Source organism: Paenarthrobacter nicotinovorans (genome assembly GCF_007670255.1).
Taxonomy (GTDB): Bacteria; Actinomycetota; Actinomycetes; order Actinomycetales; family Micrococcaceae; genus Arthrobacter; species Arthrobacter nicotinovorans_B.
The window spans coordinates 56,525-114,195 of record NZ_SZVS01000003.1 but is presented as its reverse complement, the minus strand read 5'-3'; the positions used below and the strand labels follow the sequence as shown (position 1 = coordinate 114,195).

Annotated in this window: 47 protein-coding genes and 2 tRNA genes (2 of these 49 running past the window's edge); 17 read left to right on the top strand and 32 right to left on the bottom strand. The window is 63.6% G+C overall.

Annotated features, from left to right (window positions below):
* The 5 genes from hpf to mtrA form a co-directional block, all read right to left on the bottom strand.
* A protein-coding gene (hpf, locus tag FDP28_RS05875) for a ribosome hibernation-promoting factor, HPF/YfiA family (RefSeq protein ID WP_144659786.1) crosses the window boundary here: on the bottom strand, nt 1-260 show its start. 469 nt of this gene lie to the left of the window's left edge; only the first 260 of its 729 coding nucleotides appear in the window; it begins with the start codon at nt 258-260; the stop codon falls past the left edge of the window.
* 180 nt (nt 261-440) lie between these two features.
* A complete protein-coding gene (locus FDP28_RS05870) occupies nt 441-1,412 on the bottom strand; it encodes a ComF family protein (RefSeq protein WP_260842353.1) in 972 nt (323 codons plus the stop codon).
* A 119-nt stretch (nt 1,413-1,531) separates the two neighbouring features.
* Nucleotides 1,532-3,250: an LpqB family beta-propeller domain-containing protein gene (locus tag FDP28_RS05865; RefSeq protein WP_144659785.1), complete on the bottom strand. Its 1,719-nt coding sequence runs from the start codon at nt 3,248-3,250 to the stop codon at nt 1,532-1,534.
* Entirely contained in the window at nt 3,247-5,223 is a 1,977-nt protein-coding gene (mtrB, locus tag FDP28_RS05860) for an MtrAB system histidine kinase MtrB (protein WP_144659784.1), read from the bottom strand. The genes FDP28_RS05865 and mtrB overlap by 4 nt, the downstream gene beginning before the upstream one ends.
* Nucleotides 5,195-5,869 (bottom strand): MtrAB system response regulator MtrA, encoded by a 675-nt coding sequence (gene mtrA, locus FDP28_RS05855; protein WP_144649950.1) that lies wholly within the window; start codon nt 5,867-5,869, stop codon nt 5,195-5,197. Before mtrA ends, mtrB begins: the two co-directional genes overlap by 29 nt.
* Before the next feature lie 222 nt (nt 5,870-6,091).
* On the opposite strand from mtrA, the gene FDP28_RS05850 reads away from it, so the two are divergent.
* From FDP28_RS05850 to FDP28_RS05825, 6 genes are read left to right on the top strand one after another with little or no spacing between them, the layout of a single operon-like run.
* Complete coding sequence (locus tag FDP28_RS05850; protein WP_260842352.1) at nt 6,092-7,366, top strand: DUF7847 domain-containing protein; 1,275 nt, start codon at nt 6,092-6,094, stop codon at nt 7,364-7,366.
* Nucleotides 7,363-8,055: a DUF4129 domain-containing protein gene (locus tag FDP28_RS05845; RefSeq protein ID WP_144659783.1), complete on the top strand. Its 693-nt coding sequence runs from the start codon at nt 7,363-7,365 to the stop codon at nt 8,053-8,055. Before FDP28_RS05850 ends, FDP28_RS05845 begins: the two co-directional genes overlap by 4 nt.
* Nucleotides 8,052-9,251: a DUF4350 domain-containing protein gene (locus FDP28_RS05840; protein WP_260842351.1), complete on the top strand. Its 1,200-nt coding sequence runs from the start codon at nt 8,052-8,054 to the stop codon at nt 9,249-9,251. The genes FDP28_RS05845 and FDP28_RS05840 overlap by 4 nt, the downstream gene beginning before the upstream one ends.
* The gene (locus FDP28_RS05835; protein WP_144659782.1) at nt 9,248-10,339 is read left to right on the top strand and encodes an AAA family ATPase; all 1,092 of its coding nucleotides are present in this window, start codon (nt 9,248-9,250) and stop codon (nt 10,337-10,339) included. Before FDP28_RS05840 ends, FDP28_RS05835 begins: the two co-directional genes overlap by 4 nt.
* 29 nt (nt 10,340-10,368) lie before the next feature.
* Nucleotides 10,369-11,661, top strand: a complete 1,293-nt coding sequence (locus FDP28_RS05830) for a DUF58 domain-containing protein (protein WP_144659781.1) — start codon at nt 10,369-10,371, stop codon at nt 11,659-11,661.
* 24 nt (nt 11,662-11,685) lie between these two features.
* Nucleotides 11,686-12,405, top strand: a complete 720-nt coding sequence (locus tag FDP28_RS05825; protein WP_144659780.1) for a DUF4166 domain-containing protein — start codon at nt 11,686-11,688, stop codon at nt 12,403-12,405.
* Between the two features lie 39 nt (nt 12,406-12,444).
* Here FDP28_RS05825 and FDP28_RS05820 read toward each other — a convergent pair whose 3' ends face one another.
* Together FDP28_RS05820 and FDP28_RS05815 are read right to left on the bottom strand one after the other, a co-directional pair.
* Nucleotides 12,445-13,479, bottom strand: coding sequence for a uroporphyrinogen decarboxylase/cobalamine-independent methonine synthase family protein (locus FDP28_RS05820; RefSeq protein ID WP_144659779.1), 1,035 nt, complete (start codon nt 13,477-13,479; stop codon nt 12,445-12,447).
* Between the two features lie 3 nt (nt 13,480-13,482).
* A complete protein-coding gene (locus tag FDP28_RS05815; RefSeq protein ID WP_144659778.1) occupies nt 13,483-13,872 on the bottom strand; it encodes a chorismate mutase in 390 nt (129 codons plus the stop codon).
* A gap of 92 nt (nt 13,873-13,964) precedes the next feature.
* On the opposite strand from FDP28_RS05815, the gene FDP28_RS05810 reads away from it, so the two are divergent.
* Nucleotides 13,965-14,621, top strand: a complete 657-nt coding sequence (locus tag FDP28_RS05810) for an NADPH-dependent F420 reductase (protein WP_144659777.1) — start codon at nt 13,965-13,967, stop codon at nt 14,619-14,621.
* A 66-nt stretch (nt 14,622-14,687) separates the two neighbouring features.
* On the opposite strand, the gene FDP28_RS05805 is transcribed toward FDP28_RS05810, so the two are convergent.
* The 4 genes from FDP28_RS05805 to FDP28_RS05790 form a co-directional block, all read right to left on the bottom strand.
* Nucleotides 14,688-16,394 (bottom strand): ABC transporter ATP-binding protein, encoded by a 1,707-nt coding sequence (locus tag FDP28_RS05805; RefSeq protein ID WP_144659776.1) that lies wholly within the window; start codon nt 16,392-16,394, stop codon nt 14,688-14,690.
* Entirely contained in the window at nt 16,391-17,398 is a 1,008-nt protein-coding gene (locus tag FDP28_RS05800) for an ABC transporter permease (RefSeq protein ID WP_144659775.1), read from the bottom strand. Before FDP28_RS05800 ends, FDP28_RS05805 begins: the two co-directional genes overlap by 4 nt.
* A gap of 2 nt (nt 17,399-17,400) precedes the next feature.
* The gene (locus FDP28_RS05795; protein WP_144659774.1) at nt 17,401-18,492 is read right to left on the bottom strand and encodes an ABC transporter permease; all 1,092 of its coding nucleotides are present in this window, start codon (nt 18,490-18,492) and stop codon (nt 17,401-17,403) included.
* Nucleotides 18,493-18,633: 141 nt separating this feature from the next.
* Complete coding sequence (locus FDP28_RS05790; RefSeq protein ID WP_144659773.1) at nt 18,634-20,262, bottom strand: ABC transporter substrate-binding protein; 1,629 nt, start codon at nt 20,260-20,262, stop codon at nt 18,634-18,636.
* A 246-nt stretch (nt 20,263-20,508) separates the two neighbouring features.
* Here FDP28_RS05790 and FDP28_RS05785 point away from each other — a divergent pair, with 246 nt between their 5' ends.
* On the top strand, nt 20,509-21,336 hold the full coding sequence (locus tag FDP28_RS05785; protein WP_144659772.1) for a caspase family protein: 828 nt from the start codon (nt 20,509-20,511) through the stop codon (nt 21,334-21,336).
* A 10-nt stretch (nt 21,337-21,346) separates the two neighbouring features.
* On the opposite strand, the gene FDP28_RS05780 is transcribed toward FDP28_RS05785, so the two are convergent.
* A complete protein-coding gene (locus FDP28_RS05780; RefSeq protein ID WP_144659771.1) occupies nt 21,347-22,972 on the bottom strand; it encodes a gluzincin family metallopeptidase in 1,626 nt (541 codons plus the stop codon).
* Between the two features lie 93 nt (nt 22,973-23,065).
* Nucleotides 23,066-24,205 carry a tRNA 2-thiouridine(34) synthase MnmA gene (mnmA, locus tag FDP28_RS05775; protein ID WP_144659770.1) on the bottom strand — a complete coding sequence of 380 codons (1,140 nt, stop codon included), beginning with the start codon at nt 24,203-24,205 and terminating at the stop codon, nt 23,066-23,068.
* 159 nt (nt 24,206-24,364) lie between these two features.
* On the opposite strand from mnmA, the gene FDP28_RS05770 reads away from it, so the two are divergent.
* The gene (locus FDP28_RS05770; RefSeq protein ID WP_144659769.1) at nt 24,365-25,612 is read left to right on the top strand and encodes an NAD(P)/FAD-dependent oxidoreductase; all 1,248 of its coding nucleotides are present in this window, start codon (nt 24,365-24,367) and stop codon (nt 25,610-25,612) included.
* Between the two features lie 7 nt (nt 25,613-25,619).
* Here FDP28_RS05770 and FDP28_RS05765 read toward each other — a convergent pair whose 3' ends face one another.
* The 4 genes from FDP28_RS05765 to FDP28_RS05750 form a co-directional block, all read right to left on the bottom strand.
* Nucleotides 25,620-26,843: a cysteine desulfurase family protein gene (locus FDP28_RS05765; protein WP_144659768.1), complete on the bottom strand. Its 1,224-nt coding sequence runs from the start codon at nt 26,841-26,843 to the stop codon at nt 25,620-25,622.
* 26 nt (nt 26,844-26,869) lie between these two features.
* Nucleotides 26,870-27,553, bottom strand: coding sequence for a helix-turn-helix transcriptional regulator (locus FDP28_RS05760; RefSeq protein ID WP_144659767.1), 684 nt, complete (start codon nt 27,551-27,553; stop codon nt 26,870-26,872).
* A gap of 65 nt (nt 27,554-27,618) precedes the next feature.
* A complete protein-coding gene (locus FDP28_RS05755; protein ID WP_144659766.1) occupies nt 27,619-28,293 on the bottom strand; it encodes a hypothetical protein in 675 nt (224 codons plus the stop codon).
* An 83-nt stretch (nt 28,294-28,376) separates the two neighbouring features.
* The gene (locus FDP28_RS05750; protein ID WP_313955642.1) at nt 28,377-29,306 is read right to left on the bottom strand and encodes a diacylglycerol/lipid kinase family protein; all 930 of its coding nucleotides are present in this window, start codon (nt 29,304-29,306) and stop codon (nt 28,377-28,379) included.
* A gap of 120 nt (nt 29,307-29,426) precedes the next feature.
* Between FDP28_RS05750 and FDP28_RS05745 the strand changes: the two genes are divergently transcribed.
* From FDP28_RS05745 to FDP28_RS05730, 4 genes are all read left to right on the top strand, one after another.
* Nucleotides 29,427-30,368, top strand: coding sequence for a J domain-containing protein (locus tag FDP28_RS05745; RefSeq protein ID WP_144659765.1), 942 nt, complete (start codon nt 29,427-29,429; stop codon nt 30,366-30,368).
* 51 nt (nt 30,369-30,419) lie between these two features.
* Nucleotides 30,420-30,887: a tRNA (cytidine(34)-2'-O)-methyltransferase gene (locus tag FDP28_RS05740; RefSeq protein ID WP_144659764.1), complete on the top strand. Its 468-nt coding sequence runs from the start codon at nt 30,420-30,422 to the stop codon at nt 30,885-30,887.
* Between the two features lie 188 nt (nt 30,888-31,075).
* Nucleotides 31,076-31,681: an ECF RNA polymerase sigma factor SigK gene (sigK, locus tag FDP28_RS05735; RefSeq protein ID WP_144659763.1), complete on the top strand. Its 606-nt coding sequence runs from the start codon at nt 31,076-31,078 to the stop codon at nt 31,679-31,681.
* Nucleotide 31,682: 1 nt separating this feature from the next.
* A complete protein-coding gene (locus FDP28_RS05730; RefSeq protein WP_144659762.1) occupies nt 31,683-32,513 on the top strand; it encodes an anti-sigma factor in 831 nt (276 codons plus the stop codon).
* An 81-nt stretch (nt 32,514-32,594) separates the two neighbouring features.
* Here the strand turns inward: FDP28_RS05730 and FDP28_RS05725 are convergent, their stop codons facing one another.
* From FDP28_RS05725 to FDP28_RS05700, 6 genes are all read right to left on the bottom strand, one after another.
* Nucleotides 32,595-33,998 carry a GntT/GntP/DsdX family permease gene (locus FDP28_RS05725; RefSeq protein WP_144659761.1) on the bottom strand — a complete coding sequence of 468 codons (1,404 nt, stop codon included), beginning with the start codon at nt 33,996-33,998 and terminating at the stop codon, nt 32,595-32,597.
* Nucleotides 33,995-34,540, bottom strand: coding sequence for a gluconokinase (locus tag FDP28_RS05720; protein WP_144659760.1), 546 nt, complete (start codon nt 34,538-34,540; stop codon nt 33,995-33,997). Before FDP28_RS05720 ends, FDP28_RS05725 begins: the two co-directional genes overlap by 4 nt.
* 74 nt (nt 34,541-34,614) lie before the next feature.
* Complete coding sequence (locus tag FDP28_RS05715) at nt 34,615-35,394, bottom strand: PIG-L deacetylase family protein (RefSeq protein WP_144659759.1); 780 nt, start codon at nt 35,392-35,394, stop codon at nt 34,615-34,617.
* A gap of 5 nt (nt 35,395-35,399) precedes the next feature.
* On the bottom strand, nt 35,400-36,353 hold the full coding sequence (locus tag FDP28_RS05710) for an electron transfer flavoprotein subunit alpha/FixB family protein (protein ID WP_144659758.1): 954 nt from the start codon (nt 36,351-36,353) through the stop codon (nt 35,400-35,402).
* 14 nt (nt 36,354-36,367) lie between these two features.
* Nucleotides 36,368-37,171 (bottom strand): electron transfer flavoprotein subunit beta/FixA family protein, encoded by an 804-nt coding sequence (locus tag FDP28_RS05705; RefSeq protein ID WP_144659757.1) that lies wholly within the window; start codon nt 37,169-37,171, stop codon nt 36,368-36,370.
* A gap of 228 nt (nt 37,172-37,399) precedes the next feature.
* A complete protein-coding gene (locus FDP28_RS05700) occupies nt 37,400-39,052 on the bottom strand; it encodes a S1C family serine protease (RefSeq protein WP_144659756.1) in 1,653 nt (550 codons plus the stop codon).
* A gap of 320 nt (nt 39,053-39,372) precedes the next feature.
* Between FDP28_RS05700 and FDP28_RS05695 the strand changes: the two genes are divergently transcribed.
* Together FDP28_RS05695 and FDP28_RS05690 are read left to right on the top strand one after the other, a co-directional pair.
* A complete protein-coding gene (locus FDP28_RS05695) occupies nt 39,373-41,430 on the top strand; it encodes a TPM domain-containing protein (RefSeq protein ID WP_186313520.1) in 2,058 nt (685 codons plus the stop codon).
* Nucleotides 41,431-41,530: 100 nt separating this feature from the next.
* A complete protein-coding gene (locus tag FDP28_RS05690) occupies nt 41,531-42,319 on the top strand; it encodes a PspA/IM30 family protein (protein ID WP_144659754.1) in 789 nt (262 codons plus the stop codon).
* Between the two features lie 78 nt (nt 42,320-42,397).
* Here FDP28_RS05690 and FDP28_RS05685 read toward each other — a convergent pair whose 3' ends face one another.
* The 5 genes from FDP28_RS05685 to FDP28_RS05665 form a co-directional block, all read right to left on the bottom strand.
* On the bottom strand, nt 42,398-43,210 hold the full coding sequence (locus FDP28_RS05685) for a GntR family transcriptional regulator (protein WP_144659753.1): 813 nt from the start codon (nt 43,208-43,210) through the stop codon (nt 42,398-42,400).
* 135 nt (nt 43,211-43,345) lie between these two features.
* Nucleotides 43,346-43,419: transfer RNA gene (locus FDP28_RS05680), tRNA-Met, on the bottom strand.
* A 228-nt stretch (nt 43,420-43,647) separates the two neighbouring features.
* Nucleotides 43,648-43,721 (bottom strand) — tRNA-Met (locus FDP28_RS05675).
* A gap of 132 nt (nt 43,722-43,853) precedes the next feature.
* Nucleotides 43,854-46,844 (bottom strand): UPF0182 family membrane protein, encoded by a 2,991-nt coding sequence (locus tag FDP28_RS05670; protein ID WP_144659752.1) that lies wholly within the window; start codon nt 46,842-46,844, stop codon nt 43,854-43,856.
* 126 nt (nt 46,845-46,970) lie between these two features.
* A complete protein-coding gene (locus FDP28_RS05665) occupies nt 46,971-48,125 on the bottom strand; it encodes a YlbL family protein (protein WP_144659751.1) in 1,155 nt (384 codons plus the stop codon).
* 214 nt (nt 48,126-48,339) lie between these two features.
* On the opposite strand from FDP28_RS05665, the gene FDP28_RS05660 reads away from it, so the two are divergent.
* Nucleotides 48,340-49,767 carry a zinc-dependent metalloprotease gene (locus FDP28_RS05660; RefSeq protein ID WP_144659750.1) on the top strand — a complete coding sequence of 476 codons (1,428 nt, stop codon included), beginning with the start codon at nt 48,340-48,342 and terminating at the stop codon, nt 49,765-49,767.
* Nucleotides 49,768-49,813: 46 nt separating this feature from the next.
* On the opposite strand, the gene FDP28_RS05655 is transcribed toward FDP28_RS05660, so the two are convergent.
* The 3 genes from FDP28_RS05655 to nudC are packed head-to-tail and all read right to left on the bottom strand — an operon-like array spanning nt 49,814 to nt 53,549.
* Entirely contained in the window at nt 49,814-50,434 is a 621-nt protein-coding gene (locus FDP28_RS05655) for a M48 metallopeptidase family protein (protein WP_144659749.1), read from the bottom strand.
* A complete protein-coding gene (locus FDP28_RS05650) occupies nt 50,434-52,566 on the bottom strand; it encodes an ATP-dependent DNA helicase UvrD2 (protein ID WP_144659748.1) in 2,133 nt (710 codons plus the stop codon). Before FDP28_RS05650 ends, FDP28_RS05655 begins: the two co-directional genes overlap by 1 nt.
* A complete protein-coding gene (gene nudC, locus FDP28_RS05645) occupies nt 52,563-53,549 on the bottom strand; it encodes an NAD(+) diphosphatase (RefSeq protein WP_144659747.1) in 987 nt (328 codons plus the stop codon). The genes FDP28_RS05650 and nudC overlap by 4 nt, the downstream gene beginning before the upstream one ends.
* A gap of 182 nt (nt 53,550-53,731) precedes the next feature.
* Between nudC and FDP28_RS05640 the strand changes: the two genes are divergently transcribed.
* Nucleotides 53,732-54,952: a macrolide 2'-phosphotransferase gene (locus tag FDP28_RS05640; RefSeq protein WP_144659746.1), complete on the top strand. Its 1,221-nt coding sequence runs from the start codon at nt 53,732-53,734 to the stop codon at nt 54,950-54,952.
* A gap of 16 nt (nt 54,953-54,968) precedes the next feature.
* Here FDP28_RS05640 and FDP28_RS05635 read toward each other — a convergent pair whose 3' ends face one another.
* A protein-coding gene (locus FDP28_RS05635) for an ATP-dependent helicase (protein WP_144659745.1) crosses the window boundary here: on the bottom strand, nt 54,969-57,671 show its 3' portion. 804 nt of this gene lie beyond the right edge of the window; 2,703 of the gene's 3,507 nt are visible here — the last part of the coding sequence; the start codon falls outside the window, past its right edge; it ends in the stop codon at nt 54,969-54,971.

The window sequence follows — 57,671 nt, the reverse complement described above, 5'->3', positions numbered from 1 at the left end:
AACTTGTTGTACGCAAGATCGAAGGCAGCGAATTTGTCAGCGGCTGTGGCCTCGGCACGGATAACGGGGCCACGGCCCAGGACGGTCACTTCGACGGTGAGCTCGCCCGGCGTTTGCCGGGGATTGGTTTCCTTGGAAACCTTGGCGTCTACCCGCTGGACCTTGTCCCCCAGCGATTCAATCTTTGAGATTTTCTCGCCGGCATATTCGCGAAAGCGGTCTGAAACAGTCAGATTTCGTCCGCTGATCATGAACTCCATGGTGCCCTCCAAATAACTCAGGTGACACGACAACGGCACTGTTGGGGGCTGGTCTGACGGACAGTCGAGCCCCTTTCCGAGCCGCTATCGACAGGTACATCTTTTCTTGGTACCCACAACCGACGTTAGTTCATCGCCACGCGTTATTCATCCTTTGGCCACTTATTTTTTGATTGAGTCTTAATGACTTGATGGCTGGTCGCAGGGTGCTGTCATGGAGGCGTAGGCTGGTGGCCTCGTGGCCGCCAGGACAACTGCTCCGCACACCACACCCCCGGCCGCCTCCACAGCCCGCGCTGCCTCCGCAAGAGTTGCTCCAGTGGTTAGGACGTCGTCCACAAGGATGCAGCGGACGCCCCTGATCTGCCCCGCCCGTCCAGGCTTGACCCGCATGGATCCCCTGACCTTACGGGCGCGTTCACCCCGCCCAAGCCCTTTTTGTCCGGATGCCGAACCTGTGCCCCCGCGGCCAGGCACGACGTCGGCAATCCTTTGCACCAATGCCGGCAACGACGTCATGCTGCCTTTTCGGTACAGCGGGGCCCACACCTTTTCCAACGCGTCAAGATGTCGGTGTTGCGGCTCAATCCCGCGTAAACGCACGATCAGCAGGATCAGGTGCACCGGGCTGAATCCCCGCTTTCGGTACGCCCTGCCGCTGGTCGGGACAGGCACAAGCGTGAAGCCGGCATGATGCCCAAGAGCCACATCCAAACCCTTGCCCAGGCAGCTTGCCAGCACACCGCCCACGTGCCATTGGCCAAAGTGTTTGAAAGACAGCAGGCATTGCGCCAGCTCATCGCGGTAGGGTCCTGCGGCAACAACCCCGATTCCGGCCGCGCCGTCCACCGTGACCAGAGCAGGCGATTGGTGCTCTGCCCGGAATGGCTGTGCACAGATCCGACGTACGCGCTTGGCGCAATCACCGCACAGCACTGCGTCTTCTGCCCCGCAACAGATGCATTCGACGGGCACCAGGATGGCCAGGAAGTCTTGCAGCGTTCCTTCCAATACCGTCACCAACCGTCCAAGTCGGCTACGGTCACTTCCGCGGCGACGCACGCGGACGGGGTCCGGGGCAGCGAGGTCCGGATCCCTCCCCCGGCCGACTCTCTGCCGGACCATGACTCCAGTGCTGGGTGGATCGCTCATGAAGCCAGCCTGCCCGGATGCTTTGGACGAAAAAACCCTCACCGCGTCCTATGTGGACATCCCGTCATCACCACCGTGTCTGGCGCAATGGCCGCGACGTAGCCTGCCGGGGAGCAGTGTCAGCCAGGGAAAGCCGGTTCCGTGGGGCCTTTAAGTTGCAGCTCCCAACCGTTTCCCACGCGCTGGAAGACTCCGGCCTCGGACTGCCCATAAATCTGCTCCGGCCCATTTCCGGCGCTGATGCTGGTCAGGCCATCCCACGGCGCGAGCTGCTGGGCTTCGCCCGAGGCCAGGGACAACAACTCAGGAACCACCGTGGATGTTGCCGAACCGGCCATCACCGCCACCGTGGACGCGTTAACCCAAACTCCCTGGTTCGCCGCTCCTGTGGTCAGCAGGGTGATGGGAGCGGTGAGATCCTTGGGCACACCATCGGGATTACGGACGATGCCTGTGATCTGAACCGTGGATTTTCCGGCGGATTCGGAAATGACCAACGCCCTGGTCCCTTCCCTGGAGACCCTGAAGTCCTTCACGGTACGACCCGAGAGCCAGGACGGGGTGATGGTGACGTTGGGAATGGTTGTTCCGGGCGCGATACCCGTCGGTTTGTAGGCCACCACCTCGGCCGCACCATTAGCCCCGGGACCAGCTGTCCAGACCCAGTCCTGCGGACTGAAGGACGGACCAGTGAGGGTGCTCCTGGTGGTCAGTTGACGGGCGGCCTGTCCCGGCTCGATCGAGTAGAGGGTGGTCTTGTCGCCGTTCAGGAAGGCAGCCGTTTGGGAAGCAGGTGACTCAGCAGGCGAATGCGGCCCAAGCCCGGCGACCGACTGGATGTCAGGCAGGGGCGTGATCCGGTTGTTTTCATAGCGGACCAATTCACCGTTGTTCACTGCGATCTGATGGGCAGGGACTGTCTTGTCCACAACAGGTGGCAGGACTGTTCCGTTGTCCTCCACCCGGACCAGGTCCTGGTCTGCCCGCAGTTGCACGTTGATGACATCCGGCTGGCTCCGGAAGGTCAGTGCCAGCTGGTTCTGCATTCTTTGCCTGTCCTCGGCGGATGCATCAAACAATTCCTTGGCCGACAGATCCACCTGGGCTGCGCCGGAGACTACCGGCACCGATTCGCGGGCGAGCTTCATGCCTGAAGGGAAGGCACTGACAACCGCGCCACGGAGGTAGGGGGCAGGGCCGGCAAGGAGGGCACTGGTCATGGATTTGACCGTATTTTTCTTGATGAACCAGCGGTAATCGGGCACGGCGAAAGTGAAAGTCGGGTCGTAGAAGTAGATGGGGAAAGCCCCGTAGATTACTTTGAAGGTTTCTTCGGGAATGGCCGTCCCGTCCGGGACTTTGGAAATCCGCCATTCCCCTTCCACCTGTTCAAGCGTCAGCGGGATGGTCTCCTTGGTGCCCGGCGGATACTGGGTTGCTACGCCGTCGGCATCCACGGAGTAGGCGAGGTCGAGAAGGTAAAGGTACTCATTTTCCACGGATGACTTCACCACCTCCGCCGAGCGGAAAACGAGTGCCCGCTTATCCGGCTTCCACGTAACCGACTGCGCTTGCGTCAAGTACTGGCGCGCCACAGGATAGTCGTCCTCGTAGCCGCTGCCGGCCATGTAGAAATCTTCAATGATCGACTCCGGGCTGGACCCTGCCCGGGGTGCGGCTGGAAAGAACACCGGCGCGTTGGGGTTCCCTGCGCCTTCGTCCTTGCTCTTGCCCACCGGGCCGGAACGGGGAATCTGTGCACATGAGGAGAGGAGGAGCATGAGCACCGCGAGCAGTGCCACGATCGCCCTCCGCTGCCGGGGTCCAGGCTTGGTCATGGCTTATCCCCCGCTTCTTCGTCCATTGCAGTGCCTTCATCGTTCGTGCGCTCGGAACCGGGCAGGGCGCTCGCTGTTTCCGTGCCGAGGACCAATACCTGGCGCTCGCTGGCCGAGCCGGGAAATTCTATGTCTGCAGGTTCTAGCTGAAGCGGGGACTTTGCGATGGTCTCTCCCTGGCGAAGGGGCAGGGTCAACCTGAAGTTGGACCCTGAGCCCTTGCGGCCCCAGGCCTGAAGCCAGCCGTTGTGGAGTTTGGTGTCCTCTGCCGCGATGGACAAGCCGAGACCGCTGCCACCGGTGGTCCGTGCCCGGGCAGGGTCCGCGCGCCAGAAACGGTCGAACACGCGGGCGGCTTCGGCCTGGCTCATCCCGATGCCGTGGTCCCTGACGGAGACAGCGACGGCGTCGTCGTTGGCCGCGACGGAGATATGCACGGGCTTGCCCTCGCCGTGTTCAAGGGCGTTGAGCAACAGATTGCGGAGGATCCGTTCGATCCTCCTCGAATCCATCTCGACGACGATGCTCTTTTGCCTGGCATTGAGGCGGACTTCGGATCCATACTCCGCGGCCACGGGTGCCGCGCCTTCCACGACCTGTGCCACCACCTGGAAGATGTCCTGCGGTTCGGCGTCAAGGACGGCGGCACCGGCGTCGAAGCGCGAAATCTCCAACAGGTCCGACAACAAGGACTGGAAACGCTCAACCTGGTAGTAGAGCAGCTCGGCCGATCTCTTGTTCATGGGATCGAATTCATCACGCGCGTCGAACAGAACTTCAGCCGCCATCCTCACGGTGGTCAGCGGGGTACGCAGTTCGTGGGACACGTCGGAAACGAACCTTTGCTGCATCTGCGACAACGTGGCCAACTGGGTGATCTGTTCCTGGAGGCTTGCGGCCATGTGGTTGAAGGACGCCCCCAACCTGGCGACCTCGTCTTCACCCTTGACCACCATCCGTTCCTGCAACTGCCCGGCGGCCAGCTTCTCGGACACGACGGCGGCATGGCTCACCGGACTGACGACGTTCCGGGTCACGTACCAGGCAATCGCACCGATCATCAGGACGAGAGCCGCCCCGCCGGCCCACAAGACGTTCTGGATCTCGTCCAACGTCTGCTGCGCGGTGTTGAGGTCGTAAATCAGGTACAGCTCATAGACAGTGCCGTTGAAGGTCACTTTGTTTCCCACCGCGATCCCGGGGCGGTCCTCGTTGCCCACGGGGAATTGGGTGGGAGCCCAGAATTGCTGCTTGCCGCCTTCTTGAACGGCTTTGCGGAGATCCGGAGGAATCACCCGGATGGTCAACTGGTCCGAGGCCCTCGACTCCACCCACCTGTTGCGGGGCTTGGTCTGTTCCGGCGCGGCTTCGAAGACATATCTTCGCTGGATGACCGAGCCACGGCCCTCCACCGCCGTCAAAGTGTCGTACACGAGGGTGATGACGCTGGACTGGTCGGTGACCTGCGCGCCGTCGAACGTGTCCTGGACCTGTTTGACGTTGTACCTCGACTCGGACTCCGCCTGGGCGAGCCGTTCCTGGAACAGGTTGTTGGCAATCTGGTTGGACAGGTAAGCGCCAACAATGGCAAACGATGTCACCGCAAGGAGCAGGGTGGTCAGGACGGTGCGGAATTCAAGGGACCGCCGCCAGCGGCGAAGGATCGAACGCCACAGGAAGCGCAAGCCTGGCCTGATCTGGCGCACGCCGATGGAAATAAGCCGGGAGACCCGAAGAATCAGGATCAGCCCACGCCGGGTCCAGATCCGGGCACGCGTGAGGAACCACCGCAGGTCACGGGCTTTACGCGGCGGCGGAGCTTCGGCGGTGTCGGACTGGGCGGGCGCGCCGGACTGTCCAGCGGTGTCGGTGCCGACGCCGTCCGTCCCGGTACCTACTGGCCCCGTGCTGCTGCCCTGCTTGCCGGCTTCTCCGGCCGGAGACTCAGGAACCTGCTTTATATCCGACACCACGCACCGTCAAAACGACCTCGGGCGCCTCAGGATCGCGTTCAATCTTGGAGCGCAGACGCTGGACGTGCACATTGACCAGACGCGTGTCAGCGGCGTGCCGGTATCCCCACACCTGTTCAAGGAGCAATTCGCGGGTGAAAACCTGCCACGGCTTGCGTGCCAAGGCCACCAAGAGGTCGAACTCGAGGGGGGTCAGCGAGATACGCTCGCCGCCGCGGGTCACCAGGTGGCCGGCGACGTCAATGGTCACATCCGCGATCCGCAGGGTTTCGGGGGCCTTCTGTTCGCCCGGGCGGAGCCGCGCCCGGACACGGGCAACGAGTTCGGCTGGTTTGAAAGGCTTGGGCACGTAGTCATCCGCGCCGGACTCCAGTCCCCTGACAACGTCCGAGGTATCCGACTTCGCGGTGAGCATGACGATGGGGACATCCGATTCCCCCCGGATCTGGCGGCATACCTCAATACCGTCGGAGCCGGGCAACATGAGGTCCAGAAGCACCAGGTCCGGCTTGGACGAGCGGAACACCTCAAGAGCTTGGCCGCCATCTGCGCAGAACACCGGCTCGAAGCCATCATTGCGCAGGACGATGCCAATCATCTCTGCGAGTGCTTCGTCGTCGTCAACTACCAGAATGCGTGCCTTCATAGTTATATATTCCCTTATCACCAAGTCTTTGTCCTGCTGGGCGCCGCGCACGGCATGGCGCACCCAAGGGGCAATTCCACCGTACTGCACTTCACTTCACGCGCCCGCGAACTCCGGCCGTGCGGCGGGCTATGAGGGACGACGGCGGGACTATAGGCTGGGTGCGAAGGTCCGCATGGGGGACGTCGAATGTCGACGGACAGGACCTCATGGGGAGGAAACGTGTCACAGCCTGAGCACGGCCAGCATCGGCCACCCGGCGGCCAACCGTCGTGGGGAAACCAGCCGCAGTGGGGCGGCCAACCGGCCCGGGGAAACCAGCCACAGTGGGGCGGGCCCTCGGCATGGCCACCTCCGCAGGGACCCGCGCAGGGCCCGCAAGCCCAGCCAGCGTCCGGATGGCCGGCAGGTGGGCCCGGATGGCCGTCAGGTGCCCCGGGATGGCCGCCAGGTGGACCTTACGGCCAGCCCCAGTACATCGCTCCTCCCAAGCCCGGAGTCATCCCCTTGCGGCCGTTGCAGTTCGGCGAAATCCTGGACGGCTCCTTCCAGACCATTCGCCGCAACGCAGCGTCGATGTTTGGCTCTGCCTTGATCGTGCAGGCGCTGGGAGCAGCGATCATCGGCGTCATCACGTTCCTGATGTTCCAAATGACGGTCACGTTTGAATCCGTTGAATCCAGGGCGGAATTCGACCAAGCGATGGGTCCTTTCATCGCTTTGGCCGCGGGAGCGATGGGCGCCTCCGTCCTGATCGGCCTCCTGGGTTCCGTGCTTCAGGGTGTGTTGGCAGTCCCTGTAGCGCGTTCGGTCCTCAACCGGCGGACCGGTTTCAAGCAGATGTGGAGGCTCGCAGGGAGAAGGATCCTGCCGCTGTTGGGCGTTGCAGGGTTGCTGACCTTCGGCGGGCTGCTTGCCGTGGCCGCTGTAGTGGGCATCGCCGTGTTGTTGATTACTGCCATGGGACCCGGTGCCGTGCTGATCGTGCTTCCCCTGGGCCTCGGATCAGTGGTTGTCTTCGTTTGGATCGGCCTGAAACTCATGCTCGCACCCGCGGTCATCGTCGTCGAACACACGGGCGTTTATGACGGACTCCTCCGTTCGTGGCGACTGACCCGGAACAACTGGTGGCGCATCTTCGGTATCACCCTCGTCGTGGCCATCATGCTGGGGATCATTGCCCAGATTGTGCAGATTCCGGCGTCCCTGGCCATCGGTTTCATTGGCGGGACCGTGTCCCCCCATCCTGATGAGCAAAGCACTGCGTCCATTCTGATGATCAGCACGATCGTTTCCACCGCAATACAAGCGCTGGTGGGGTCTGTGACATTCGCCTTCCAGTCATCGGTCTCCGCACTGATCTACATGGACCTGCGCATGCGCCGCGAGGGCCTGGATGTCGAACTGATGCGGATGGCCGAAACGGGTGCCAACCCGGACGGGGTACCGGGTGGCCCTTCGGTCCAGCCGGGCACCGCCGCCTGGCCGCCGGCATGACGGCAATCCGCGCCGACGTCATCGGTCCCTTGCATTCACTGGAACCGCCCGTGACTCCGGACCGTGAGGAAGCCCGGCGATGGGCCATCGAGGAACTCTCGAAGCCCCAGTATCCTGACGCCACACCCGGATGGCTGGAGCAGCTGTGGCGGGATTTCCTTGACTGGTTGTCCTCGCTGGAAGGAGACGGCACAAGCGCCGACACCAACTTCGCCCTTCCCCTGATAGTCATCCTGGCCGTTGCACTCATCGTCGTGGCCGTTGTCGTGGTCCGGCCCCGCCTGAACGCACGCCGGGCATCGCGGCAGGAGGACATCTACGGCGCCGACAGCACCATGAATGCCGACGACTACCGGACGCGCGCGTCAGCAGCTGCCGACGACGGCGACTGGGCGGCCGCCGTCGTCGACCACTTCCGCGCGGTGGTCCGGTCGGCTGAAGAGCGCGACATCATCGCTGTCCGCGCCGGCAGGACCGCCGACGAAGCGGCGGCACAACTGGGGCAGGTGTTCGGCGCAGCGCAGCAGCGCCTGATCGATGCTGCGCGCCTCTTCGACGCCGTGCGTTACGGGGAACAAAACGCGACGCGCCCAGACTACGCGTCCCTGCGCGACCTCGATGCCGGGCTGCTGGGGATGAAGCCTGACTTCACCGGGTCCGTCGACGCGGGATTCGCGGTGCCGCGATGACGATGACTGCCAACGAGGCTCCCCTTTCCTTGGAGTCGGACCAGGCCGGGGGATCCACCGGGCCGGGTTTCTCCAACTGGTTCCGGAAGCACCTCACCTGGATAGCTCTCGGAGCCGTGCTAGTGGCTTTGGTGACCTATCTTGCCGTGACCAATATGTCCGGAACCGCGGATCCCCGGACCTTATCCGCGCGGAACCCGGCCCCGGATGGGGCCATGGCTGCGGCGGAAATCCTGGGACGGCACGGAGTGAACCTGACCGCGACGGATTCCTTTGACCAGACCATGTCAGCGTTGGCGGACAACGACCGGGCCACGGTCCTGCTCTACGATCCCCGCGGATACCTGGACCGGTCCCGAGTAGAGGACCTCGCTGCCGCCGCCGACCACGTAGTGGTGGTCAAGCCCCGGCTGAAGACCCTCAACGGACTCGGACCCGGTTTCAAGCCCGGTGGAGTTATTCCGGGAGACCAGACCGTCGTCGAGGCTGCCTGTTCCGTGGAGGATCCGATGGCAGCAGGGCCCATCTCGGCGCAAGGGTCCGTCTTTTCGGGGCCCCAGGTCTGCTACTCCGGCCCCGCCGAGAGGACTGGTTTGTATGCAGCCTCGGCCGACGGCCGGATCATCGTTCTCGGGAGCACGGACATCCTGGACAACGAGCACCTTGCCCTGCAGGGGAACGCCGCCTTGGCTCTGCGGACCCTGGGGAACAACCCGGAGCTGCTCTGGTACCTGCCCGGGGTCAAGGACGTTGCCGCAACGGACAAGGCTCCAACGCTCAGCGAACTGGCCCCGGCATGGTTGGCGTACGCCGGGCCATGGCTGGGCGCGGTGACGCTGCTTGCGATCCTCTGGCGCGGACGCCGCATGGGACCGTTGGTCTTCGAACCTCTCCCCGTTGTGGTCAAGGCGGCTGAGACGGCTGAGGGACGGGCCAGGCTGTACCAGGACGCACGGGCCGTCAACCGGGCAGCCGACAACTTGAGGGCAGGTACCCTGAGCCGCCTGGCCCGCCACTTCAACCTCGGAGCGGACGCCACCGCGGATGCCGTGGTGGACGCGGCCGCCCGGCGCCTGGAACGCACGGGCCCTGAAGTGCGGTCCGTCCTGGTCGACTTCATGCCGGGGACCGAAGGACAACTGGTGCAATGGGCACAAGAACTTGAACGAATGGAAGAGGAGGCGAAGAACCGATGAGCAGCCAGCCGAACAGCTACACGGACAGCAACAGCCAGTACACGGGTGGAGCGATGCCAATCCCACAAAACCAGCCGGAACAACACCCCCAACAGCACAGCGCGGCGGCCGGCGCCGACACCGGCTACCGGCGTGCCGAGGACCCGGCACGACAGTCGCTCCTGAACGTCCGTGCCGAAGTAGGCAAGGCTGTGGTTGGCCAGGATCCTACGGTGACGGGGATGCTGATCGCCCTGCTCTGTGGCGGGCATGTCCTCCTGGAAGGCGTCCCGGGTGTGGCCAAGACCCTCCTGGTGAGGGCCTTGTCCACGGCCCTGAGCTTGGATACCAAGCGGGTGCAGTTCACACCGGACCTGATGCCCGGCGACGTCACCGGGTCACTGGTCTATGACTCCCACTCATCCGAATTCACGTTCCGCGAAGGCCCCGTCTTCACCAACATCATGTTGGCGGACGAAATCAACCGGACACCTCCAAAGACCCAGGCCTCCCTGCTGGAAGCCATGGAAGAGCGGCAGGTTTCCGTGGACGGTGTTTCGCGTCCCCTGCCGGTTCCCTTCATCGTGGCGGCAACGCAGAACCCGGTGGAGTACGAAGGCACCTATCCCCTGCCCGAGGCACAGCTTGACCGGTTCCTCCTCAAACTGACCATGCCGCTACCTGGGCGCACAGAGGAGATCGAGGTCATCCGGCGCCACGCCAACGGATTCGATCCCAAGGATCTGGCAGCAGCCGGTGTTCGGCCTGTAGCGGGAGCCTCGGACCTCTCAACCGCACAGGCGGCTGTGGCACAGGTTGCCGTGGCTCCCGAACTGTTGGGATACATCGTCGACATCGTCCGGGCAACGCGGTCCGCACCGTCATTCCAGCTTGGCGTCTCCCCCCGTGGCGCCACCGCACTGCTCAACACGGCCAAGGCCTGGGCCTGGCTGTCCGGGAGGTCTTTCGTGACTCCTGATGACGTCAAGGCATTGTCGCTTCCGTGCCTCCGGCACAGGGTGGGCCTGCGGCCTGAAGCCCAGATGGACGGCATCCACGTGGACGACGTCCTCGGGAGCATCCTCGCTTCGGTTCCGGTGCCGCGGTGATCCCCTCCTGCCCGGTCGCGGGAGCCTGAATGGCCATCACGGGTCGCTTCGTAGTGCTTGCCCTTGCCGGGTTGGTACCACTGGTGGTGTTTCCGGTCTGGCTGACAGTCCTGCTGGTGTGTGTGGTCCTGCTGCTTGCCCTGGTCCTCGATCTTGTGCTGGCCGCATCTCCTGCAAAGCTCCTTGTCGAACGCCAACAACCGGGAAATGTCACTTTGTCGGGCACCGCGGAGTCCGTAGTTACGGTGAACAATGCCACTGGGCGGAAACTGACGGCCATCATCAGGGATGCGTGGCAGCCATCGGCCGGAGCCACCAATGCTGTTCAGCGGATGACCGTGCCGTCCGGCGAGCGCCGCCGGATGACGGTGACGCTGACACCCAGGAGGCGCGGCGACCTGCACAGCCCGCACATCACCATCCGGTCCTTGGGCCCCTTGGGATTGGCCGCCAGACAGCGAACACGGCCACTGCCTGGACAGCTGCGGGTTCTGCCTCCGTTTCATTCAAAAAGGCACCTTCCCTCCAAGCTCCGCAAGCTCAGGGAGCTGGATGGCAAGGCTGCGGTGCAAATCCGGGGTGCCGGCACCGAGTTCGACTCCTTGCGCGACTACGTCCGGGGCGATGACGTCCGGTCCATCGATTGGCGGGCGACGGCCCGCCGCACCTCCGTCGTCGTCCGGACCTGGCGCCCGGAACGCGACCGTCGCGTCGTCATCGTACTTGACACCTCCCGTACAGCGGCCGCCCGGATCGAGGACGAACCGCGGCTGGATACCGGAATCGAGGCAGCGTTGCTGCTCGCGGTGCTGGCCGAACGCGGCGGAGACCGCGTCGACTTCCTCGCCTACGACCGCCGGCTGCGTGCCCGGGTGGAATCGGCGTCGAGGGGCAACCTTCTGGGCCAGCTTGTCCAGGCGATGGCCCCCTTGGAGGCCGAACTCATTGAGCTGGACTGGCAGCAGATACCCGGGCAGGTCCGCTCCGTCTCGGCGCACCGCTCGCTGGTGGTGCTGTTGACAGCGCTCGACGGCGGCGCCCCGGAAGAGGGTCTCCTCCCCACGGTGGCGCAATTGTCCCGCCAGCACGTTGTTGTTGTGGTTGCGGTCCGCGATCCCCTGCTTGCGGCAATGAAGGCCGAACGGACCACTGCCAGCCAGGTCTTCCGGGCCGCCGCGGCTGAGCGCGCGCTCCTTGAACGTGCCGCAGTCACTGCCCAGCTCCGGCAGCTGCGAGCCGAAGTGGTGGACGCCGAGCCGCTGGAGGTTCCACCCCTGCTGGCTGATACCTATATCCGGCTCAAGGCAGCCGGCCGCCTCTAGTTCCCGCGTTCAGAAAGGATGTCCGTGAATATCCCCATTTACCAGCTGGCCCTCGGCGAAGACTTTGGCAAGCTGGCACCGGAGCTCCAGGACTACTTTTCCCTGGCAGCCGGTTCCGGGACCTATGGAATCGGTCAAGGAGTCTTCGATGTGGTGGGCTGCCGCCAGACATGGCTGCGGCCGTTGCTCGCCCTCACCGGGAGCGAAGAGGCTTTCTTTCCGGAATACGGCGAGGGAATCCCGTTCCGAATCGAAAACCACGCCCACGTCGATCCTTTTGGGCGCCCGGCGCTGACGGCCAGGCGGGAGATCTACTTCCCCGGCCGCACCCGGCTGTTCCACGACACCACCAGCGCCATCTTGCCATCAGAGGACAACTACGGTGGGCGGGCGCGGCTGGTGGACCATGTTGGCCGATACCGCCGCATGGTCACGGACCTCGATGTCAGCGTCACTGCCGAGGGCCGGCTTCGCGGTGTTTCGCAGGCAAGCCGCTTGTTCCTGGGCCCGCTGCGCATTCCCCTGCCGGCAGCACTGGATGCCAAGGCCTATGCCGAACAATGGTGGGACGCCGCTGAGGGCAAGCACCGCATCCAGGTCAAAGTAATCCAGCCTCAGATCGGACTGGTGCTGGTCTATGCCGGGCGTTTCGACTACCGGCTGGCATCATATTTGCCGGGAGTCGCACCGGGCACAGCACTTCCGCGCTATGCCGAACCGGACCGCTGGGAACAGCGGATCTAGCGCTCTTTCCTTGGCGCCGCGGCGGTTGGGACGTCCTTGCTAGCCCTGCGCCAATTGGTCCAGGCCGTCGGCGACGTGGGTCAGTTTTGTCAGCACGGCCCTTGCCGCTGCAGGGGTAAAGCCCTCAAGTCCGGTGGACGGGGTGACCCGGAGCCTTGAGAGGCCGGACGCCTGGAGGCCGAGCTGGTGCCATGGCTTCCAGATGCTTTCCACTATCGCAGCGGTCCTGGGAAGCACGGCCCCCGGATCCTCGGTGGGCAAAGCACCGGCCCACAGCCGCTTGCCGCTCTCCACGGCACCGGCCAGCTGCTCCCACTGACGGGTGGTCAGCGCCCTGAGCGGCACCGCGACGCCATCGGCACCGGCGGCGAGGATGCGATCGATCGGGGCTTCGATTTCAGGGACGGAGATGATGGTTTCGACGGCGCCCGCGGCCTTCAGTGCGTCGATCACCAGCCGCCAGGCTCCCGTGACTTCCTCGCCCCGAACGGATCGAAGCGTCCGGTAACCGCTCGCCGTCGGAATGGTTCCTGCCATCACCGCAGCGATATCCGGCTCGTCCACCTGGACCACTATCCGTGCTTCGGGAACAGCGGCTGAAACCTTCCGAAGGTGTTCGGCCACGCCCGCAGCCAATGACTCCGCAATGTCCCGCCTGGCCCCATAGTCAAGCAGGGCACGTTCACCGTTGTGCAGGTGAAGGCTTGCGGCGAGGGTCAACGGTCCCATCAGCTGGAGTTTGAGCTCAGTCGCAGACACGTCTTCGGCACCGGCGACATCGGCCAGGATGTTGATGTCCGTGGCCAGGGCCGAAGCCGCACGGCGCGAATCCTTGCCCGGCCGGTCCACCAAGCGCCAACCGTAGGGCTGCACGTCGATGTCGAGATCCACCAACAGCGAACCCGTTCGGCCCGCGGCGTCCGAACCCACTCCACGGGCCGGCAGCTCCGGGAGGAAAGGAAGGTGGGGATCCCCCAGCTCGCCCCGGATCGTCCGGATGGCCTCGGCGGGATCAGAGCCCGGCCATGGCCCCAAAGCAGTCGCGCTTGCGCGCAGCTCACTGACCAAGGACATGGATCAGGCCTGCTGGCTGGAGATCTGGTGATCCTCGGCGATTGCCTCATGGTGGCGGATCACTTCACTGATGATGAAGTTCAGGAATTTCTCGGCGAAGGCTGGATCCAGGTGGGCGTCCTCCGCAAGGCGGCGAAGCCGGGCAATTTGCGCAGCCTCGCGGCCGGGATCCCCTGCCGGCAGTTTGTGGGTTGCCTTGAGCACGCCCACTTTCTGGGTGGCCTTGAAACGCTCCGCAAGCAGGAACACGAGAGTCGCATCAATGTTGTCGATGCTGGACCGGATGGACAACAGCTCATCCATGACTGTGCGGTCGACCTGGCCGGCCAGGGAGCTGGCGGCCGGGTTGAAGGAATCGGCATCATGGGGAAAGGCGTTGTTCTGCTCGGTCATGCATCCCAGTCTATTGGGTGGGGCGCAGTGTTTTCCGCGAATGAAGCGGTGCACAATGGCAGCATCATTGCAGTCCCGGCGAAGGAGCTTTCATGAAAATAGCGGTTCTCGGCACAGGTATGGTGGGACATGCCTTGGCGGGCAAGCTGGTATCACTGGGTCACGAAGTGACCATGGGTTCCCGGGAGTCCGGCAATCCGAAGGCAACCCAGTGGGCGGAAGAGGCAGGACCTCTCGGGCACGCCGGGTCCTTTGCCCAAGCATGCTCCGGAGCCAGCCTGATCATCAACGCCACTCCGGGTACCGTGAGCCTGGCTGTCCTCGCCGAGGCCGGCGAAGAGAACGTCAACGGCAAGGTCCTCCTGGATGTCTCCAATCCGCTGGATGGCTCGAGCGGTTTTCCCCCGTCCTTGGCGGTCTGCAATACGGACAGCATCGCCGAAACCATCCAGCGGACCTACCCTCAGGTTCATGTGGTGAAGTCGCTCAACACGGTGACCGCGCCGGTGATGGTGGATCCGGGCAGGCTCCCCGCCCCGCACGAGATGTTCATGGCAGGCAATGACGCCGAGGCCAAGTCCACTGTTTCGGCTGTGCTGCAGGAGTTCGGCTGGGAGCCGGCCCACATCAGGGACCTCGGCGGCCTCGATGCCGCCCGGGCCATGGAGATGTGGCTGCCGCTGTGGTTGCGGATTTTCATGCAGCAGCCCCAAGGAAAGCTGTTCAACATCGCCATCGTCTCCGAGTAACGCCCCGCGCGTGCAGGAAGGCACGTCCCCGGGTGGGAACGTGCCTTCCTGGTTGCGGCTGCGGACTTAGCTTCCCAGAAGCGATCGGTGCGCTTCCCGCCGTCGTGCTTGCTCTTCCGGATCCGGAACCGGCAAGGAGGCGATCAGCCGCTTGGTGTAGTCGTGCTGCGGCGAGCCCATTACCTGGTTGCCGATTCCTTGCTCCACCAGATGTCCCTTGTAGAGGACACCTACCCAGTGCGACAACATGTCCACCACCGCAAGGTCATGGCTGATGAACAGGGCCGCGAAGCCGAACTGCTCCTGGATGTCCTTGAACAGGTCCAGGACTTTGGCCTGCACCGACACATCGAGCGCGGACGTCGGTTCGTCGGCGATGAGCAACCGGGGATTCAGCGCCAAGGACCGTGCGAGGGAGGCGCGCTGACGCTGCCCGCCGGAGAGTTCGTGCGGGTAGCGCTGCGCGTACGACGCCGGCAACTGGACTGACTCGAGCAGCTCGCCAACCTTCTTGCGCGCCTCAGCCGCGCCAGGTTTGGTGTGGATCATCAGCGGCTCGGCGACGCACTCACCGATGGTCAGGTGCGGGTTGAAGGATGCTGCCGGATCCTGGAAAACGAAGCCAATCTCTTTACGCAGGGGCCGGAAAGAGCGTTCCTTGAAGTCGAGCATCTCGTAGCCCAGGACCTTGAGGCTTCCCCCGGTTGTCCGGTTCAAACCGGCAATGGCCCGTCCGATGGTGGACTTGCCGGAGCCCGATTCCCCAACCAGGCCAAAGACCTCGTTCTCCGAAATGGTGAAACTGACGTTGTCCACGGCTTTGAAACCGTGGCTGCCAAAGCGTCCCGGGTATTCGATGGTGAGGTTCTTGGCTTCCACCAACACTTTGCCGTCCTGGTGCAACCTGCCGCGGGCGCCTTCGGAGGCAGAGTGGCGGCCCAGGTGGGGCACTGCTGCGAGGAGCTTCTTTGTGTACTCCTGACGCGGCTCGGCGAACAGGACTTTGGCAGGGGCTTCTTCTACTACGTCGCCTTGGTACATCACTACGACGCGGTCCGCGAGGTCGGCCACCACGCCCATGTTGTGGGTGATGAGCACGATGGAGGTGCCGTAGTTATCCCTGAGGTCCCGCAGCAGCTGGAGGATCTCGGCCTGGACTGTGACGTCAAGGGCGGTGGTGGGCTCGTCGGCAACGATCAGGCCCGGATCCAAGGCGAGGGCGGCAGCAATCACCACGCGTTGTTTCTGCCCGCCGGAGAACTGGTGCGGGTAGTAGTTGACCCGGGTTTCGGGGTCGGGGATGCCCACTTTCCGGAGGGCCTCGGTGGCGCGTTGTTTTGCTTCCTTGGCGGAGATCCGCCCGCCATCGCTGGCGTGGGCCCTGATGCCTTCGGCAATCTGCCACCCTACGGTGAAAACGGGGTTCAATGCGGTGGACGGCTCCTGGAAGACCATTGCGACATCCCGGCCGCGGATGGCGCGCAACGTTGATTTGCTGACGCTGATCACGTTGTTTCCCTTGATCACCACGGCACCTGAGCTGATGGCTGTTTCCGGGAGCAGGCCGAGGATGGTCTTTGCCGTGACCGTCTTGCCGGAACCGGACTCCCCCACGATCGCAACTACCTCGCCTGGGTTCACCTCCAGGCTCACGTCCTTGACGGCGTGGACATCTCCGCCGTCCGTGGCGAAGGTGACCTGGAGCCGGTCGATGGTGAGGACCGGCTGCCCTGTGGGGGCCTGGTCCGAAACATGTCCAAGGTTGGTGGTCATGGCTTACCTGCCTCTGCCGGTGCGGCCGGCGTTCCTGGTGATGCCGGAGTGCCGGCGGCGCCGCCTGCACGCTTGCGTCCGCGGATCCGGGGGTCGTTAAGGTCATTGATGCTCTCGCCTACCAGCGTGAGACCCAGGACCGTGAGTACTATCGCGATACCGGGGAAGACGCCGGTCCACCAGATACCCGAGGAGGTGTCTGCCAGTGCCTTGTTGAGGTCGAATCCCCACTCCGCGGCAGAGGTGGGCTCGATGCCGAAGCCCAGGAAGCCCAGGCCTGCCAGGGTAAGGATCGCCTCAGAGGCATTGAGGGTGAACATAAGCGGCAGTGTCCGGGTGGCGTTCTTGAAAATGTGGCGGGCAATGATGCGCATGCTGGAGGCGCCAAGCACCTTGGCCGATTCAACGAACGGCTCTGCCTTGAGCCTGATCGTCTCCGCGCGGATCACCCGGAAGTACTGCGGCACGAAGACCACCGTGATGGAGAACGCACAGGCGAAGATACCGCCCCAGAAACTGGACTGCCCCCGGCTGATGACAATCGAGATGACGATCGCCAGGAGCAGGGTGGGGAAGGCATAGATGGCGTCCGCCACCACAACCAGGATCCGGTCGAGCCATCCGCCGAAGTATCCGCTGAGCAGGCCCAGGGCAACGCCGAGGAACAAAGACATCGCAACGGAGACCACAATGACGGTCACCGCGGTCTGGGAACCCCAGATAACCCGCGACAGGACGTCGTAGCCGCCGACGGTGGTGCCGAGCAGATGCTTGCCGCCGGGCGGTTCCTGTGTGGGGAAGGATCCTGAGGCGTCGCTGAGCTGGGAATAGCCGTAGGGTGCCAGCAATGGCGCAAAGATGCTCGTGAGGATGAACAGTCCGCTCAGGACGACGCCCACAATCAGCATGCCCCGCTGGAGGCCGACGCTTTTCCTCAGGTGTGAGATCACCGGGAGCCGGAAGAACAGCGGCTCCTTGGGCGCGGTGAGTGTTGGGGTGCTCATGGTCAGTACCTCACTCGGGGGTCGATGAGCGCGGCGATGATGTCCACGATGAAGTTGGTGACGGCCACGATGATGGCCAGCAGGACCACGATGCCCTGCACGGCGACGAAGTCGCGGGCGTTCAGGTACTGCACCATCTGGTAGCCGAGTCCCTTCCATTCGAAGGTTGTCTCGGTCAGCACAGCGCCACCGAGCATAAGCGCGATCTGCAGGCCCATGACCGTGATGACGGGGATGAGGGCCGGCTTGTAGGCGTGCTTTGTCACCAGCCGGAACTCGCTCACGCCCCGCGACCTGCCGGCCTCGACGTAGTCCTTGCCGAGGGTGCCGATGACGTTGGTCCGGACCAGGCGCAGGAACACACCTGCCGTGAGGAGGCCCAGGGTCGCTGCGGGGAGGATGGCATGGGAAACGATGTCGCCGAATGCGGTCATGTTGCCGCTGCGCAGGGCGTCCAGCCAGTAGATGCCCGACGGCGCTGCGAGGCTGCCCATGGCCAGTTCAGTCCGGGTGGACGCCCGGCCGGCGACAGGCAACCAACCCAGCCACGTGGAGAACGTGAGCTTCAGCAGGAGGCCGGAAAAGAACGGCGGGGTGGCGTAGCAGAGGATGGCGAAGAAACGCAGCGATGCATCCGCAGCCTTGTCGCGGCGGTAGGCGGCGATGAGGCCGAGCGGGATACCCACCATGAGGGCCACGACGACGGCGTTGAGGCTCAGTTCCAGGGTGGCCGCCCCGAAAGTGGTGAAGACCTCGGTCACAGGCCGCCGGTCCGTAATCGTGGTGCCGAAGTTGCCGGTGATCAGCTGGCCAAGATATTCGAAATACTGCACCAGCACCGGCCGGTCATAACCGGCGTCGTGAATTCTTTGGGCGAGGACGTCCGGGGGAAGCCGGCCGCCTTGTGCCGCCGTGATGGGGTCGCCGATGACCCTCATCAGGAAGAACACAAGCGTGACCAGGATGAAGACTGTGGGGATGATCAGGAAGAACCTGATCACGATGTACCTGCCGAGGCCTCCCCCGCCTTTGCTTTTGCTCTTGGGAGCAAGTATCCCGGGCTCAGCCTCGGGAACTTCTATAACTGTTGTCATTGTTACCTGTATTTCCTGCCCATGGATTGCGCGGGCTTGGCTGATGTGTGCCGGCCACGATGGTGGTCAGCAAGGGAGGCGGGACACTGGATCAGTGGCCCGCCTCCCCCATCGCAGAGTCCGTGGTTACGTGGACATCTGTTACTTGGACACTGTCCCGAGACGGAACTTGAAGGACGGGTCCAGCGTCTTGTCGACGCCGTTTACGCCGCTTCCGACGACGGCCACCTGGGCGCCCTGGAGCAGGGGCAAGGTGGAGATGTCCTTCGCCAGCGCGTTTTGGACGTCCTTGATCGCCGCTTCACGCTTGGTCTTGTCGGCTTCGGTCAGCTGCTTGGAGATGAGGTCGTTGACCGTCGGGTTGTTGTAGTGGTTCTTCAGGAAGCCGCCCTCGGGGAAGAACGGGGTGAGGTAGTTGTCGGCATCGCTGAAGTCCGGGAACCAACCGAACTGGAAGACCGGGTACTCGTCTGCACGGCTTGCCTTGCTGTAGGTAACCCATTCGGTGGACTGCAGGTTCACCGTGAAGAGGCCGGACTTTTCCAGCTGCTCTTTGATCATGGCGTACTCATCACCGGAAGATCCGCCGTAGTGGTCCGGGTTGTACTGGAGGTTCAGGGCAACCTTGTCCGTGATTCCGGCATCCGCGAGGACCTTCTTGGCCTTGTCGAGGCTTGGTTTGCCGGCGTCGCCGTAGGCATCCTTGAACGACTCGTTTGCGCCGAGGAAGCCGTTGGGGACGTTGGAGTACAGGGGCAGGTAGGTGCCCTTGTAGACCTGGTCCGCGATGGCCTGGCGGTCCACGAGGTTTGCTACGGCCTGGCGGACCGCAAGTGCCTTTGCCGGGTCAGCCCCCGCGGCCTTGGTTCCAAACGGCATGGTGTCAAAGTTGAAGGTGATGTAGCGGATCTCGCCACCGGGACCGGTCAGCACCTTGACTTTGGAGTCCTTGCGGAGGTCGTCGATGTCCGTGGCGCTCAGGCTGCGGAAGGCGACGTCGATGGCACCCTGCTGGATCTCAAGCTTCAGGTTGGTGGGGCTGGCGTAGTACTTGATGGTGGCGGCATCATTGGCAGGCTTTCCCAGGACGCCCTTGTAATCGGCGAAAGCCTTGAAGCTGATGAGCTCGTTCTTCTTGTAGCTGTCAATGGTGTACTGGCCGTAGAAGGCGTTCGCCTTGATGATCTCGTCATCGGAAAGGATCTTGTCTGCCGGGAAGACCTCGTCATCGACGATCGGGGCGGCAGGGCTGCTCAGGATCTGGCTGAAGGTTTGGTCATTGGCGTTCTTGAGCTTGAACACTACTGTGGTGGCATCGGGGGCGCTGACGCTCTCGATGTTCGTCAGCAGGGATGCCGGACCGGCGGGGTCGTTGATGGCTACCTGGCGGTCAAAGGAGAACTTCACGTCCTTGGAATCCAGGGTGTGGCCGTTGGCCCACTTGAGCCCCGACTTGAGCTTGACCGTGTATTCCGAAGGTGCCGTGAACGACGACGATTCGGCGAGGTCAGGTACCGGTTCCGCGCTGCCGGGCTTGGAGTTGAGCAGGAACGAGTAGATCTGGTTCATCACCATGAATGAACCGTTGTCGTAGGAACCTGCAGGGTCCAATGACGTGACCTTGTCGGTTGTGCCGTAGGCGATGGGGCCTGCGGCGGCCGGAGCGGATGAGGATCCGCCGCCGGAGGGGCCCGTGCATGCCGTTAAGGCGAGTGCGGAGATGCCCGCCAGCGCGATAACGCCGTGCAGGGCCTTCTTGTTCAGTGCCATCTGGTGAACCTTCTGTTCGATGGAATTAGTGCTCCGCCGTGGGATATTTGTGACGGAGCACACTCTTAGTGCCTCGATTCAACCAGACTTCGAAGCCCCCGAACCCCCAAATTCGTGATTTGAGACACAAAATTTACTTTCCAGTAGCTTCCTCCGGGAAGTACGGAGCATTGCCCGAAGGGTGTGTCAGGAATATGGTGTATCCCGGGTGCTCAACCACTGGAACACACGTCGAAAGTCAGGCTCATGGACAAGGCAGCCCTGTGTGTGGGGATCAACAAGTTCAAGTACCTTCCACAGTCCAGTTGGCTCCAAGGCTGCGTTAACGACGCCGAGGACCTGGCGGCCCTGCTCGGGGACAGCTACGGCTTCCCGGCATCGCAGATCACCGTGTTGAGGGATGCCAAGGCCACCAAGAAGGCAGTTCTGGCCGAGATCAACACTTTGGTGGACGCTGCTGTAGAGGGCACTGTCCAACAGCTCGTTTTCACGTTCTCAAGCCACGGCACGCAGATTCCCGACACCAGTGGGGACGAAGAAGACAGCCTCGATGAGGCGTTCGCCTGCTACGACATCAACAACGCCGGTGATGCCTGGGATGCCGGCACGGTCATTTCCGACGACGAACTGGCAGCGGTGTTCGCCCGGCTGCCCGATGGCGTCCTGATGGACGTGGTGCTTGATACTTGCCACAGCGGGACCGGTTTGAAGTCCCTGGACCTGATTCCCGGGCGCCGCCCGCGTTTCCTTCCGGCGCCAACGCCGCGTGCGGTCATGGCCCACGAGGACTTGGAAACACGAACATTGCGCGACCTCGTGAAAACGGCAAGGTTGTCGACTCCCGTCCTCATGGCGGCTTGCAGATCCGACCAAACCGCGGCCGATGCCCTGATGGATGGCCGGTACAACGGGGCGTTCACCTACAACCTGGTCAAGAACCTGCGCAGTGATGGAACCTTGGGCCGCGCCGATTTGCTCAAGCAGGTCAGCAAGGGACTCAAAGCCGGCGGCTTCGACCAGGTAGCGCAGCTGGAGGCGTCAAGGACTGCCCGCAAAGCTGCATGGGGAGCCTGAAAACCAGCGGCTAATCGCCGGTGCCGTGGAACTTGTCCCGCACCCCGGACGAGGCAGCTTCTTCGGCTTCGTGGTGTTCGTCCGAACCGAACAGCTGGCCCTGGCGGTCCCTGTCCATCACTGGCTTGAGCGCGGCGTAGACCAGGCGGCCACCGGCGTCGAACCTCAACAGTCCTCCCCCGCGGACGTCGATGTAGTCCCTCCCGGTCTTGACCCCGAGGCGCACATACGCTTCCCTTCGGCTCATCCGGACAGTCTGGATGAAGGAAGCCCCGATCTCGGAAATGATGAACCCGTCCGGCGAGACACGCTCGGAGGTGCGGACCCGGGTTGAGCTCAGTGGCGTGCGCCGCTCCAAGCGGGCCGCTTCCAGGAGCCGGGGGTTCTCCCAGACGAAGCGCTGCACTTCCTGGGGGTCGGATCCCAGCGCCGAGAGGCGGATGGGGTAGCGAAGGCCTTGGTAGAAGTCCACGCCGCTGATGTTGTTCAGGGAGACCCGGCGGATGCCGATGGCGGAAAACTCCTCCTGAAGTGCTTCGCGGTAGCCGTGGACGTCGTCGGGCACCATGTCGAGGTCGGCAGCGATGATGCCCCGCAGGAGGTCACGCCAGGAAACATCCACCGGCGGCATGTAGGACAGTCCGCGGATCACCATCCTGAGGATCCTGGTAGCCACGATCGAGCCCGATTCGGCCAGCTGCTGCAAACTGCGGCCTTCCCCGTAACGGGCGTTCCGTTCGGACCATAGGCGTTGGACCGAGCGGAGCACTGCACCTACCACCACGGCACCGCGCGCGTGGGGCTCAGGCAACACTTGCCATCCTGCGGGCACTGCCCCGACGAACGGTTCGCGCAGCGGCCCGCGGGCAAAGAGGTCCCGGGCGAAGTCGAAGAGGGAACGCATGAGGACGGAGTCATCGGTGGGCTGTGCTGGCCCCAACCCCTTGGCTGCGGCTTCGAGTTGGCGGTAGACGACGTCCTTGGAGGAGAACACGGAAAGGATTGCCACGATGTCGGCCAATGCCTCATGCATTGCCAGTTGTTCCATGGTGGCCATCTGGTCGGCCCACGCCGGCCGGTATCCATCCAGGATCGCGTGGGTCACCTCATGGGCAACGATGTCACGGTACAAGGCCGTGGGAACCTTGTACCCCATGCGGTCCACCGAACCGAAGCGGATGATGTTGGTTCCGCGCTCGTAGCCGGTATCGGTGGCCGTCACGAGGTCGCGGGCTTTGAGCACCACCCGCCCCTCGGGATTCCACGGCATGCGCCTGCCGAGCGTGGATTCAAAGATGTCCAAGGTGTTCATGGCCACGCCGTAAACGTGCTGGGCCAGGAAACGGGTGTCGTCCAGGAGTTCGCGCAAGCCCGCTGGCGGAGGTTCGGAAATCAACCGCCAGGGATCGCCCTGCTGCGTCAGGGTTACCGGCGAGACAGTGGTCCCCCGCCATTTCCGGATGTGGATCGCATAGCGGTGGCCGGTGGGACCGCGCCGCAACCGTTCAACGGGAATGCGGACCTGCGCGGTCAGGGGTGGCCCACCGCCTGCGCCGATTGGACCCTCGGCGAGGATCGTCACCGAGACCATCTGCCCGGCTTTGATATCTCCCGGGCCCTTCTTTGGAAATGCCACAGTCATCGCCACCCCGAGTGCGGACCCCACACACCGCAGCGGAAGCGCTGCTTAGCCCAGTATGGAGGTGGCTGATGACGGAGGCAATGGCTCCTAGAGGGCTACCCGCTGGAGTGAGCGCGCGGCGTCGATGGTTGCCTGTCCCAAAACCCGGCTGCCCTGGTAGAGGACGACGGTCTGGCCGGGGGCCACACCGCGCAACGGATCCTTCAAAGTAACCACCAGCTGTGCCCGTTCCACGCCGGACTCGTCCTCGACCGCTTCGACGCGGGCGACTGCCGGCACGGGATCGCCGTGGGCACGGACCTGGGCGTAGCAATCGAATTCTTCACCCGTGGCAACTTCAGAGATGGGCAGACCGGCCCAGGAAACCTTGATGCCGCGGATCTCATCGATCGCCAGGAGGGCTTCAGGACCCACGACCACTTTGTTTTCCTTCGGGCGGATCTCAAGGACGAACCGGGGCTTGCCATCGGCGGCAGGAGTTCCCAGCTTGAGGCCACGCCGCTGCCCCACAGTGAAGGCGTTGGCTCCGGGGTGCTCGCCGACCTTGGCGCCGGTCTCATCGACGATGTCGCCGGTGGTCATTTCGATCTTTTCTGCCAGCCAACCCCGGGTGTCGCCGTCGGAGATGAAGCAGATGTCGTGGCTGTCAGGCTTGTTCGCCACTGACAGGCCACGCCGCTCGGCCTCTGCGCGGACCTCGGCCTTGGAAGGGGTGTCCGCCAGGGGGAACATGGAGTGCTTGAGCTGCTCGTGAGTCAGGACGCCCAGGACGTAGCTCTGGTCCTTGGCCCAGTCGGCAGCGCGGTGGAGTTCAGGGTTACCGTCGGCGTCCTCGATGACCTTGGCGTAGTGCCCTGTGCAGACGGCGTCGAAGCCAAGCGCTATGGCCTTTTCGAGCAAGGCGGCAAACTTGATGCGCTCGTTGCAGCGCATGCAGGGGTTGGGCGTCCGACCGGCGGCGTATTCGTCGATGAAGTCCTGGACGACGTCTTCCTTGAAACGCTCGGAGAAGTCCCATACGTAGTACGGAATTCCGAGGACGTCGCAGGCACGCCATGCATCACGGGAGTCCTCGATGGTGCAGCAACCCCGGCTTCCGGTGCGCAGGGTCCCCGGCATACGGGACAGCGCGAGGTGGACCCCCACGACGTCGTGCCCGGCCTCGACGGCCCGGGCGGCGGCAACGGCGGAGTCCACTCCGCCGCTCATTGCTGCAAGTACTCGCATGCTGGCTTTCTGTAGGAAGGGATTGGCACCCATCGGCTCCTGATGGCCCCGGGCCGCCCATTTATTCTAGCGTGCGATACCACGCCCGCGGGAAATCCCCTTGACGGACCCACCGGAGGCTTCTAAAGTCAAAGATATTGCTTTTAGAATCGAGTGGACATGGCACACGAAGCAATCGTCATTGTCGGCGGCGGACTGGCAGGCGCCACTGCCGCCAAGACCCTCCGGACCGAAGGGTACGCAGGAGCGCTCACGCTCCTGGGGGCTGAAGCGCGGACCCCCTACATACGGCCTCCCCTTTCGAAGGAGTTCCTCCTGGGAAAAGCCGACGAAGAATCCGTGGAGGTGGTCCCCGGGGATTGGTACCGGGAGAACGACGTCGAACTCCTCCTTGGCGCCACGGCCACCGGATTCGATCCCGGCAGCCACACCGTCACGCTGGCCGACGACCGGACGCTTCAGTACGGCAAACTGCTGCTTGCCACGGGAGCCCAGCCCCGCAGGATTCCCCTGCCCGGGGCGGACCTGGACGGTGTCATGACATTCAGGACCTTCCAGGACAGCCTGAAGCTCAGGTCGCTCCTGGCCGACGGGGGCCGCAAGGTGGTCATGGTCGGATCCGGTTGGATCGGCATGGAACTCGCTGCCGCTGCGCGCAGCTATGGAAACGACGTGACCCTGCTCGGCCTCGAAGAAATCCCGCTCAGTGCTGCCATCGGACCCGAGCTTGGCAGTTACTTCCGGCGGGTGCATGAAGAACAGGGCGTCAACTTCCGCTTGCCCGCGAGCGCGGCCGCCATTGAAGGCCGGGAGGGGCGGGCCACAGCGGTCCGTACCGATTCCGGCGAAACCCTGCCCGCCGACGTCGTGATCATCGCCGTGGGCGTCGTCCCGGATACGGCGCTCGCAGAGGATGCCGGGCTGGAACTGGGCAACGGGATCCTGGTGGACGCCGGCCTGCGCACCAGTGCCCCGGATGTATTGGCAGCAGGGGATGCAGCCAACGCCTTGCACCCCTTTACCGGCGGGCACCATCGCAGCGAACATTGGGCCAATGCGCTCAATGGCGGAAAAGTCGCGGCCAAGTCCATGCTGGGGCAGGATGCCGTGTTGGATGTGGTGCCGTACTTCTACACGGACCAATTCACCGTCAGCATGGAGTATTCCGGCTACCCGTCGCTGGCTTCAGGGGCATCGCCAGTGATCCGCGGCTCCATGGAGGAGGGCAGTTTCATCGCCTTTTGGCTACAGCAGGACAGGGTTGTTGCGGGCATGAGCATCAATCAGCGGCGAGTCCAGAAACCCATCAAGGCGCTCATTTCCGGTCGCGTCGCAGTGGATGCCGGCCGCCTCACGGATCCTGAGGTGCCCCTCGAAGAACTGCTGCCAGAGGCCAACCAGCCCTAGAGGCAGGCTACGCGATACCCCGCCGGGCAACAGTTGCCGCGGTCTGGATGGAGGATTCATGCCCTGCCATGCCGGCCTGCCGTGCCCTGGCACAGGCGTCGGGAAGTGCTTTCAGAAGGGCATCGACGTCAGCCTGGGTGGAGGTATGGCCGAGAGTGAAGCGTTGGGCACCACGTGCCGTGTCCTCATCAAGTCCCATCGCCAGCAGCACGTGGGAAGGCCGCGGCACTCCCGCCGTACACGCCGAGCCGGTTGATGATTCGACACCGGCCAGATCCAGCAGGAACAGCAGGGAGTCCCCTTCGCAGCCGCCGAAGGTGAAGTGCGCGTTGCCGGGAAGCCGCCGCTCACCCCGGGCTCCCCGCAGGACAGCCTCAGGAACCTCTTCAAGGACTCCATTGATCAGTTGTTCCCGCAAGGCGGTCAGTCTTTCCCGCTCTTCGGGCAGCTTCGCTGTGACAGCTTCCGCGGCTGCCGCGAACGCTGCAACGGCAGGCGTATCCAGCGTTCCAGAGCGGACATCCCGTTCCTGTCCGCCGCCGTGCTGGACGGGGGTCAGCTTGACCGCCCGGCCGAGGAAGAGCGCACCAACACCCACGGGACCGCCGAGCTTGTGCCCGGAAACGGACATGGCAGCGAGGCCGGAGGCACGGAAATCGACGGGTACGGACCCGAAGGCCTGCACGGCATCGGAGTGGACCGGAATGCCGTACGGCTTGGCCAGTTCCACGATCTCTGTCACGGGCTGGATGGTGCCGACCTCGTTGTTGGCCCACATCACTGTTATCAGGGCGATCGCCTCGGGGTCGCGCGCAATCTCGGCTTCAACGACGTCGAGCCGGACAGCACCTTCGCTGTCCACCGGAAGCCAGGTGACGTCCGCGCCTTCGTGGCGCTCGAGCCATTCGACGGTGTCCATGACCGCATGATGCTCGACGGCGGAACAGAGGATCCGGTTCCGGCGCGGGTTTTCGTCGCGGCGGGCCCAGTAGAGACCCTTGACGGCCAGGTTGTCAGCTTCTGTTCCTCCCGAAGTGAAGATGACTTCCGAGGGATGGGCACCTGCCGCGGCAGCCAGGGTTTCACGGGCGTCTTCGACGGCCCGCCGGGCCCGCCGGCCGGCGCCGTGCAAGGATGACGGGTTCCCGGTCTTCGCCAGCTCGCGTGTCATGACGGCAAGCGCTGCCCCCGAAAGGGGCGTCGTAGCGGCGTGGTCAAGGTATACAGGCACCTTGCCATTCTACCGACGCCTGAGGCTCAGGACTCAGTGATCTCCTGCACAGGGGCGATACGTGCACAACAGTGTCCCCTGCCCGGGTCAGGCACCACACATTCTTCCGGTGAACCGGAGGCTGAAGCCATGCCCTGAAGGAAAGCCCCATTCATGGCGCAGACGACGTCCTCGTGCTCTTGCGACAACCGGTGGAACGGGCAGTTGCTTAGACGGTACCCGCCGGAGTCATCTGCTGACGGCACGTACCCGAGGTCGCGCAATGCGCCGGGAAGGTCTCCGGGCTTTCCGGACTCCCGCCCCTTGCCACGGGCAACCTCAACCAAGGCCGCAGCCACCGGGATGTCCTCTGCCGTGGAGCGCGATATTGCCTCGGCCATGAGGTGGCCGGCGAGGTCGTAGTTCCGTTCGGGGATGGAGGCAGCTACTTCCTGGACATCGGGGCTGTAGAGCTTCGCCGGGCGGCCCGAGCCGGGGCCGGCCTTGTGAGCGGGTTTCCTGAATTCCACCCTCAGGATTCCCTCCCGGACCAATCGGTCCAGGTGGAAGGATGCCGTGCTGCGCGGAAGGTCCATGGCTGCCGCCGCCTCATCCCGCCCCACCGGTTCACGGGCCGCAAGGACGTACTCGAAAAGCCTGCGTCGGTGTTCGTCGCCCAAGGAGGCCACAGCCGCAATTTTTCGGGTCCAGGCAAGACTGGATGCGTTCATGCCCATAGGATATCTCTAAAAACAAGATCCTTTGCTTTAGTGGCCTCCGGATCCGCCTCCAACGTTCAGGACGGTGGAATCACCGCGAGTTTCGCTTGGACATCAGCCCGGGCAGCGGCCAGGGAAGCGTCACTCGGGCAAGCCAAGGAAATATAGACCGAGGACGCGGGAGCACTGAACAGCCTGGCGAAGACCACCAGCGGTTTGCTGCCGGCAGCCGCGGAAGACTCGAGGGACAGGAACTCCACGCTGTGCCGGGGCTTGTCCGAGTCCTGGCCCCACGGCAACGACGCCGGCTTCAGCGTCTCCACGTCGATTCCAGCATTCAGGTAATGAAAGAGTGCCTTGGTGGAGGCAGCATCATCACCCGCGACAACCAGCGGACCCTGATTGACGCTGACACGGGCAGCCAGGGTGCACCCGTCCGTCTTCTTGTACAGGACCTCGCCCTGCAAACCGGAGTGCACCAAAGCCCAACCCGGCACTTCTTCCAACTTGCCCGCAACTGTCACGGGATCGCCGGGGGCGAGGGTGCTGCCGGCAGTCAGCGGCAGGTCCTTCGCGGCAACGGCTTCGGCATCATGCCCAGGGGTGATGGTGGGGGTTGCGAGGGTTGATTCCGACGGCGAGGGCTTGGGCGCCGTCGGGTCAGGAACGTTGACGCTGCAGGCAGCCAGCACGAAACCAACGGTTCCCAACGCAGCGGCCCCTGCCAACCGCCGTCGAGCGCTTAACGCCACTTGCTACTCCCCACTTCGTGTTCTGCCGCCTGCCGGGACTGAGTCTAGCGGCACGCAACTGGACCTCGGGCCAGGCGAAGCCCCTATGCAAGCACCCGAAGGGCCAGCGGCAGGACATCGACATCCACAGGAAGCGGTGCGATGCGTTCTCCATCGGCGTAGGCCACCACGCCCTCCGCTTCCAACCGCACAGTGCGGACCCGTCGGATCTCCACCTCCGGCCTGCCGGTGTGCTTTCCCGCAAAGACCTTCGGAAATATGGACAGGAACCTCAACCGTGACAACGGCTTCACCACAAACAGATCCAGCCAACCGTCATCCGGCAAGGCATCCGGGGTGATGCGCATGCCACCACCGATTGATTGCCCGTTCGCGACCGAAATCAGCAGCGCGCGCTGGTTCCACCGCACGTCGTCGGCAACCAACGTGTATTCAGTACGCCGAAAGGAACCAAGCTCCCGCAGCATCGCCAGGTTGTACCGACTCTTCCCCCGTGGCCAACGCCAGGAGTTGGCCCGCTCGTTGACAGCGGCATCGAATCCAGCTGACAGCACCCCCGCGAAGTAGGTGATGCGCCCGTCCGCCCTGACCCTGCCGACGTCGATCCTCCGCCCGCCAGCGTGCAACGCGTCGAGAATCCGCTGGCAAGCTTCAGCTGGCCTGTTCAACGGAAGTCCCAGCAGCCTCGCCACATCGTTGCCTGTGCCAGTGGGAATGATGCCAAGCGGCACTTCCAGCCCGGCGAGCGCATTCACACCCAAATGGACCATGCCGTCGCCACCGGCCACCACCAGCGCGTCCACCGTACCGGCGGACAAGGCCTCCCGCACCAGCGCCTCCAGCGATTCATAGTCATCAGCTTCAAGGACGACGACGACCCAACCGGCGGCGCGAAACCAGCCGGCGGCCCTGTCCCCCACTCCCTGGGAACGGCCGAACGAGGCCGCAGGGTTGATGGCCAGCAGCATCTTGCCCTGCGCGTGGAGGGCCCGTGGATGTTCCGGAGGATTCACAGCCCGAATTATGCCAGTCGGGAACCACGTGCCCGGGTGCCTGCGTTCACATAGTGGCTGGATAAACTTGCCAATACCGCCCTGATAGGGGCGGCCGTCATTTTAGAGAAGGGCCCGTGCTTGGCCGAGGGCAGCAGTTCGCACTATCAGGTTCTCCGTGTCGCCGTCACCGCGACAGACAAGGAGATCAAAGTGGCCTACCGCAAGGCTGCCCGGAAAGCACATCCCGATCACGGCGGCGAGGCCGAGATGTTCCGGCGCGTGACCCTCGCGTACGAAACACTCATCGACCCCCAGCGCCGGGCCGAATACGACCGGCGGTACGCCGCCGGAGCCACCGGACGCACCCAGGCACGCCCAGGCGACTACACCGGAGCGGCCGCGCCGCCACCGTCAGCGACAACCAACGTCAAGCGACCTCAAACGCAACGCAACACCGCCGGGGATCCGCCGGTCTACGTTCCTGCTTTTGACGACCCCAACGAAGTGCCGCTGATCCCGAAGGCGGAGGCGGCCATGCAAGTCCACGGGCTTCCCCGCAAACGCGGAATCTTCGGGGCTGAGGCCCGGATCCAACGCGAAATGCGCACAGTCCAACTCATCAGCCGCCAAATCCTTCCCGCCATACCGGCCGCCCGGCTGATCAACGGCCTGCGCTCGCCGTCGGACAACAACCACATCGACCACGCGGTCCTGTCCGGTTACAGGCTGGCCTTGGTCGGTTCCATGCTGCTGCCCAAAGGCGCGTACGCCTGGGATGGCCACTCACTGCGCCATGGCGGCCGTTCGGTCGCTCCCCCGCAACTGGCCCACATTGTCCGCCACATGCAGGAGATCTTCCCGGAGCTGAACGTCACCGGCTGGGTAGTCCTGCACGGACCGGACGGCAACCTGCATGAACCCGTCATCGACCAGTACGGAAAGGGCAATGCGGGCAGCGCCGTTGAAATCGTCAACGGCGCTGGGCTCGTCCGGGGCCTCAAGCAATTCCTCAGTTCAGGACCCGCGCCCAACAGGGTGGTGGTACCGGTGCTGGCCAGGCTGCTTCGGGGCATGCACTAGTCGGCACGGTCCTGGTCGGACGCCCAACACGCGGCTGACTAAGATGGGACGGTGTTCCGCATCCTTTTCCACACTCCAGAAATCCCGGGCAATACCGGCAACGCCATCCGCCTCGCCGCCATCACGGGCGCCGAGCTGCACCTGGTGGAGCCCCTTGGTTTCGATTTCTCCGACGCCAAGCTGCGCCGGGCCGGCCTTGATTATCACGACCTCGCCGTGGTGACAGTGCACAAAGACATCGAGGCTGCCTGGGAAGCCCTGCAACCGGAAAGGGTCTTTGCCTACACCTCCGACGGCGAGACGTCCTACACGGATATCGAATACCGCCCAGGCGATGTCCTGATGTTCGGACCGGAATCCGTGGGCCTTCCCCAGTGGCTGAAGCAGGACCCGCACGTCACCGCACGCGTGCGCCTCCCCATGAGGCCATCCCTGCGCTCGCTCAACCTCGCAAATGCCGCTTCGATCGCTGTGTTCGAAGCCTGGCGGCAGAACGGGTTCGCCGGCGCCAAACTGTAACCCATCCACGGCAGTCGCAGCACCGAATGACTTATGCAGGGACAACCCCGCACAGGACATTCTTGGAGGGAGCCTCCGTGAGCGCGTTGCAGACAAGGGCCACGACGACACGCGGCCATTCCGCCGCGCTTGCGACGCCAACCCCCGCTGCTGACGGTTTCAAACGGGACAACATATGCTGGACAGTAATGGACACCCCCAACAACCCCGGCCCCCCGGTCTTCGAAGCCACCGGCACTGCCAGCGACCTCAACACGCAGTTGACCAGCCTGCTGGAACTCATGGCAGCAGGAGACCAGCAGGCGTTTGCCGAATTCTACGCACTGACCTCCCGGCGCGTCTTTGGCATGGCCAGGCGCGTACTCATTGATCCCGATCTCAGTGAGGATGCCACCCAGGAGGTCTACATCCAGGTCTGGCAAGGCGCAGCAAACTTTGATCGAGCCGCTGGAACTCCTTTGGCTTGGCTCATGACCATCGCACATCGCCGGGCCATTGACCGGGTCCGGGCAGTCCAGGCCGCAACCGACCGGGAAGCCAGGTACGGTGCCGCGAGCCAGGACTTGGACCGGGACCTCGTTGCGGAGGAAGCAGATACCAACCTGGAGGCCGAGGCAGTGAGCCGCTGCCTTGGTACCCTGACGGACACCCAGCGTGAATCCGTCCGCTTGGCCTACTACGGTGGCCTCACCTACCGTGAAGTGGCTGAACACCTTGGCGCCGCAGTCCCAACCATCAAGTCGCGCATCCGCGATGGCCTGCTGCGCCTGAAGACCTGCCTGGGGGTGGGCTGACATGACTGAAAACACCGGTGGAGGCTTTATCCGCAGAATGTTTGCCAACGACATCGCCACAGACGTGGCTGAGGGCCGGATCCTTGAGCTGGCCGAAATCTATGCCTTGGACGCGCTCAGTGACGAAGAACGCGGCTTGATCGACCAGTACGTCAAGGACGCTCCTGAAGGTCCGGAATTCCTGGAACGGGTGCGCGCGGCACGCGAGACATTGGCCGTGAGCTTCACCGCCGAGGAGGAACCTCCGGCAGGCCTTTTCGACAACATCATGGAACGCATCACCAAGGAGACGGCCGCCCCGGCTGCAGCAGATCCGGCCGCACCGGCGGCGGAGGCTGCCGCCGTCGATGAGCTCGCGGCGGCCAGGGCCAAACGCGAAGAGCGTCGGCAGTCCGGCGCGCGCCGCTGGATCATCGGCGCCGCAGCGGCAGCCGTCATTGCCCTTGGTGGCATTGGCGTGGGTGCCTACGTTGCGGAGCAGAACGATCCCGTCAACCAGGTACTCCAGGCCCAGGACGTGCAGAAGCAGTCAGCGTCCGTTCCCGGCGGCGGTACTGCCACGATTTCCGCATCATCGGCCAAGGATTCGTTCGTGGTCCTGATGGACGGGGTTGCACCTGCCCCGGAAGGCAAGGTCTACCAGCTGTGGACGCTGCCCAAGGACGGCTCAGCGCCGGTTCCCCAAGGCACCATGGACGCCCAGACCCTGTCCAAGCCGGCCGTGGTGAAGGGCTTGTCGTCGGCCTCGTCGGTGGCCATAACGGTTGAACCGGCAGGCGGATCACGCGCCCCGACCACCGCGCCCGTGCTGGTGGTGCCCCTCAGCGCCTAAGCGGCGAGGATTAACGCACGACGGCGGCCGTCCCACTTGTGGGGACGGCCGCCGTCGTCGTGTGTCAAGCGGTTCCTGCAGCTACAACACGAGCGACAGGAGCATGACGAAACCGAAGCCGACCACGGAAATCAGAGTCTCCATCACGGACCAGGTCTTGAAGGTCTGGCCCACCGTGAGTCCGAACAACTCCTTGACCAGCCAAAAGCCGGCATCGTTGACATGCGAGAGGAACAACGACCCCGCACCGATGGCCAGCGCCAGCAACGCGGCATGCGTCGGGCTGAGGCTGCTGGCAAGGGGCGCCACGATACCCGCTGCGGTCACCGTTGCGACCGTGGCCGAGCCAGTGGCCAAGCGCAGTGCTACGGCCACGATGAAACCCAGCACGAGGACGGACATGTTGGCACCTTCAGCCCACTTCTTCACGGCGTCGCCCACGCCGGCGCCGATCAGCGTCTGCTTAAAGCCACCGCCGGCACCCACAATCAGCAGGATGGCCGCGATCGGGCCGAGGCTTTCACCCAGCTTGGACGTGATCTTGCTGCCCGTGAAGCCCACCGCATACCCGAAGGTCACGATGGCCACCAGAACGGCGAGCGTCATGGCTACCAATGGCTGGCCGACGAAGTCGAAGAAGATCCGGATTCCGGGCGCACTTTCGGCGTTTGGCCAGATGATGCCGCCCAGGGCTTTCAGCAGCATCAGGACGACAGGAAAAATGATGGTCAGAAGCGTGACCACGAACGACGGTTGACGCTTGACCTCGCTGAGGTCCGCCGAATGACGGGTGTCGATGCCACCGGCTACGGCCGGGGCGTCAACGGGAACCCACCGGGCTGCCAGCCTCGAAAACAGCGGGCCACAAATGATGACCGTCGGGATTGCCACCAGGATGCCCAAACCGAGCGTCGTACCCAGTTCGGCTTTGACCGCGCTGATGGCGATCAACGGTCCCGGGTGCGGCGGCACCAGCCCGTGGAGCACGGACAAGCCGGCCAGCGCCGGGATCGCGATCCGCATGAGCTTCATCTTGGATCTCTGCGTCACCAACACGATGACCGGAAGCAGCAGCACGAGTCCGATTTCGAAGAACATCGGCAAGCCGATGATGACGGCCACCAGGGTGATCATCCAGACCAGTTTGTTGCCGCTCGCTTTGGCCAACAGGGTGTCGACCACCCGGTTGGCCCCACCGGAGTCCGCAAGCAGCTTTCCCAGCATGGCACCAAGGGCGATCAGGAGACCAACCTCTTTGAGGACGCCTCCCACACCGTCTTCGAAGTTGGTGATGACTTTGCCCAGTTCAACGCCGGAAGCCAATCCAACGAAAGCGGAGCCAAGGACCAGGGCCAGGAAGGGGTGGAGCTTCAGCTTGGCGATGAGGACAACGATCAGGGCGATGCCCAACGCTGCCACTACCAGGAGCTGGGTATCGTGCCCGGACCATTCCTGAACTTCCGCGGCCGCCTGCAGGGCGATCACAGAGTGCCTGCTTCTGCGTCCCCAGCCACCGGGCGGAGTCCGAGGCGTTCAATGACCTCGTCCGCTTCTTCTGCCGGTGATGCCGAAACGCAGAGGGAAATGTAGTTCTCGTCTTCGGTGGGTTCTTCCAGCGCTTCGAATTGCGATTCGAGCAGGGACGGCGGCATGAAGTGGCCGTGCCTGGAGGCAAGACGGTCGGAGATTTTGTCCTTGCTGCCTTGCAGGAACACAAAGACGACGCCTTCGGCACGGAGCACGTCACGGTATTTCTTCTTCAGGGCAGAGCACGTGATGATCGCGGGCACGCCGGCGTCGACGTGTTCCCGGATCCAGCCGGAGATGATCTCAAGCCAGGGCCAGCGGTCCTCATCAGTGAGCGCCTGCCCGGAGTGCATCTTGGCCACATTCGCTTCAGGGTGCAGATCGTCGCCTTCGGCCAGATCCCATCCCAATTTGCCGGCCAGCACGCCTGCCACGGTGGACTTCCCTGAGCCGGAAACTCCCATAATCACCAGCACGGGTTGTTGCGCAGTCTTCGCCATCAAAGTCTGCCTTCCTCAAATAAATATGATTTAACCGAGGTCAAGCATATGACACGCGTTACATGAGGGCAACGTCAGAAACCGGCGATGGTGCTGGAGCCGTTCACGGAAACCACGTGGAAGGCCTCCGCGCTGGCTCCTGCGGGGAGTCCACCGCGCTCTCCATTGGCCAGCATCAGGCCACGGACCACCCGTTCCATGCCTGCGACATCGGGGTGCTGGCTGGCGTGGACCCGGATGGCCTCGAGCTTGGCTTCGACGTGCCCGGACACGTCAACGAAGTGGTTTTCCCTGGCCTCCGGGCTGGAGATGAACCACAGCCACGGCAGCTTGTAGGCTTCAAGGCCCGCTTCGGCCAGCTCAGGGTAGGCAAACGGGTTTTCCACGGCAGGATAAACAGCCCGGGTCACGGCCTCCCCCGCGGCCAAGTGGTCCGGGTGGCTCTTCTGGAGCCGGTCCCAATTGCGCTCCGGGTGCATGGTGAGCACGATGTCCGGACGTATTTCACGGATGAGTTTGACCACCTGCCGGATGACGCCGTGTGACGGTTCCAGGTATCCGTCGCGCTCGTGGAGGTAATGGATGTCTGTGACGCCAACCAGTGCGGCTGCGCGCTGCTGCTCTTCTGCGCGGAGCTCAATGATCCTGGCACGGTCCGCGGGGTCAAAGCCGCCTGCATCGCCGTCGGTCATGATGCAGTAGCTGACCTGGACGCCGGCCGCGGTCCACGCCGCGATGGTCCCAGCGGCACCGAAGTCGATGTCGTCGGGGTGGGCGGTAAAACAAAGCACCCGCTCAACGCGCTCCGTGGAGGCATCGAACGGGCTCTTTGCTGACGAAACGCCAGTAGGCAAGGAGATCAGCCTTTCCGCTTCTTGATTTCGGCTGTGGCCTGCGGAATGACCTTGAAAAGGTCACCGATGATGCCATAGTCGGCGATTTCGAACACCGGCGACTCAGCGTCCTTGTTGACAGCGACGATCACCTTGGACGTCTGCATGCCGGCCTTCTGCTGGATGGCACCGGAGATACCAGCGGAGATGTACAACTGCGGCGATACCGTGACACCGGTCTGGCCGACCTGGGCATCGTGGCCGATCCAGCCGGCGTCGGTAGCAGCGCGGGATGCGCCCACCGCGGCACCGAGGGCATCGGCAAGCTCTTCCAAAGGACCAAAGTCGCCATCGACGCCACGGCCGCCGGCCACGACAATCCGGGCTTCACTGAGGTCCGGGCGGCCGCTCACCGGCTTCTCGGCCCGCGCGGTGATACGGGCGGAAGCAGCAACGGCATCAGCCGGAACATCAACAGTGGCGGTTGACGGAACACCCGCATCTCCGGACGGCGCGGGTTCGACGTTGTTGGCCTTGACCGAAAGGACGGTCACGGCAGTGGTCGCCTTCGCCGAGGTGTTGTAGGAGCCGGCAAGAACCGACTTGTGGGCAGTCCCATCGGCCTCCACCCCTACGACGTCGGTGATGACGCCGGCGTTCAGCTTGATCCCGAGCCTGCCCGCGATTTCCTTGCCCTCAGGCGAGTTGTCGAGCAGAACCGTCGTGGCGCCGGACTCTGCCGCAGCGGCGGCAAGATAGGCAGCCTTCGGACCTACCAGATAGTTCTCAAGGTCGTCCGTCGACGGGCGGTAGACCGTCGTGGCGCCGTAGGCACCCAAGGTGGCGGCGACGTCGTCGTTCAACTCGCCGGTGAAAGCGACGGCGGTCTCCCCCAGCGAGCGGGCGATAGTGAGAAGCTCCAGGCTGCTCTTCTTCAGAGCGGCGCCCGGGTTATCAATGAAAACAAGTGCATTTGCCATGGTTGGAGTCCCCTTTAGAGCAGCTTCTGGGCGGCGAGGAAATCGACCAGCTTGATGCCGGCGTCGCCTTCGTCGGTAATGATGGTGCCGGCCGTGCGCGGCGGCCGCGCTTCGGCGGACTCCACCACGGTCCATGATCCGGCCAAGCCCACCTGCGAGGCATCCACCCCGATGTCGGAGAGGGTAAGGGACGTGATCTTCTTCTTCTTGGCTGCCAGGATTCCCTTGAAGTTGGGATAGCGCGGCTCGTTGATCTGGTCGGTGACCGAAACAACTGCGGGCAGCGGCGCCTCCACCGTCTCCGAGTACGGGCCTGCGTCCCGACGTGCCGTCACCTGGCCACCGGCCACCTCAAGGCTGGAAGCAAAGGTCACCTGCGGGAGGGACAAGCGCTCGGCCAGCTGGGCCGGAATCAGGGACGTCTCGCCATCGGTGGACGCCATTCCCGTCAGGACCAGGTCCACGGGGCGGCCGTCGGCGGAAAGGTGGCGGATCGCGGCGGCGAGTGCCAGCGAAGTAGCAGCGGCATCAGAGCCAGCCAGAGCGTCATCGCTGAGGTGGACTCCCGAGTATGCGCCGATCTGCAGCGACTTCTTGACCGCGTTGACGGCCCCGGACGGTCCCATGCTCAGGGCAATAACCTCGTTGCCCGCCTTCGCACCTCCGCGTTCCTCCGCCAACTGCAGCGCAGCCTCAAGGGCATACTCGTCCAGTTCGGACAAGATGCTTTCTTCACGATCGGTTGTGTTGGCAGGGCCCGTGATGTGCCGGTCGAACTGCGCGTCCGGGACGTGCTTGACCAGAACGACAATCTTCAATGTCTCTTCCACTGTCTTCGAAGCAGCCTTCCATGCTTGTGGACGGCCAACCGCAACAGCGTGGCCGTGAATTGCCCAGCGCGTGGGCTCGTCCTAGCTAAGCATATTGCCCGCAGAAAACCACTCCCAGCGTTAACGCCTGTTGCGCTTGCGCGAACCATGCCGGGACGCACGACGGCGGCCCTCACCTCATAGGTGACGGCCGCCGTCGTGGTTTGGTCCGTGGCTCTACTGCTGGGCGGCGTCGAGGGTTACCTCGATTTCCTGGCTCTGGCCACCACGCTGGATGGTCACCTTCACCTTGGCACCTGCAGGCTGCTCCCGGACCGCTGCGGTCAACTGGTTGGGATCGCTGACAGCGTAGTCGCCGAACTTGGTGACGACGTCGCCCACCTTGATGCCCGCTTTGGCTGCGGCTGAACCGGAGGTCACCGAGGCGACCTCGGCTCCTACAGAGAATCCGGAGTCACTGTTGGTGCCGGACTTGGCCCGGACCGAGACACCGAACTGCCCGTGGCTGGCCTTGCCGGAGTCGATAATCTCCTGCGCAACCCGCTTCGCGTGGTTGATCGGGATGCTGAAACCAACACCGATATTGCCGCTTGACGAGTCGGAGGTGCCGCTGCCGGCGGAGGCGATGGCGACGTTGACGCCGATGATCTCGCCCTTGCTGTTGACCAAGGCACCGCCCGAGTTACCGGGGTTGATGGCCGCGTCAGTCTGGATGACGTTGATGGCTATGGAGCCTTCATTGGCAGAACGCTGGTTCTGGCCGCCGTTCGGGGGCGCGAATTCAAAGCCTTGGTCACCGCCCTGGGAACTGTCGGTACCCTCCTTCGGCGCTGCCGACGAAGCAACGCTGATGGTCCGGTTCAGCGTGGAGACGATGCCGTCCGTCACCGTTCCGGTCAGGCCCAGCGGTGAACCGATGGCGACGGCGGTGTCCCCCACGTTGATCTTGGAGGAGTCACCCAGGGTGGCGGGCACCAGGCCCGAAGCATCGCTGACCTTGATGACAGCGAGGTCGGACAGCGGATCTGTTCCGACAACCGTTGCCTTCAGGACCTTGCCGTCGTTCGTACGGACTTCGATGGCGGCATTGGACGTGGCGCCATCCAAGGTCACCACGTGGGTGTTGGTCAGGATATGGCCTTGGTCATCCAGGATGATGCCGGAACCCGTTCCGCCTTCGTTTCCACTGGTTGCCTTGATGGTCACCACGCTTGGCGAGGCTTTGGCAGCCGCTGCCGTGATCACGTTGACGTCGTCCTTGTTGTTCACAATGACGGTGCTGGACTGTCCACCAGTGGATGCTGCCGGCGCCGGGTTGTCCCACAATGCGTTGCTGCCTGCCACGACTCCGCCGCCGATCAGGCCCGCCGCGAGCATGCTCGCCACAAGGGTGCCCACGCCAAAGGCGGGCTTGCGCTTGGTGGCTACAGTCGAATGGCTTGCCGCCTGCGCTCCGGGGGTGTGCTGGCTCTGCGTTGAGTGGAACTGGGCGCCGGGGTTGTTGCCCTGCGGGTTCGCGGCGCCGCCGTAGAAGGGCTGGTGCTGCGGGTAGCCGGGGCGCTGGGCCGGGTCGTGCTGCTGGTTGCCGTAGTAGGACGGCTGGGACTGTGCCTGTGGCTGAGTGTGCGCCTGCGGCTGAGACTGTGTTTGTGGCTGGTAAGCCGGCAAGGGAGTAGTGGGCTGCGCCGGCGTAGCAGGCTGCGCCGCGGTCTCGTCGCCCTGCTTCTGACCTGAGTTCCAGGCGGGCTGCTGCGGCTGCTGTGAGTCATCGCTGTGCCGGGAGGCATCATTGTGCTGGCCGGATGTCGCATGGGGCTGGGATGGCTCCCGGTTTTCCGGTGCACTGCCCTGCGCTGGGTTCTCCGTCATGGGTCTTCCTTTCGTCCTCGTCCTTACTAACTATGTACCCAGTAACTGGAACAAAATCGGACGTTCGCTGGGAGCTTCCTGAAAGCGGTAAGCGCGGCGCATAACGTCGGCCCGGAACCCCTCAACGACACAACAAACGATGTTTCTCCTATATTTCGCTGGTGGCATATTCACCCCTGTGGACGGGTCCTGGGGTGCACCATAGAATCAAGAGGAATTGCCACAGCGACCTGCGGCTTTACACCATGCGTGGGGGCGCTGAGCATTCTGTGACGATTGGTACGCCTTGTTCCAGTCGCAGACGTGCTGAAGGGTTGCACATGCGGTCAATAGTTAAACGCGTACTCGCTGTCATTGGCGTGGCTGGATTGTTGGCCCTCCCGGCCGGCGCGGCTTGGGCGGAGAGCCCCGTGACACTCGACCCCACCACAAAAATCGTGGACTCCGCGGGCGTTCTTGGCGGCGACAAGGCCAAAGTTGAAGAAGCCATCCAGAAGCTCGGCAAGGACCATGCGATGACCTTGCACGCTGTCTTCGTCAAGCGGTTCGAGAACCCGACCGATCGCGTTCAATGGACCCAGGACGTAGCCGAGAAGGCGCAATTGGGTTCAAACGCACTCGTCCTCGCCGTTGCGACGGAAACGCGGCAGTACCAGCTGAGCAAGCCCACCAACAGCAAGATCACCAACGCCCAACGGGACAACATCACCAGCAAGGCCATCGATCCCCAACTCCGGGCAGGCAACTACGCCCAAGCTGCCATTGACGCAGCTGCAGCCATTGGCGATGCCGCTGGCGGCGGCAGCGGAACTGTTCCCAACGGCAGTGCCGGCGTAGGCGTTCTGGTTGGCGTCGGCGTCGTAGCGGCCGGCGGTGCGGGCACCTACCTCTACCTCCGGAACCGGCGCAAAAAGGCCGGTACCAAGGAAGTCAGTGCCGGCTACGGGCCGCAGGGCGAACAACTGGACCCCCTCGCAGGGATGAGCATTCCCGAACTGCGGCAGAAGAGCGGATCCCTGCTGATCGAAGCCGATGACGCCATCAGGTCCAGCGAGCAGGAACTGGGTTTTGCGCAGGCGCAATACGGCGATGCGGCGGTCGGTAACTTCACCAAGGCCTTGGAAGAGGCCAAGGGTCACATGACCGAGTCCTTCAAGCTGCAGCAACAGCTCGATGACCATATTCCGGATACGGAAGAACAGCAGCGCAGCTGGCTCGGCGAGATCATCCGGCGCTCTGAAGCCGCACTCTCCTCACTGCGCGATCAGAAGGCGGATTTCGATTCCCTGCGCGAATTGGAAAAGAACGCCCCGCAGGCTCTCTCGGCAGTAGCCGCTGGAGCGCAGGAAGCTGACGCAAAAATCGCCAGCGCGGAGCAATCGCTTGAAGGACTTCGCGCCAAATACGCCGAGTCTGCACTTACCCAGGTCTCCGACAACATTCTGCAGGCCAAGGAACGCCTCGCCTTTGTCCGGAACGCAGCGGCCACTGCACAGGAAAAGCTGAGCTCCGGCGAGAACAGCATGGCCGCGGTGGCCGTTCGCGCGGCAGAGGAAAGCCTCCACCAAACCAACATCTTGATTGAGGCGATCTCCAAGACGGCCGGCAGCCTGGATGAAGCGCGTACCGCCCTCGACGGCGCTGTCGCCGAAACCAGCCAGGATCTCGCCCAGGCACGGGCCATGATCCAGTCCGGGCAGCACCCCGAACTTGCCGGTCCGGTGGCCGGAGTGGAAGCCGCCCTGGGACAGGTGAAAAACGAAATCCAGAGCGGAAAGATCGACCCCATCGCCACCCTGAGCCGCGTTGAGTCGGCCCACCAGGCGCTCGATCAGTCCCTGTCGGGCATCCGCGATCAGCAAGAGCAGGCCCGGCGCGCGCAGGCGTCCCTGCAGCAGACCATCATGGCCGCACAGGCCCAGATCAGCGCCACGTCGGACTACATCACCGCGCGCCGCGGCGGTGTGGGCACCGACGCCCGGACCAGGCTGGCCGAAGCCCAGCGCAATCTCGACTATGCCCTCTCGATCTCCCGGAATGATCCCGTGACTGCGCTGACCTACGCCCAGCAGGCACACTCACTCGCCGCGCAGGCGGCCCAGCTCGCGCAGTCCGACGTCGACCAGTTCGGCTACGCCAACCAAGGCTACGGCCGCGGCGGCATGTTTGGCGGCGGAGGTGGTGGCGGCGGGCTCGGCGGCGCCATCCTCGGCGGAATCCTCATCAACTCCATCCTCAACGGCGGCGGAGGCGGCTGGGGCGGTGGCCACAACGACGGCGGCGGTGACGGCGGCTTCTTCGGCGGCGGAGGCGATTCCGGCGGCGGATTCGACGGCGGCGGCTGGGGCGGCGACGGCGGTGGCGGCGGCGACTTCTAGACCCTAGATACTAAGCGGGGTCCGTGCCCCGCATAGGAGCGGTACAACAACTGATCACTGATTTCAGTGAGCATCACTGAGCAGGACGAAAGGCAACACCATGGTTAAGCAGTCCATTTTCGGTCGGATCTCACAGCTGGCAAAGGCCAACATCAACGCCTTGCTCGACCAGGCAGAGGACCCGCAGAAAATGCTGGACCAGATGGTCCGCGACTACACGAACAACATTGCCGAGGCCGAGTCCGCCGTTGCACAGACCATTGGCAACCTTCGCATGCTGCAGGCTGACTACAACGAGGACATCAAGAACGCCCAGGACTGGGGCAACAAGGCCCTCGCGGCGTCCAGGAAGGCCGATGAGTACCGTGCGGCCGGCGATGCCGCGGACGCACAGAAGTTCGACAACCTGGCCAAGGTTGCCATTCAGCGCCAGATGACCGCCGAATCCGAAGCCCGCACAGCAGAGCCGAGCATCGCCTCCCAGACGGAGGTCGTGGAAAAGCTCAAGGCCGGCCTCGATCAGATGAAGAACAAGCTCAACCAGCTGACGGCCAAGCGCAACGAACTGGTGGCCCGCTCCAAGACCGCTGCCGCACAGTCCCAGGTCCACGACGCCCTTAAGAGCATCGACATCATGGATCCCACCAGCGAAGTGGGCCGTTTTGAAGAGAAGATCCGTCGCGAAGAGGCCAAGGTACTTGGCCAGCAGGAGTTGGCTGCCTCAAGTCTGGACGCCCAGTTCAACCAGTTGGAGGACCTCGGTGAGCAGACGGAGATTGAGGCCCGCCTTGCAGCCCTGAAGTCCGGCGGCTCCAAGCCCGCCATTGGAGCAGGCGCCCCTGCTTCCTCCGAAGCGACCGTTGACGAAGCTGACTTCGACAAGCTCTGACATCGGCCTTGGGGCTTAGACCCCGTATGTTGCCAACGGAAGTGGGCAGGATCCATTCGGATCCTGCCCACTTCCGCCTTAAGTCCTGACTATCTGGCCAGCGGGGTCGGAATGGGTTTCCTGGCTTGGGCTGGCGTCCGTTGCCACTTCCGCGCGAATCTCGAATCCCTTCGGGTGGAAGTAGGTCACAGTGCACTCCAGGACCTCCCCATGGGGCCCCAAGGTGGTCCGTTCCAGTCGGGGCACCATGGCGAATCCCCGAACATTCAGGGCATCAGCCAGGTGCTCGGGAGGTGCGTGCATGGTGACAGTGATCTCGGCGCGGTGCAGGGGCTTCAAGGTCCGGTCCTGGATGACCTGGTAGATCGAGTTCCGTTCCGCGTCGGCCAGGCTGATGTGGCGTCCGATGTGCGAGGGAATGAAGATTTCAGCTATGGCGTAAGGCCAGCCGGCGCTGGAGTAGGAACGCCGAATGACCAGGACAAGGTTGTCATCGGAAACCAGCTTGGCCGGAACCGTTTTGTCCTTTTCCATCCATTTGTATTCAATAAGGCCCTTGACGGTCTTCATCCCGGCCGCGGTAAAAGTCTCCATGAACGGAGCCAGACGGTTCAGCATCTTCACGGGACGCTGCGCCATCACAAATGTGCCCTTTCCTTGCCTTCGGACCAGGAGTCCCTTGACCACGAGAGTCTCGATGGCCTTCCGCACTGTCGTTCGGCTGATGCCGTACTCGTCCATGAGGGCTTCCTCGGTAGGAATGCGGGAACCCGGTTCCAAGCGGCCCACCAAGTCCGTCAGCACATCGGCCACTTGCTGATAGACCGCGACAGGACTGTCCCGCTGAAGTATCTGGCGGTCCAGGCTTGGATTGGTGTCGTCATTGACCATTGGGCCGTCCCATCGAAATCTTCCTGCTTCAGCGAATCCGGAATCGATGCTAGCACCGCGTCTCCAGCGACATTTTGCGTTACAGGTTAAGCAAAAGATCCGGACCAGTTGTACTGATCCGGATCTTTTCTCCAGTTGCGGGGACAGGATTTGAACCTGTGACCTCTGGGTTATGAGCCCAGCGAGCTACCGAACTGCTCCACCCCGCGTCGCAGGAACAACTCTACCGCACGCGAGGGGGTGCTCCCGACCAAACAGCGCCCAAGGTGCCGGAGATCACAGCAAGCCGTCGTGGGGTGGGATGTGAGAGAGGGAGGCGCCCAAGTGGGTGGGATGTGAGAGAGGGAGGCGCCCAAGCGGGTGGGATGTGAGAGAGGGAAGCTTTGGGGAAACAAAAGGTCCGGATCAGTGAATACTGATCCGGACCTTTTCTCCAGTTGCGGGGACAGGATTTGAACCTGTGACCTCTGGGTTATGAGCCCAGCGAGCTACCGAACTGCTCCACCCCGCGTCGCAAGAACAACATTACCGTCCGGTGAATGTCAGACCAAATCCTGGCTACGTGATGTGCATCTCCCCCCCACGCAAAAGGCCGGCACCTGCTCTCATTGGAGCAGGTGCCGGCCTTCAGGCGGCTTATGCCTTAGCTGCTCGGCGAGGGCGACGGTGTGGGCGTCGCGCTCGGCGAGGTCGTCGGCGTCGAGGTCGTCCCGAGTCGGGCCTCAGCGTCCACAGCCTTCTTCAGGGCTTCAGACAACTTGTTCTGCTGGTCGCCGTATCCGGCAAAGTCACCCTTGGCCAGGGCTGCCTGCCCGTCCTGGATGGCCTTGTTTGCCGCATCCAGGGCTGCCTTGAGGTCAGCCTTGGCATCGGTCGGACCTGCGGGCGGGGTTGTCGTTCCCGGAGGCGTAGCGGGCGTCTGGCCGTTGTTGGCCGAGTCCCCCGCGGTTGCTCCGGAGTTGCCACCGAACAACTGGTCCAGGGCCGCGTCAAGGGTCGGAGCGAAGCCGATCTTGTCACCGAAGGCTACGAGGACGCGCTGCAAGGTGGGGTACGACGTCTCACCAGTCGACTTGAGGTAAACCGGCTGGACGTACAACAGACCGCCACCAACAGGCAGTGTAAGCAGGTTGCCGTTCAAAACGTCCGAGGCACCCTGGCGCAGGAGGTTCAACGCCTGTGAAACCGTGGGGTCGGAGTTGAACTTGTTCTGGGCCTGTCCGGGACCAGGAACCTGGGTATCTGTCGGGAGCTGCAGGAGCCGCAGTTTTCCGTAGCTGTCCGCCTTCACTCCCTTGACGTTGCCGGCGTCCGAATCTGCCGCAAGGAAGCCATAGAGGATGTTCCTGGCATTACCGTTCACGGTTTGCGGAATGAACGAGGACGTCAGCTGGAAGGCGGGCTTTTCCTGGTCCGGCATTTGCAGCGACATGTAGAACGGCGGCTGCTTCACGGCCTCCGAGACGGTGGGGTCATTGGGAACGCTCCAGGCGTCGTTGTTCTGGTAGAAGCTGTCAGGGTCCGTCACGTGGTAGCGGCCAAGCAACTCACGCTGGACCTTGAACAGGTCCTCCGGGTAACGGACGTGGCTCATCAGATCGCCGGACATTTCGGAGTAGGGCTTGATGGTGGTCGGGAAGACCTTCTGCCATGCCTTCAGGATGGGGTCTTGGTCGTCCCAGGCGTAAAGGTTTACCGAACCGTCGTAAGCGTCAACGGTGGCCTTCACCGAGTTCCTGATGTAGTTCACGGAGCTGTTCGGCAGGGCCACCGTCCGGCCGGCGCTTGTCTGGGAATCGGCTGTCGCATTCTGCAGCTGCTGCGGCTGTGAGTACGGGAAGTACTGGCTCGTGGTGTAGCCATCGACGATCCACTTCACGCGGCCATCCACCACGGCCGGATAGGCATTGCCGTCGACAGTGAGGTAAGGCGCCAGTTTCTCCACGCGTTCGCGTGGGTTGCGGTCGTAGAGAATCTGGGACTCAGCGTTGACACCGTCGGAGAGCAACAGATCCGAGGACTGGAACTTGATGGAGTAGAGAATCCGGTTCAGCCAGTTGCCAACGTTCGGTCCGCCATTGCCGTTGAACGTGTACTGGGTCTCTCCCCCGCCCTCACGGCTGGCGGGGCGGTCCTGTTCACGGTTGGGCGCACCATCCGGGGCACCGACAATTGAATACTCCGGGGAGTTTTCGCCGAAGTAGATACGGGGCTCGTAGGTGGTGTCGTTACCCAGCACCCCGTTGGACGGGATCCCGGACTGCAGGAACTCCGGCTTGCCATCGGCAGTGAACTTATTGCCCTTCGCCGCTACAACGCCATAGCCGTGCGTGTAGACGATGTGGCGGTTGACCCAGGTCTGCTGGTTGGCGCTCAGGCCATCCGGGTTCAGCTCGCGGACAGCGATCACGGTGTCCTGGACCTTGCCGTCCACCGTGTAGCGGTCCACGTTGAGGGTCTGCGGGAACTGGTAGTACGGGCGGAATTGCTCGAGCTGGGCGAACGCCGAAGAGATGAGGTTCGGGTCCAGAAGCCTGATGTTTGCCGCCGTCTGCGCATCCGCGGCCAAGGCACCTGCTGTAGCAGTCGTCGTCGCGTTGTAGGCGGATACATCAATCTTGTCCAGGCCGTACGCAGAACGGGTCATGTTGATGTTGCGGTTGATGAACTCGCGCTCGAGGGTGTTCTCCGAGGGACGCACCTGGAACTGCTGAATAACCCACGGGTAGACACCGCCGGCAAGGATTGCCGTGATGACCAGCATCGCGGTCCCAATGACGGGCAGACGCCATCGGCCGATCACCGCAGCAACAATGAACAGGATGGCTACCAAGGCGGCGGCCACTGCAAGGATTGCCTTGGTGGGGACAACGGCATTGACGTCCGTATAAAGAGCACCGGCCCAGCGACCCGAGTTGCTCTGGACCGTGGTGTACCTGTCCAGCCAGAAGTTGACGCCCAACAGAATCAGGAAGAGTGCGCCAGTGACGGCGATGTGGATCTGCGCCGCGCGGCTGGTAAAGATGCCGCGCTCCATCAGCCGGATGCTGCCATAGAGGTAGTGCGTAAGGATGCCTGCGATGCCGGCCACCACGGTGATGCTGATCAGGAAACCGGTAACGAACCCGAGGAACGGCAAGGACATCAGGTAGAAGCTGATGTCGAGGTTGAACAGCGGGTCCGTTTGGCCGAAGGGCTGCTGGTTGAAGAACAGCAGGGCTTTCTGCCACTGGCTGGCGGCCGCGCTGCCGGCGAAGAGCCCGAACAGTATGGGCAAGCCGATCATGACTACCCTGCGTACCGGCTCAAGCTGGGCCTGGTAGCGGTTCAGGTTGTCCCGCGACTCCGCATCAGGAGCGTAGACGGGACGTGACCGGTAGGCAATCCTGATGGCGAAGAAAACGGCCGCGAACATCATCGCGAAACCGACCAGGAACGTGATGATCCTGGCAAGGTTTTCCCGAAGATACACTTCGAAGAAACCAAGCTGCTGGTACCAGAGGACGTCAGTCCAGACATTGGCGAAGAAAATGAACCCGACGACGGCCACGGCCACGACAATGAGCGTCGGAGTCAGGGCACCTCGTCTCAGCGGTGATCTTCCGGGCGGGTTGGTGCTGGCGGGACGGGACAAACTCTGTACCTCATTGGTGTCAGTGAACAGTCGGTGTGCGAGTACTTGACATTCTCTGCCGCTGGGCCATGGCGGAGGCCGTCATATATGCCACGAGTGGCGGTGGAGCTAAGTTCCACCGCCAGTCTAGTTGTTTGTGCAGGTGGGAAGGCCCGACGTGTCCTGCCCGGACCCCAACCGCTCCACTGCGGCGGTTGCATCTGCCAGCGTTTCGACTTTGACCACCTGAAGACCATCGGGAACATGGCCTGCGACATCTGAACAATTGGCGGCCGGGGCCAGGAACATCGTGGCGCCGTGTTGCCGGGCACCGATCATCTTCTGGGCAATGCCGCCAATCGCTCCCACCGCACCGTCCGCGGTGATGGTGCCCGTGCCTGCGACGTGCTTGCCACCCGTGAGATCCCCAGGAGTCAGGTTGTCCACGATTCCCAAAGCGAACATCATGCCCGCGCTGGGTCCTCCTACGTTGTCCAAGGAAATGCTGACATCGAAAGGAAAGGTGTAGTCGCTCGACAACAGCACGCCCAGAACGTAGCGGTCGGCCTGGTTCTTGGTGGGGGTGACAGTTTCCGTTACCAACGCGCCGTTGCGCTCCACCTCGACGGCGACCGGGGCTCCGGCGCCGGCGGCAAGTTCTGCCTGCACCACGCTCATTGAGGTGATGGCCTTGCCATTGATGGTCTTCAGGCGGTCACCCTCCTTGATTTTGCCGGCCGACGGCGACGGGTCGGACAGCCCGGCGACATTTAGCCGCTGCTCGAAAGGGATGTCCAGTTGCCGCAGGGCGGCGGCCACGGCGTTCTCCTGGGAGGTCTCCATCTCTATCTCGCCCTGTTGGACCGTCTGCTCCGCAGTGGTGCCCTTGGGGTAGATGAGTTCCTCGGGATACACCGCCTTGGAGCTGTCCAACCAGGCCCGGAAAACATCAAAAATCGTCGCGGGAGTCTTGGGACCGCCCGTCATGACGACGGTGGTGAGATCCAGGTTGCCCTTGGCGGGGAACGATTCATGGCCGGAGATGCTGATGACCGGCTTGTCGCCGTCCTTACCCAACGTGTTGAACGTGGGCCCGGCCGACTCGATCACGTAAGGGACAGGCAACGCCGCCGCCCCGATGCCAAGTGCCAAGGCCAGCAGGCCCGAGATCACCATGATCATGTAACGGCCATCGCGCGCAGGTGCCGGTGGCACCTGGGAGGGATCGGCGTCGGGCGTCTGGCGCTGATCCTGGCTCGGGCGCGAGGTGAAGGAGCCCTCGGGGCTGGGCGAAGTAAGCATTGAGGCCTCTCTTTTTCCGGCATGGGCTGACCGGTTTCCTGTGGCTTGCTGCCCCCGCGGGCGGCGACAGCACATACCAAGCATCAACACTACGCGGTGCGGGGTTGCTGTACTGCTTTGCCTACAGCGAACGACGCCGGGTCCGGGCAGACAGCGTTCCGACCGCGCGGTACGGTGAAAGAGATCACCAGCCAGTTCGACGATCGGCGGCACCATGACTTCCAACCCCAACAACCCGTCCAACGACGACGACAACCCCAAGGATCCGCTGGCGGAAATGCTGCAGAACCTCATGGGCGGTCAGGGCATGGGCAACATCGATCCCGCCGAACTGGCCAAGGCCGCCGGCCTGCCGAACGACCCCCAGCTTTTGCAGCAGATGTTCGCGCAGGTACAGGCCATGATGAGCTCAACGTCGGAAGGTCCCGTCAACTGGCAGCTCGCGCACGAGAATGCGCGCCGGGTAGCCGCAGCTGGCAGCGACCCCTCGGTCAACGCCCAGCAGGCCCGGGAAATCGACGAAGCCCTGAGGCTCGCAGAACTCTGGCTCGATCCCGTCACCGATCTCTCGGCAACCGGACTGATCGGGCGTGCCTGGTCACGCGCTGAGTGGGTCGAAGCGACACTGGGGACCTGGAAGCGCCTGACAGAACCGGTGGCAAACAGCATTGCCAATGCGTTGTCCAATGCACTCACCCAGCAAATGCCTGAGGAAATGAAGTCCATGATGGGTGGCGCCTCGTCGATGTTGCAGAACATGGGCGGAGCCATCTTCGGAATGCAGTTGGGCCAGGCTATTGGAGCGCTGTCCGCTGAAGTCGTCAGCTCAACTGACATTGGTGTGCCCTTGGCCGATCTCGAGATGGCACTTTTGCCGGCCAACGTCGCCAAATTCGGCGAAGGACTCAGCCTTCCGGAGAACGACGTACGGCTGTTCCTGGCCGTCCGTGAAGCCGCACATGCCCGCTTGTTCGTGCAGGTCCCTTGGTTGCGCGGCCATCTGTTGGGCGCCATCGAGGCTTATGCCCGCGGCATCCACATTGATATGTCCCGTATCGAGGATTTGGCCCGCGACCTCGATCCCAGCAACCCCGAAGGCATCCAGGCCGCTTTGTCACAGGGTGTCTTCACCCCGGAACGGACTCCGGTCCAGACGGCGGCACTGGAGAAACTCGAAACCGCCCTCGCCTTGGTGGAGGGTTGGGTTGACGAACTGACCGCAGAAGCCACCGCCAAGGTGTTGCCTTCCGCGACTGCCTTGCGCGAGACCGTCCGCCGCCGGCGAGCCACCGGTGGACCGGCCGAGCACGCTTTCTCCTCCCTGGTGGGCTTGGAGTTGCGCCCACGTCGACTCAGGGAGGCTGCCACTTTGTGGGCCACCCTGAAGGAAGAGCGCGGCATCGCCGGTCGCGATGCCATCTGGCACCACCCGGACCTGCTGCCTACCGCCGAAGACCTGGATGACCCCAAGGGCTTCTCCGAACGGCGGCGCCTGGCAGAAGCGAGCGACAGCGAAGTTGACGATGCCCTGCAGAAACTCCTGAACGGCGGATACGACGAGGCTGGCGATGCTGAAGATCCGGAATCCTCAACGGACGGCTCCGGCCCGGATGACAACGATCCCCAGCCGCCCAGGAATTAGGCGTTAGCAGTGCGCAACGGCCACCGTGAACGGTGGCCGTTGCGCTTTAATCGGCGTGATCCGCGTCAGCGTCCGCGTGGCCGTTGTCCCCGCCGGTAAGTCCCCTCGACGAAGCGAAGGCCACTCCTTCTAGGAAGGCTTTGGCGCGCTCGGTCTCCGGATACGCGGCAACGAGGGACCAAAATTGGGCGTTGTGCCCCGCGACCAGCAGGTGCGCCAGTTCGTGCACCAGGACGTAGTCAATCACCCACTGGGGCATGGGCTGGAGCTTGTCGGAAAGCCTGATGCTGCCGTCCGCGGGAGTCGCCGAGCCCCACCGCGTGTTCTGGTTGCCAACCCAGCGCACAGAGGTAGGCACTGCCCGTCCGCCAAGGTAGGTGCGTGAAAGATGGGCTGCATGCTCAGCAAGTACCTCATCGGTGGCGGGCCGGCGCTTGCTCCTGCCCGATCCCTGCTCACCCTGCTTCTTGAGCTTTGCCAGCATCCGACGGACCCATTCCCGCTCTTGGGACGTGGTGAAGCTCGCGGGGATGGCCACCACCGCGTTGCCGTCCTCCCAAAAAGCGGCGACAGTTCGACGCCGTCTGGCAGATCGGCGAACCACCACTGGAGCGCCGTCGTCGGTCACCCGGGGTACGCCGGTATCTCCGGAACGTGCGCCTGCCATCAGAGGACAGCGTTCTCTGCGAGGACCGCCAAGACAGCCTCGCCGTAGCGTTCAAGCTTGGACGGGCCAATACCGGCCAAACCCGCCAGTTCCTCAAGGGACGTGGGCTTGGCTTCGGCGATCGCCGTCAGGGTCGCGTCGGTAAACACCACGTAGGCCGGGACGTCGGCTGACTTTGCCTCCTCCTTGCGCCACTGCCGCAGGGCGTCGAAGGTCTGTTCCTCGTAGGAAGGAGGGCACTGATTGCAGCGGCCCACCTTCCGCTCAGCGCCGGTGGCGAGCATGCTGCCGCACACCCTGCACGACGCCGGTGCTGCAGCTTTGCGTCGCATCGGACCGGACCCGCTGCGCGCGTTCGCCGACGCCGCGGAGTCGGGGCGAAGCCCGTCGAGGAACCGCGAGGGTTTACGGTTGGCCCTCCCGCCAGGCGTACGTGCGGTGGACCATGACAGGCTCAGATGTTCACGCGCCCGGGTGATGCCCACGTAGAGGAGCCTGCGTTCCTCGTCCACGTCCTCGGGTGAGTCCGCAAAAGAAATCGGCATCAAACCTTCGCTGAGGCCCACCAGGAAAACGGCGTCCCATTCAAGGCCTTTGGCTGAGTGCAAGGAAGCGAGTGTGACTCCCTGGACCGTGGGGGCGTGTTGCGCCACCGAGCGTTCCTGGAGCTCATTGACGAACTCTGCCAGTGTGAAGGACTCACCGCGGCTGACGGAGAGCTCGTCGGCGAGGGCGACCAGTGCTGCCAATGATTCCCACCGCTCGCGCAGGGCTCCCCCGTTGTGCGGGGCGACATCGGTATAACCCAAGGACGCGACAATGTCCCGGACGATCTGTCCCAGGGGCTCCTGTGGTCCCTCCGCCACGGCCCGGGTGGCCGCGCGCAGTTGCAGGATGGCGTCACGGACTTCCTTACGCGCGAAGAACCGCTCTCCGCCGCGGAGCTGGTAACCGATGCCGGCCGAGGCCAGCGCCTGTTCATAGGCCTCGGACTGACCGTTGGTGCGGAAGAGAATCGCGATTTCACTCGCCTGGACGCCGGCGTCGAGCAGCTCCTGGATCCGGCCCGCCACCACAGCGGCCTCGGCTTCGTCATCAGGGCACTCCATGAACCGCGGCTCGGGACCGGCGGGACGTTGGGCGACGAGCTTGAGGGGCGGCGCCCACGCAGCATCGGCAACGGGTCCCCCGCTTCGCCGGGACCCCAGGAGCTCGTTGGCCAGTTTCACCACCTGTGGCGTAGACCGGTAGTCGCGGATGAGCTTGACCACGTTCGCTTCCGGGAATTGGGCCTTGAAACCCAGCAGGTGCTTGGGCGAAGCTCCCGTGAAAGAGTAAATGGTCTGGCTCGCGTCCCCCACCACGCACAATTCGTCGCGGCCGCCGAGCCACAAATCCAGGAGCCGTTGCTGAAGCGGCGAAACGTCCTGGTATTCATCCACCACGAAGTGCCGGTACTGCTCACGAACAGTGGCCGCCACTTTCGGGTCTTCCTGGAGAATCCCCACGGTGATGAGCAGGACGTCCTCGAAATCGATGACATTGCGGTCGGTCTTGATGTCCTCATAGGCCTGGAAGACCCGGGAAACAGCGGTAAGGTCGAAACCCCCGGGGGTGCCACGCCCCTGGGCATTTTCCAGGTAATTGGCAGGCGTCAGCATCGACACCTTCGCCCACTCGATCTCCGCTGCCAGGTCCCTGATGGAGGCCCGGTCCGTGCTGAGGCGGAGCCTACGTGATGCCTCGGCGATCATGTTGGCTTTGTGGTCCAAGAGATTCGGCAGGGTACCGCCGATGGCTTGAGGCCAGAAAAACTGCAATTGACGCAGTGCGGCCGCATGGAAGGTGCGGGCCTGCACGTTCGGCACGCCAAGGTCGCGGAGCCTGCTGCGCATCTCGGCAGCAGCACGCGCCGTGAAAGTCACTGCCAGCAGCCGCTGGGGGCTGTAGACCCCGGAGTGGACCCCGTACGCAATGCGATGGGTGATGGCACGCGTCTTTCCCGTACCCGCACCGGCAAGCACGCACATGGGGCCGGTCAGGGTGCTCGCCACCTCGCGTTGCTCGTCATCCAAGCCGCCAAGGATCCGCTCCTCAAGCGAGCCATGGGCGTCGAAAAAACCCTCCGTCACGGCTCGAGGTCTTCGATGACGCCGCCGTACCAGTGCTCGATCAAAGAACGTGCAATCGAAAGCCGCGTGGAGATGGTGATATCGCCACGGAGCACGGCTTCCTGCAGCTCGTCCCGGCTGAACCACCGCGCGCGGGTGACTTCCACGCCGTCGGGCCTGGCAACGGTGTCGTCCGTAGTGGCAGTGAAGCCCAGCATGAGCGAGGCAGGAAACGGCCACGACTGGGAGCCAAGGTACTGGCAGGCCGTGACACGCACACCCACTTCTTCCCCGATTTCCCGAACCACAGCTTGTTCCAGTGATTCACCGGGCTCAACAAAGCCGGCCAGGGTTGAGTAGTTCCTGGCATCAACAGGTCCCCCGCCACCCAAAAGGAGCCGACCATCCGGCCCCACGACGGTGACGATGATGGCTGGATCTGTCCGCGGATAGTGTTCCGAGTTGTCTTTGGGGCAACGCCGGACCCATCCGCCGGCCTCGACGTCCGTGGGACTGCCGCACTGCGGACAGTGCGTGTGGGTTGCATGCCAATTCGAAATGGCACTGGCCTCAATGAACAACGCGGTGTCCATGGCGTCCAGGCTGCCTGCGACTTCCCGGAAACCGGCCCACTGGACATCCGAAGGGATAGTAGCCGTGCCTGCGGCCGGGGGCTCGGAGGTAGTGAAGAGCAGGACCTGGGTGCCCTCAGGCAACGACGACGATGCCAAGGTGGTCCCCAAATAGATGGCGGCAGCACCGGCGTCGGACTCTTTAAGGGCTGCCCAAAGCGCAGTGGCATCGCCGAACCAGAGGCCGTCGGCAGCGACCAGCGCCTTGCGCTGGGAAATCACCATGGCCTTGGCCGTACCGGAGGCGATGGCATCTTCAACCATGCCCGGCTTCATGCGGACAACCGAGCCGCGATCCACCATGGCAGGGCGGACGGGAAGAACAGTGTCCATCAGGTGGTTGGCAAGCGCCGGCGACTCGGTATGACTCATGTATCTACCGTACTGACTCACACCGACAAAAAACATTTGAAAGGGTCCCCGCATGTGGACAGCAGGGCCCGCAGGCGGAGCACACGGCCGTTTTGCTCTCTTCCGCTAATGATTTGCTGCAGATCTGGAGACTCGCCGCACTGCATCATGGCCACAGGCCGCACTCAATCTACCGTGGAGAGGTGAGAAGAACACCGCTCGAACTGGCCGCTATAGCAACTGCGGCGGTGCCTGGTTTGGCGCCGACGGCTACAGCCTATTCCCCCGACGACGACGCCGACTTCGACTCAGCGTCGCTGCTGGACGGCGAGGGCAAACGCTGGCGCGTCCGTTCGCCGCGCCATCCTGAGGCGAGCACGCGGTTGGAGACCGAGTTCATGGTGCTCCGGGCTTTCGCTCCAGCCATCCGCGCTGAGCTGCCCTTTCATGTGCCCACCATTGCCGGCACCGTCCGACAAGGTGCTCTCACGACTTTCGTCTATGCCCACCTTCAGGGATCCGTGCTGTCCATCGAAGAGCTTTCCGCCAGCAGCCCGGCGTTGGCCAAGGAGGTAGGCGCAGCATTGGCCGCGATCCATGATCTGCCCCTGACCCTCGTCACCAATGCCGACCTTCCCAGCTACTCGGCCAACGAGTTCCGGCAGCGCAAGCTCAACGAACTGGACCAGGCGGCGACTACGGGCAAAATCCCTGCCACGCTGCTGCGCCGATGGGAACACGCCTTGGAAGACGTTGCCCTGTGGCGGTTCAATACCTCTGTGGTCCATGGCGATCTGCATGAGGACAACCTGATGGTCCAGGACGACTCCGTGACCGCTGTAACCGGCTGGACCGATCTGCGGATCGGTGACCCGGCTGACGATTTCGCCTGGCTCGTCGCTTCCAACGAAACGTCCTTCGTGGAATCGGTACTTGCCCATTACACCGAGGCCCGCCGTGAAACCCCGGACGCCCATTTGCTCCGGCGGGCAGCACTGCTGGCAGAATTCGCGTTGGCCCAGTACCTGGTCAAGGCCATGGCAGCCGGACATCAGAGCATGACCGCGGAAGCCGAGTCCATGCTTCAAGCTTTGGCCAACGACATCGAGGAGCAGGCGCGCCGCGATGAAGAAGCCGAAGCCGCGCTGAAGGAGCTCGCAGAGCATCAGGCCGCAACCGCCGTCGAGCACCGGCCTGCGGTGAGCGTCGTGCCAATTCCCGACGCCGGCCCCGCCGTTTCGGTGGCAGCGATACCTGCCGCTGAAGCCCCTGCGGTAGCTTCGACTGACGCCGAGACTCCGGCGAAGCCGGAGGATGCCGCTTCGACGGATGGCGATGATGCCGCCAGCGAGCACGACGACACCTCCACGGCGGCCATCAGTGTGGTCACCGTGACGCCTCTCCACGCAGGGGAACGCTCGTAGGCGCCGGTCGCGCGCATCAGCTCTCCTTCAGCGCATCGGCCACGATCCTCTCCAGGTCCTCGGCGCTGCCGAGGTCGTGGGGGCGAACCACGGCGTCCTCGGCCACGTAGTAGAACGCTGCACTGACGTCGTCAAGGGGCACGTCCTTGAGCCGTGACCACGCCAGCCGGTAAACGGCAAGCTGCACGGCACGCGTGGCCAGTTGCCTGCCGGCCGGACGTCGCCCTGTCTTCCAGTCGATGAGCTGCCAGCGGCCATCGGCGTCGCGGAACACCGCGTCGATCCGACCGCGGACCACAACATCGCCAATGCGGGTCTCCACCGGCACTTCCACAAAAGCGGGGGCGCGCTGGGCCCACTCGGATTGCTTGAACGCGGCCACCATGTCATCCAGGCCGTAGGCCTCGTCAATGTGCGAGTCCGAGCCAGGTGCTTCGTCGAGGTCCAACATCCCGGTGGTGCCGAAGTACTCCTCCACCCAGGCGTGGAACGCTGTGCCCTTCCTGGCCGAGATGCCTGGTTCCCTGGGAACGGGCCTGCGGAGCTGGGACAGGACAGCGGCCGGGTTGTCTCCGAGATCAACGAAAAGCGAGGCGGAGATATGGCTCGGCAAATGGACGTCGTGGATGGTCTTCCGGAGCCTTTGCCGTTCGAGCAACAGTTCAGCCTCTTGTGACCATCGCGCGGCCATGCCATTCAGGGAGGAGGGCTCAGGAATGTGCAGTCCGGAATCTTCCATATACGTCCTGACCAAGGCAGCTGCCTGATCCATCGCCTCGCGACGACCAGGCGCCAGCCTAAGCCGGGCTCCGGTTCGCGGGTCCGAAGGCCCTTCAAGGGGATCGTAGGGGAATTGGGCTACCTCGAGGACACTTGTCAGCGGGCTGGTATCAGGTAAGGATTCCTCAGCCACCGACTCTGGATGCACCACGGCGCTGGCGGGGCCGCCGCTGTGTCCTTCGAGATGCTGACTTGCGTCCGCAAGAGGCGCCAGCTCCGACAGGAACGGCGACATTTCGGCCATACCAGAGCGGGAGCCATTCCATGCCGCGCTGGAGGCCCACAAAACGAACTTTGCCCTCGTGTAGGCCACATAGGCGAGCCGGCGTTCCTCCGCTTCACCGTGGTGCTGGACCTCTGACTTGAAGTCCTTCTCTGCGTCCAGCCAGCCCTTTTGGTCAGGGTGGTCCAGATCCCACTGAGGGAGGTCGGCGCGATCTCCCCGCAGAGGCCATGGCAACGCCGCGGCCCCGGTGCTCCATCGGGAATCCCTGTTGCTGGGGAAGGAGCCGGCATTGAGGCCGGGCACGAAGACAACGTCCCATTCCAGGCCTTTGGAGGCGTGCACGGTCAGCAATTGCACGGCCTCACGGTTGGTTTCCGCCGGGGCGATGTCCAGGCCGCCTTCCTCCGAGGCTGCAGCCTCCAGCCAGGACAGGAACGCAAGGAGGTCAATCCGCTGGGACGTTTGAAGAAATCCTGCAGCAGCATCCTGGAAGGCATCCAGGTTGCGACGTGCCTGGTGGATGCTGATCCCCGGCTTGGCAGCGACTTCAATGTCAAGCAGCATGGCACGCTCCACCTCACCCAGCAGCGTAGTGAGGTCGTCACCGATGAAGCTCCGCAGGGAACGCAGCTCTGCGGCCAAACTGTTCAGCCGCTCCAGTGCGGTGTGGCTGAGGCTCCGGCCATGCCCGGACGTCCAGCCCGGCTTGGGCAGGAAGTCCAGGGCCTCCACCAAACTCGCGGCATCGGTGATGTCGCTTTCGACCACGACGGCTGATGGCTCTTCGTTGGCGTCGAGTGCCTCGCCCTGGGAGTCCGGAGCCGTCCGTCGGCGCGCCAGGAACCTCGACCAGTCGCTGAAGGCCATCAGGTCCGCCGGCCCGATCCGCCAGCGTGCGCCGGAGAGCAACCTCATCAGGGCATCGGAGCGTCCCGGATCGGCCAGCACCCGCAGGGTAGCCACGAGGTCCACCACCTCGGGGGTGTCCAGCAAACCACCGAGCCCGACGATCTCGTAAGCGATTCCCTGCAGTTCGAATTCCCGCCGGAGACACTCCATCTGAGCCCTTCGGCGGCATAGAACGGCCATGGTTGGCTTCACGGGAGTGCCATCTTGTTCTTCCTCGAACACTGTCCGCTGGTATCGCCGGACATCCCGGACGATCGCTGCGGCTTCGTCCTCGTCCGTTCCGAAACGGCCAATCACCACACTGCCGTCCACAGCGGCCGGGCTGGGTACCAGCGGCGGGACGGCGACGTTCCCCGGGTCCCCCTTCTCCCCCGGCGCCCCGTCGGTCGCAGCTGCTTTGTTCAAGGGTGCGGCGATGGTGTTGGCGGCCTGAAGGATGTTACGTCCGTTCCGCCACGCCGTGGTCAGGTACGAGGTAGGGGCCACCGAGTACGAGGCCGGACCGTGGTCGCCGTCTGCGCGGACAACTGGGAACTCCTGCACGAAATGGAAGAGCTGCCCGGCGGAGGCACCGCGGAATCCATAGATGGATTGGTTCGGGTCTCCGACGGCGGTGACGGCATGGCCTTGCCCGAAAAGCCTCGAAAACAGAACCAGCTGGGCATGGGAGGTGTCCTGGAACTCGTCCAGAAGCACAACCTTGTAGCGTGCGCGTTCAGTGGCAGCAGCCAGGGGAATGTCCTGCGCAATCCGGGCAGCCAGGGCCACAAGGTCACCGAAGTCCAGGACGCCGCGCTGGCGCTT

What these genes read in the sequence shown, in the direction of transcription:
- FDP28_RS05870 (WP_260842353.1), bottom strand. Translation starts at nt 1,412, where the DNA reads ATGAGCGATCCACCCAGCACTGGAGTCATGGTCCGGCAGAGAGTCGGC.
- FDP28_RS05865 (WP_144659785.1), bottom strand. Translation starts at nt 3,250, where the DNA reads ATGACCAAGCCTGGACCCCGGCAGCGGAGGGCGATCGTGGCACTGCTC.
- mtrA (WP_144649950.1), bottom strand. Translation starts at nt 5,869, where the DNA reads ATGAAGGCACGCATTCTGGTAGTTGACGACGACGAAGCACTCGCAGAG.
- FDP28_RS05845 (WP_144659783.1), top strand. Translation starts at nt 7,363, where the DNA reads ATGACGGCAATCCGCGCCGACGTCATCGGTCCCTTGCATTCACTGGAA.
- FDP28_RS05840 (WP_260842351.1), top strand. Translation starts at nt 8,052, where the DNA reads ATGACGATGACTGCCAACGAGGCTCCCCTTTCCTTGGAGTCGGACCAG.
- FDP28_RS05835 (WP_144659782.1), top strand. Translation starts at nt 9,248, where the DNA reads ATGAGCAGCCAGCCGAACAGCTACACGGACAGCAACAGCCAGTACACG.
- FDP28_RS05830 (WP_144659781.1), top strand. Translation starts at nt 10,369, where the DNA reads ATGGCCATCACGGGTCGCTTCGTAGTGCTTGCCCTTGCCGGGTTGGTA.
- FDP28_RS05820 (WP_144659779.1), bottom strand. Translation starts at nt 13,479, where the DNA reads ATGTCCTTGGTCAGTGAGCTGCGCGCAAGCGCGACTGCTTTGGGGCCA.
- FDP28_RS05815 (WP_144659778.1), bottom strand. Translation starts at nt 13,872, where the DNA reads ATGACCGAGCAGAACAACGCCTTTCCCCATGATGCCGATTCCTTCAAC.
- FDP28_RS05810 (WP_144659777.1), top strand. Translation starts at nt 13,965, where the DNA reads ATGAAAATAGCGGTTCTCGGCACAGGTATGGTGGGACATGCCTTGGCG.
- FDP28_RS05805 (WP_144659776.1), bottom strand. Translation starts at nt 16,394, where the DNA reads ATGACCACCAACCTTGGACATGTTTCGGACCAGGCCCCCACAGGGCAG.
- FDP28_RS05800 (WP_144659775.1), bottom strand. Translation starts at nt 17,398, where the DNA reads ATGAGCACCCCAACACTCACCGCGCCCAAGGAGCCGCTGTTCTTCCGG.
- FDP28_RS05795 (WP_144659774.1), bottom strand. Translation starts at nt 18,492, where the DNA reads ATGACAACAGTTATAGAAGTTCCCGAGGCTGAGCCCGGGATACTTGCT.
- FDP28_RS05790 (WP_144659773.1), bottom strand. Translation starts at nt 20,262, where the DNA reads ATGGCACTGAACAAGAAGGCCCTGCACGGCGTTATCGCGCTGGCGGGC.
- FDP28_RS05785 (WP_144659772.1), top strand. Translation starts at nt 20,509, where the DNA reads ATGGACAAGGCAGCCCTGTGTGTGGGGATCAACAAGTTCAAGTACCTT.
- mnmA (WP_144659770.1), bottom strand. Translation starts at nt 24,205, where the DNA reads ATGCGAGTACTTGCAGCAATGAGCGGCGGAGTGGACTCCGCCGTTGCC.
- FDP28_RS05770 (WP_144659769.1), top strand. Translation starts at nt 24,365, where the DNA reads ATGGCACACGAAGCAATCGTCATTGTCGGCGGCGGACTGGCAGGCGCC.
- FDP28_RS05760 (WP_144659767.1), bottom strand. Translation starts at nt 27,553, where the DNA reads ATGAACGCATCCAGTCTTGCCTGGACCCGAAAAATTGCGGCTGTGGCC.
- sigK (WP_144659763.1), top strand. Translation starts at nt 31,076, where the DNA reads ATGGACACCCCCAACAACCCCGGCCCCCCGGTCTTCGAAGCCACCGGC.
- FDP28_RS05730 (WP_144659762.1), top strand. Translation starts at nt 31,683, where the DNA reads ATGACTGAAAACACCGGTGGAGGCTTTATCCGCAGAATGTTTGCCAAC.
- FDP28_RS05720 (WP_144659760.1), bottom strand. Translation starts at nt 34,540, where the DNA reads ATGGCGAAGACTGCGCAACAACCCGTGCTGGTGATTATGGGAGTTTCC.
- FDP28_RS05710 (WP_144659758.1), bottom strand. Translation starts at nt 36,353, where the DNA reads ATGGCAAATGCACTTGTTTTCATTGATAACCCGGGCGCCGCTCTGAAG.
- FDP28_RS05700 (WP_144659756.1), bottom strand. Translation starts at nt 39,052, where the DNA reads ATGACGGAGAACCCAGCGCAGGGCAGTGCACCGGAAAACCGGGAGCCA.
- FDP28_RS05695 (WP_186313520.1), top strand. Translation starts at nt 39,373, where the DNA reads ATGCGGTCAATAGTTAAACGCGTACTCGCTGTCATTGGCGTGGCTGGA.
- FDP28_RS05690 (WP_144659754.1), top strand. Translation starts at nt 41,531, where the DNA reads ATGGTTAAGCAGTCCATTTTCGGTCGGATCTCACAGCTGGCAAAGGCC.
- FDP28_RS05685 (WP_144659753.1), bottom strand. Translation starts at nt 43,210, where the DNA reads ATGGTCAATGACGACACCAATCCAAGCCTGGACCGCCAGATACTTCAG.
- FDP28_RS05665 (WP_144659751.1), bottom strand. Translation starts at nt 48,125, where the DNA reads ATGCTTACTTCGCCCAGCCCCGAGGGCTCCTTCACCTCGCGCCCGAGC.
- FDP28_RS05660 (WP_144659750.1), top strand. Translation starts at nt 48,340, where the DNA reads ATGACTTCCAACCCCAACAACCCGTCCAACGACGACGACAACCCCAAG.
- FDP28_RS05655 (WP_144659749.1), bottom strand. Translation starts at nt 50,434, where the DNA reads ATGGCAGGCGCACGTTCCGGAGATACCGGCGTACCCCGGGTGACCGAC.
- nudC (WP_144659747.1), bottom strand. Translation starts at nt 53,549, where the DNA reads ATGAGTCATACCGAGTCGCCGGCGCTTGCCAACCACCTGATGGACACT.